We start from the raw sequence: 57,671 nt of genomic DNA, 5'->3' as shown, positions 1-57,671 counted from the left end.
CATATTTCCCATTCCACGCATCATTGTATCGCTCTCCTTTAAATGTTAATCATCAATAATTGTTACTGAGTCTGTTCCAAATAGCTCTTCTGCCTTTGCCACCACAGTTTCTACTGTTTCTGGCTCTTGGGGAATCAACTCGATTTCTTCTTCATCTGTTTCTGGAACAAAAGAAGTGGATTGTCCGTTATCTTTACTTTGAATCAAATAATTTTTACGCAATTCTGGCCAGCTTTCTCGTGTGATATACACAGTATCTGGTGCATAATCGTGAATCATTCGACTCAAGTTATTGTGAATCGCTAATTGCAACTCATCGTCATTTGTTGCTCGTTGACAAACGATTTCGTAGTCAAAAGCGATTACCATACTTTTCGGTCCTGCTGCCACTGGTTCACTTGCTTTCAACATCGCTCGTTGTGTCACTGACAGGCTCATCAATAAATCATCCCAAACTTCTTTGACCTGATTCAAATCTTGACGAGTCGCTTCTTTTAACACTTGGTACACTCGCTCAGTCGGTACGCGATAAGAGCTTGCTTGTTTTTTATGCACTACTTGTGGCGCAGGCTGACTAGCGTTATTGGCTGTACCCTGATTACTTTTGAGTGCTTTTAATTCTTTTTTCAGCTCGGAAACTTCTTGCTGAAGCTTCTCCACTGCTTGGCTTTCAGCTGGTTCACCTTGAGGCAGTGCTTGCGGGCCTGTCAATGATGTTTTTTGCGCTAGCTTGACAGTTGCGACTTCCAAATAAATCGTAGCACTATTGGTAAAACGAATCTCATTTTGTGTTTCACTTAATATCTTGATCATTTGAAAAAGCTGTTCAGCTTTCATTCCTTGTGAAAGTTTCACAAAGGTCGGAGTTAGCTGACTCGTTTTCTCCGTCACTAATTGAGGTGCTTGCTGATACATCAGCAAATCACGACAATATTGTAATAAGTCTTCTAAAAAACGACGGGCTTCTTTTCCTGCGGCTAACATCTGTTCCAACGCATTCAATGCTTGTGCAACATTCTGTTCGACACAAGCACTCAAATAGTCGTCCATCATTTCATACGTTAAGCTACCGGTTACCTGCATTGCATCATTTAGCGTAATCGTTCCTTCACTAAAAGAAATGGATTGGTCTAAGATACTCAGTGCATCCCGCATCCCGCCTTCAGCAGCGCGCGCGATGACGCCTAGCGCTTGCTCTTCATATGAAATATTTGATTCATTTAAAATAAATTCCAAATGCTCAACAATATCAGATGCATTGATTCGTTTAAAATCAAATCGCTGTGTACGAGAAATAATTGTTGCTGGAATTTTGTGTGGTTCTGTCGTTGCCAAAATAAAAATGACACTTTCTTTTGGTTCTTCTAATGTTTTTAGTAACGCATTAAAAGCCCCTGTCGAAAGCATATGGACTTCATCAATAATATAAACTTTATAGGTTGCCTTCGTGGGTGCATAATTGGCGCGATCACGAATAAAACGGATTTCTTCCACTCCGTTATTACTTGCAGCATCGATTTCAATTACATCTTCTTGTGTTCCAGCTGTAATTGATCGACACATCTCACATTCATTACAAGGTTCACCATCTTGACTGTTTGGACAGTTGATTGCTTTAGCAAAAATTTTTGCTGCACTTGTCTTACCAGTTCCTCGAGGCCCAGTAAATAAATACGCATGAGATGTTTTATGGGAAACGATAGCATTTTTCAATGTCTGTGTAACAGCTTTTTGTCCAACAATGTCATCGAAGCGTTGTGAACGCCAGACACGGTAAAGTGCTTGGTATGCCATATAGATCCCCCTCTTAAAAAAAATTCACTATTATTTATTATACGTGATTTTATTAAAAAAAACTACTCTACTCCTTGGCTTTTTCCAAGAGGAAACATTCATTCACACGAAAGCCCTTTAAGACTTTTGGCTGAGAGCATTTTCATTCCCCTATGGTATAATAAAGAAAATAATTTAAGCTGTTTCTTTAGGCTATTTATCTAAGGAGGAATTTTTTATGGGATTAATTAAAGCTGCAACAAGTACAGTCGGTGGTGGATTAGCTGATCAATGGCTTGAGGTCATTGAACCAGATAACATGAGTGATACGACCGTGATGACAAAAGGTGTCAAAGTTCGTAAAGATGATAAACGCGGTTCAAATCGTAAAGGAACGGAAGATGTTTTAACAGACGGAACTGTTGTCCATGTCTATCCAAACATGATGATGCTCCTTGTTGACGGTGGAAAAATCATTGATTACACAGCTGAAGAAGGTTACTACACCATAAAGAATGATGCTGCACCTTCTATGTTTAATGGCTCATTAAAAGACGCAATCAGCGAAACATTTAGTCGTTTTAAATTTGGTGGCGTCACACCACAAAAACAACAAGTCTTCTATATTAATTTACAAGAATTAAAAGGAATCAAGTTTGGTACAACTTCACCGTTAAATTATTTTGACAATTTTTATAATGCAGAATTATTTTTACGTGCGCATGGTGCTTACTCAATCCACATCACAGATCCAATCTTATTTTATACAAATGCTATTCCAAAAAATAAAACACAAGTGGAAATTGCCGACATCAATGAACAATATTTAGCAGAGTTTTTAACTGCTTTGCAATCGGCAATCAACCAAATGTCAGCAGATGGTCAACGAATTTCTTATGTCCCATCAAAAAGTTTGGAATTAAGTAAATATATGGCCTCTGCTTTAGATGATTCGTGGCGTGAACTACGTGGGATGGAAATTGTTTCTGTAGCCGTTGCAAGTATTTCTTACACCGATGATTCTGTCAAACTAATCAACATGCGAAATGAAGGTGCCATGCTTGGTGATCCAAGTGTTCGTGAGGGCTATGTTCAAGGCTCGATTGCTCGCGGAATGGAAGCCGCCGGAAAAAATGAAGGCGGTGCAATGACTGGTTTCATGGGTGTTGGCATGGGAATGAATGCTAACAGTGCTTACCTTGCTCAAGCTGCACAAAATAACCAAGAACAAATGAAACAACAAGCAGAAAAACAAAATCAACAAGCTGCAACTGGAAATGCTGATACTTGGACTTGTCCCGTTTGCGGTACGGAAAACACAGGTAAATTCTGTTCTAATTGTGGAGCAGCTAAACCTGCACCCGCTGCACAACCAAAACTAGAAATGAAATGCAGTGAATGTGGTGAGGTCGTTGATCTTTCAAATGGTATCCCAAAATTCTGCCCGCATTGTGGCAAACCATTTAAAGGAGTACCTTTGGACTAAAAAAGAAGGGGTGTAGCCAATGGATGTCATTACACATAAATGTCCAAACTGCGGCGGTCCTTTAACTTTTGATCCTAAAGACCAAAAATTTCATTGTGACTACTGCCTAAGCATATTTACAGAAGAAGAAGTGAGCCTCTATGAGCAACAGCAAAAAGAAGCTCGCGCTATTGATTCATCAGCTGATACAGCTGATGAATCAATAAATGCAACTGGTGACTTTACCTTCACAGCACAAGAACAATTAGATAAAATGGACGACACCGAACGTCAAGCTTATGATGAAGCTGTGGGCGCCACTGAAGCAAATAGTCAAGAAACAAATGATGAAGCGCCTGCCATGGAACTATTTCTTTGTCCAAGTTGTGGAGCCGAAATCGTGACTGATGCAACAACAGCTGCGACGTATTGTTATTATTGCCATAATCCAGTTGTTTTGTCGGGCCGATTAAGTGGTGAATTTTTACCAAATAAGGTCCTCCCTTTTGCAATTGAAAAAGAGGAAGCAATCAAACAATTTTTAGCATGGACAAAGAAAAAATGGTTTATTCCAAAAGCCTTCTTTAATTCTGAACAAATCGACAAACTAACTGGCGTTTATTTTCCCTATTGGTCAACCGATGCTGAATTAGAAGGAGATTTCCAAGCAAATGGAACTGTCTTGCGCGTCTGGCGCGTTGGCGATATTGAATATACCGAGACAAAACAATTTGCTGTCTATCGTGAGGGAAAACTTTCTTTTAAAGAGTTAGTCAAGAATGCTCTATCTAAAAATACTCAGCAAAAAATGGTTGAAGGTGTCCAACCTTTTCCGTTGAATAAAGCAATCGACTTTAAAAATCAATACCTTGCTGGATTTCAGGCAGAAAAACGGGATATTGAATATCAAGCGATTCGTTCAGAAGTCGAATCAGAATTAAAAGACTATTCCGAAAAACTTTTACGCGAAACAGCCTCTGGTTACACCACTTTAACTGGTGTTCGTAGTTCCGTTGCAATTAACAATCAAAAAAATAATTATTTGTTACTTCCGGTCTGGCTGGTGACTTACCGTAGTCGTGACTCAAAAAAAGTTTACTATTATGCAATGAATGGACAAACAGGAAAAGTAAGTGGTGTTCTGCCTGTCAGCAAAAAGAAATTGGGGCTCACATCACTTGGTATCTTCACCATTACTGCTATCTTGTTGATGATTGTGGGGTATTTGATATGAAAAAACAACTTTCGATTTTCTTTTTCGTTTTAATTGGCTGTTTTTTCCCGCTTGTTGCTCATGCCGCAACCCCGACAGTCAATGATGAAGCTGGTTTGTTTACAACCGAACAAATTCAAGCATTAGAAAACCAAGCTAAGCCTATCAACGAAAAAATCAAAGGCGAAGTCTTAATCGTTACAACAACAAACAATTCTGATGAACCACGTGATTTTGCAGATGATTACTTGCGAGATGCCGTTGGAAATAATGAAAATGGTTCTGTTTTATTGTTAGATATGGGGCAAAGAGAAATTTACATTTCAACCTCGGGCAACATGATTGACTACTTGGATGACAATCGAATCGAATCAACACTTGACGAAGTCTATGATGGCATGTCCAATCAAGATTACTACCAAGCTGCGACTGCTTATCTTACCAAGGTTGCCGATTACGTCGAAGCAGGTGTTCCAGGTGGGCACTATCGAGTGGATGAAGAAACTGGAAAGATCACTCGCTACAAAGTCTTAACAACTGTTGAAATTGTACTTGCGCTCATCGTTGCATTGGTATTGAGCCTTGTTTTTTACTTTGTAACAGTTTCTAAATATCAACTAAAATTTGGTTCATATAAATATCCTTATCGTGAAAATTCAAGCATCAAGTTAACTGATAAAACCGATCGTTTAACAAACTCTTTTGTCACTACTAGACGAATTCCTAAAAGCCCACCGCCAGGAAGTGGCGGTGGTGGCGGAAGCACTACTCACTCAAGTGGTGGTGGAACTTTTGGCGGTGGTGGAAGAAGCTTTTAAGCCATTATCTGCCAAAGAAAAACTCCTCAAAATCGGATTGATTTCGAGGAGTTTTTTTTAGCGAAAGTTAGCAGTACTTATGCTTTGTGCAGCCAACTGATTCTTCCAAATAACTAATGCAGCCTTCGCATTCTGAACCGTATCAGGTATAAGCACAACTTCGTAACTTTTTAATTGTTCGAGAAAAACTTGTCGCACCGTCGCCTGTTTTTCCAGCAAGCTACCATTAATCCCCAAATAAAATCCTGAGGTTAACTTCATTTTTTTAGCTAACTGAGTGACTTGCTTGGCTAGTAATTCACCCGTTTGTTTCAGCAGTTCTGACACACGCGCATCTTTTTGTTCATAGCTTGAACAAAAAGATGCTACGCTAGCAATTTCGCCTTTGTTTTTTTGATAAATTATCTTTACCAAGTTCATCACATCCTCCGCACCAAAAAAAGCTAATAAATCTTGAGCAAAAGGTGACAATGTTTTTCCTTCATCAAATTCTGCTAGAACTAATTTGATAGCAGCAATTGCTAAATGATAAGCGGAACCTTCATCACCTAATAACTGACCCCAGCCACCTACGCGGTACCACTGTTTTTCTTTTAGACCAAAAAATGCAGAACCTGTTCCAGCAATTGCTAAAATTCCTGGTTGAAACCCCACCTTTGCTAAATAGCTAAATTGTGCATCATTATATAAATAAACAGGATAGTCATAGTACGCTAACTCGTTCTGAATTTTCTCTCGTAAACCACCACCATCAATACCAGCGATGCCTAACGCAATCAATTGACAGTCAGCTCTTCCAAATTTAGTTAGCAAGTCGTCAATTGCCCGAAAAATATTCGCCTTTGCTTGTTCATAAGAAATCAACAAATTGCCAAAGCCTTCAATTGCCTCTCCTAAAACATTCTCTTCTAAATCATACGCAATCGCCTGTGTTTTCGTTCCTCCACAATCAATTCCAATGACATATTTCATAACTTCCTCTACTCCACTTTTTGTGACTTTCTTCTTTCTGCTTTTTGCTCTGCAATAAATGTTTGATACCAATAAAAGCTATCTTTTTTATAACGATTATAAGATCCATTTCCTTGGTTATCTGCTTCAACAAAAATAACACCATATCGTTTTTCCATTTCACAACTTCCCGCCGAAACAATGTCAATAATCCCCCAAGCAAAGTATGCTAGGACATTTACTCCTACTTGCTCTGCTTCTAAAATTTGCTTAAAATGCTGCTTAAAGTATTCGATACGATACACATCATGGATACCATCTGCCTCTTTCAAATCTCTTGCACCCAATCCATTTTCAGCAATCATTACTGGTTTTTGATAACGGTCATACACCTTTAGCAGTGTTGTCTTCAATCCAACTGGATCAATTTGCCAGCCCCATTCACTTGCTTTTAAATAAGGATTTTTTGTCGTCGCTACTAAATTTCCAGCCGTTTGCTGTTGACTTTCTTCTACCGAACTAATACTTGAAGAATAATAAGAAAAGGAGACAAAATCACAAGTATTTTCTTTTAAAAGCTGACGATCTGCTTCACTTATTTCAAAATCGACATTGTGTTCCAAGAAAAATTTGTCCATATAATAAGGATATTCTCCTCTTGCTAGGACGTCCATACAGAACCATTGATTGATTTGTTCATCTAAAACTAACTGTAAATTATCCTCAGGTTTTGGTGTTAAAGGATAGTAACAAAAACATGAAATCATTGCACCAAATTGTCCTTTGACCTTCATTTTTTTCCCTAGAGCAATCGCTTGTGCACTAGCAATAAATTGATGATGCAAACTTAAAAAGATGTCATTGTACGCGTAAGCATCATCTTCTGGCTTCAATAATCCCGTACCATTATAAGGACTAAAGTATCCAGCATTGATTTCATTGAAAGGTAAATAATAATCAATCAACTCGCCCCAATGACTAAAAATAACTGTAACTAATCTCAAATAACTATCAATTGTTTTACGATTTTTCCATCCGCCTTGTTCTGTTACTAATTGAAGTGGCAACGCATAGTGATTGATTGTCAAAAAGATTTTGATTTTTTGTTTGGTTAGCTCTTTAAAAATGTCGTCGTAATACTTCATTCCGTCTTCATTAGGAATCTCTTCATCCCCATTTGGAAATAAGCGTGACCAACTAATTGATAAACGATAAACATCTAAGCCTAACTCACTAAGTAATGCTAAGTCTTCAGCCGTTCGTTCCTCTCCGCTAGATCCTTTTCTGAACGGATAAAAAAATTGATTTTCTTCCATCGCTTGTTCAACAGTCTTTTTAGTTAGCAATCGTGTAGCCACTGTCGCATTCGATGTTTTTTCTAAATAAGGTCGACAGTCTTGTGTGTCTATCCCTCTCTTTGTGTAACCGCCTTCATATTGACTGGCAGCAGTTGCCCCGCCCCATAAAATTTTTGTCATTGTCCTCCTCCTTCTTAATTGCCTTTATCATACCATCTAAGAAATGCGTTTTCAAACATATAAAAAAATAAAGAAATTTCAATTCTATCAAGAAACAAAATTACAAAAAAACAAAAAATATATTGATTTTTAATTTCTTAACTGTATACTAAAAAAGAAGAGATCTCTAGGCGCTCTTTTTTATTGTTATCTTTTGTAAGCGTTTAATTAATTGTTGAAAGGAGGTAATTTTATGCAAAGAGAAACAAATGAAACATTGCATATTCACTTTGGTGTGAAAACAGCTGGATTACTTTTACTTGCTTGCATTTTTGGTGGTATTTTTATTCCTTATTTATTTTACTTGGCAAACTGGAGTATCAATCTTGGCGTTATGCTTTTCTTACCCATTAGCTTAGCGACAGTTTTAGCGGTGAATCCATATTTCATCCAAACAAAAAGAGGATTTTGTAAGGGCTTTTTTATTACTTTTGGCATCTCACTGATTGTTTTAGAAATTTTAGCGTACATTTGGATCTATCAAGGAATTATTTTTTAATTGATTTTATTTAAAGGAGTGTAAACTATGTTAACAGCTTTCACTAATTTTATTGAGTTACATTTAGCTGGACCAATGGCAAAAATAGCCAATCAACGACACTTACGAGCGATTCGTGACGGAATCATTGCAACGCTACCGTTAATTATTGTTGGTTCGTTCTTTTTGATTATTGCCTTTCCACCACTACCACAATCATGGGGCATTTATCAGTTTTTGTCTTCTAACGCCACAACAATCTTGTTACCTTATCGTATGACCATGTACATCATGTCCCTTTATGCAACATTCGGAATTGGGGCTAGCCTTTCAAAAACGTACAACTTAGATGTTGTTTCCGGCGGCATTCTGTCTACAATTGCTTTTCTGTTGACTTTTGTACCTGTAAATATTCCTTTAGAAGCTGCTGATGCTGCTGGAACTTCTGGTTTTGTCTTACCAATGGCGAACCTTGGTGGTGGAGGAATGTTTGTCGGCATCATCACATCAATTTTTGCAGTTGAAGTCTATCGCTTAACAGATAAATCAAAATTCAAAATCACTATGCCCGACCAAGTACCACCTGCAGTTGCTCGTTCTTTTGAATCATTAACACCAACGTTAATCGTCATTCTAGTTATCTCTACTATTAGCTATTATATTGGTTTTGACTGGCATTCAGCTGTTTCAAAAATTGTTAGTCCTTTAATCAGTGCAACTGATACGCTGCCAAGTGTATTGCTACTGATTTTCATGATTACTTTCTTCTGGGCATTTGGGATTCACGGCGTTTCAATTATTGGATCACTGGCGCGTCCACTATGGTTACAAATCTTAGAAGCTAATACTACAGCTGCTGCTGCTGGTGAAACTTTACCAAATATTGCAGCTGAGCCTTTTTACCAATGGTTTATCTGGATTGGCGGATCTGGTTGTACAATCGGCCTTGCTATCTTACTAGCCTTCACTGCCAAATCAAAATACGCTTCAAAACTAGGAAAAGCAATTATTACACCATCCATTTTCAATATCAATGAACCAGTTATTTTTGGTGTCCCAATTGTTTTAAACCCAACATTGATTATTCCCTTCATTTTAACTCCGATGGCTTGCGCAACTATTGCTTGGTTCGCAACTAGACTAGGTTTTGTCAGTGCCGTTACAATCACTGCTCCTTGGACTCTACCTGGACCAATTGGTGCGTATTTAGCTACTGGAGGCGACTGGCGCGCAGCAGTTTTAAACTGTCTGTTGATTGTTCTGTCAGTCGTAATGTACTATCCATTTGTTAAAATTTATGACAAAAATGAATTAGCAAAAGAGCATGCCTTAGAACAAGAAAAAACTGAAACTGAAGAATTAGTTTCAACAACTGTTGTTGAAAGCAAATCCTAAGTCGTTTAAATAATTATGTTACTAACATCCGTTAAAAAGAGGGGAAGACAGTGTTGTCTTCCCCTCTTTTGCTATTAATCAAACTATTGTGCTTGCTTACTTGCTAACGTGTTAGAGCTAGACGTTTTGCGCCACAACCTTTTTTAAAAAATAATATTATCTTCCAACAGCTCCATATTCGTAATGATCAAATGGTGATCCTGAACTGCAATAATCCCCTTATCTTTTAGTTGCTTCAAAATTCGACTGACACTACTTGCCGTCGAAATACCACAAAACTTAGCAATTTCTTCATTCGTAATTGGAAAATCAATCAGCAACCCTTCAGGTGTTCGCACACCAAACATGTCATACAATTCATACAACTGCGTACAAACTGCGCCCAATTTTCCATTTAATAGCATCTGTTGCATTTTTTTCATGACGCTTAATAAGCGGAAACGGTAAAATTCTTTTACATGATGCTGCAAATCAGGATTATTATTGATGTCCTCCCAGAACTTCACTCGATTTACACGATAAAACTCCGCATATTCTGATTCCACCCGAATATTATAAGGTGAATCAATAAATTGTGAGTATTCATCTTTAATTAGTGATACCACTTCTAAGTCATTGACATATCTTAGATTGAATTCTCTTCCGTCGTTTGAGATCACGCTTGCTTTAACGATTCCCTCTTTCAAGATGTAAGTGTAACAATCCTCGACTCCTTCAAATGTTAAATACTTGTGATACCCCTTTCGTATAATTGGAATATTTTTACTTGTTACATATTCTGCTAGTGCTCGATTATCCAATCATGCTCCCCCATCCAAACATTTATCTAAAAAAATAATACAAGATTTCCAAGATTTTTAAAGTTCATAGGTATTTTACTAATGATAGTAACATTTGTTAAGTACCTTTTTGTATAACCAAGTTCATTTTCTTCATTTTTTTTCTTCGATATACTCCGTATGTAAAAAAAATTACTGAATCGAGGTCAAAAAAATGCAATTTTGGATGAACACTATTATTAACCGATTAGAAACAGCGTACCGCACAAGATTTGATATGAAAGCATCATTAGTTTTCCTAAATGATGCTTATCAAAACTCAATTGAGTTGATTAAATCTGTTGAAGAAACGCCAGATGAAGAGTGTCAAGAATTCTTACAATTGTTTATGGAAACACGTGATCTATTTATCCAACAACTTGTCGATCGTTATCCATCAAATTATCACGATGTCGAAGTTCAAATCGAAAAACTAAAAGCATATTCATATGTACATTAAGGGGAATTAGCAAAACAAATGGAAGACAAATTATTCAACAAACATTTTATTGGTATCACACTTATTAACTTTATTGTTTATCTCGTTTATTATTTATTAATGGTCATCATCGCAGTTATCGCCCAAGACAGCTTACACGCTAGCTTAAGTCAAGCAGGATTTGCTTCTGGCATTTATATTATTGGTACTTTGCTTGCTCGTTTATTAATGGGGAAACAACTTGAATTGATTGGCCGAAAAATTACGTTACAAGGTGGTGCAATTTTTTACCTGTTGACTACCATCGCTTATCTTTACATGCCTTCCATCGGAATTCTTTACCTTGTCCGCTTTTTAAATGGTTTTGGCTATGGAACAGTTTCAACTGCAACAAATGCAATTGTAACAGCATATATTCCAATGAATAAAAAAGGTGAAGGGATCAATTATTATGGTTTGAGTACTAGCTTAGCTGCTGCAATTGGACCATTTTTAGGAATGATCTTGTTGAATATGACTGATTTCCATTTCATTATTTGGTTCACGATTGTCTTAGTTTTCTTAGTCACTATCGCCTGTCTGTTCTTCCCTGTCAAAAATATTGTTTTGTCAGCTGAACAAAGAGAACAATTGACTTCATGGACAGTTGATAGTTTTATTGAGAAAAAAGCCTTATTTATTACAGGAATCGCTTTTTTGATGGGCTTATCTTACTCAAGTGTTCTGTCCTTCTTATCTTCTTATACGCAAGTGATTCATTTAGTTAGCGCTGGTTCCTTTTTCTTTGTTGTTTACGCGTTAGTAATCACCTTTACTCGTCCGTTGACAGGTCGAATCTTTGATACGAAAGGTGAACAATACGTCATGTATCCTAGCTATCTTTTCTTAACTGCTGGCTTGTTTTTACTCAGTGCAACAACCAATAGTTTCATGTTACTGGTTTCAGGAGCCTTAGTTGGACTTGGTTATGGAACCTTTATGTCTAACGGACAAGCAGTTTGTTTGAAAATCGTTCGTGAACATCGAATCAGTATTGCGTTATCTACTTACTTCATTGGATTAGATTTAGGATTGGGCGTTGGTCCTTATATTATGGGAACCTTGAAATCGTTCACTTCATTCAGAGGATTATACATTGTTTCTGGAATCATTCCATTGATTTGTACCTTCCTTTATTTCATAAACAAACGGAAAAAGAAAGTGGTAGAAGAAGTATCCAGCTTCTAAAAAATCGTTCATATCTGTTTGAGAAAAGAATGTGGATTGGGGCAGAAAAATATTTTTGAGAATGTGCCAGTGTCCTCACTGCTCAATTAAATAAAGTAAAAAAACGAGATTAGGAAAGAACATTTCCTCGTCTCGTTTTTTATCTAGTTGGTTTACTGTCTATTTTACTCACTCATTTTATTGAGATGTTCTTCCTTACGCAAGTGATATTTTTTCATTTGCTTTTGCCATTTTTCTTTATCAGCTTGATTGACTTTACGAATCACTTTTGCTGGGTTTCCGCCAACAATCGTATGATCAGGTACGTCTTTTGTAACAACTGACCCCGCCGCAATAATCGAATTGTTTCCAACCGTTATTCCAGGTAGTAGAACACTGTTTCCACCAATCCAAACATTATTTCCAACAGTAATCGGTAAGCCAAATTCTAAATCTGTTATGCGGATTTCTGCATCTGTTGGGTGACCTGCGGTAAAGAAACTGACTCTTGGCCCCACCATGACATTATCCCCAATTTTTATTTTATTCACGTCTAGAAAGATGCAATCCATATTTGCATAAAAATTTTCGCCAATCTCCACATGACGACCATAATCGACATGAAGAGGTGGATTGACATAAATATGTTCACCCGTTTTACCAAAAAGTTCTTTTTCCAGTGCCACAATTTTTTTCGTTTCATCAATTGGTAATTGATTGATTTTCTGTGCTAGCTTTTGTCCATTAATCGAGCGATTTTCTGGAAAAATACCTGATGCCTTATAAAGTTCACCAGCTAGCATTTGCTCGTAATCAAAATCTCTTGCCATTCGCTTTAACCACCTTTTTTATCTTTGATTAGTCGATCGCATCTGTCGTTAATTCAATCAAGTTTCCTTCTGGATCTTGGATTACTGCCTCATAATAACCATCACCTGTCGTTCGCGGTCCGCTCAGTAAAGGATAGCCATCTTGGACAAATCGATCAGCAAAACGATCAACTTCTTCTTTCGTCCCTACCGCCATCGCTAAGTGTGCATAGCCTAAATGATCTGTGACTCGATTTGCTAGATGTGGTTTCGTTGTCAATTCTAAGCGACTCCCTGAACCAAAACTTAAAAAGTAAGATTGAAATTGTGTTTTTGGATTACGATAGCGTTCACTACTTGTTGCCTGAAAATATTTTTCGTAAAACGTTCTCATTTTTTCCAAATCTTTCGTCCAAACAGCTAAATGTTCAATATGCATCCTTCTTCATCTCCTAAAATAGTTCATTTTCATCCTATTTTCTGCTATTTTTACTAGTTTTCACTTTATCAAATTCCTTTTCGATGCAGCCAAAATGAATAAATCGTTGGAATCAAAATAACAATCACGATAATTGGCATCATTAAAAATTCCCATGAAACAAAACTTGCGAGTAACATCAAAATACCGCCTGCAATAAATGTTTTGGCACCCAGTCTATTTGTTTGTAGCCAATTCTGTTCACTGCTCAACGTCCAAGGTAAACGAATACCCACTGTATAATTTTGCGGAACAGCGGTCAGAATCACTCCTGAAACAATAAAGATGATTCCGATAAATGCAGCGGGACTAATTTTCATCAACCATGTTGCCTGATTGCCTAAAGCATAACTGATGGTCAATGCTTGAACAAAAAGTGCAATCAGCGGAATGATTCCTAAAACGCTGTAGATAATCCAACGTTTTGTCACTTTTTGCTTTGGATCATTTAACACGAAAAAGGCAACCAATAATTGTAAGCCTGCCAGAAGAAATGGTAAGCCAATCAACGCAAATCCCTTTGAGCTCCAGCCATTCGCTTGCCAATTCAAATCAAAATGTGTCGCAACTTGATTCGGAATTTCTTCCCAAAAAATGGCACTTGCCACAAGTGGTAACAAGGTAATGATTACCGAGATAACAATTGCTCCACGATATTTTTTCATTTCAGACCACGTCCTTTTTTCTCTTAATGATTGTCAGCAACTCTTTTGATAATCGCTATTTCTAAGTGTACCTTTTAACTGGCAAACTGCCAACTTTTTGTCTGGATTATCCGAAAAAGGATAGACTTTTTTGATGATTAACAAAAAAGTCTAATTAAAGGAAAAAGAAAGAGCTGTGACACGAGTTTTGTCACAGCTCCTAAATTTTTATTCACTTGTTTCCTTTTTTTGCAATAGGGCTGACCTATCTTCTTGTCAATTTTTTATTTCAATAAATCTTTCATTCCATAAACACCCAATTCATACATTCGCACTGCTGTGTCTGAACCTTGTGTAGGTTTATCCACAGTTACTTTCACATATCGTGCTTGTTCCACGGCAAAGGTATTGGTGCTATTTTTTTCCGTATTATTGATTGTTCGTGAAACTTTCTTGTACTCTTTTCCATCTTGGCTTACTTCGATTGTATAAGCCTTTGTATTCATATCTGCATTTTCGCCACCAGCCTCTGCATGTGCGAATCGAACTTCACTGACTGTTTGGCTATTACCCAAATCGACAATGATTTCATGGGGAGGTGTTCCCGTTGCACACCATTTTGTTTCAAGTTTCCCATCAACTGCAAATTCAGGCGCTTCCGAATCATTTGTAAACGAAGAGGCTTCTGTTTTCGCATTTAAAGATAGCAACACCAATTCGGCAGGGACTTTTTGACTGATTGTAATCAAACCTTCCATCTCAATCGGTGTTTTTCCTTCTTCATTTTCTGCGGTCAGTTTTACTTTATACACACCCTCTTTATCATAAGTAACGACAGGCTCATTTTCGGTACTTGTTTCAATATCGCCACCTTCAAATTCCCAAGTTACTTTGTCCGTATTGGAAGAAGATGTATTTGTGAAACTAATTTGTTCCCCGGGAGCCGCCAATGTTTTAGAAGCCGTAAAACTTGCTTTTGGTAATGTATTATCTGGCCATTCAAAAGAGATTGGATCTGATGCCATGCCTCGATTTCCAAGAGCATCAACGGGAACTATTTCCAATTTTGTCTGTTGCACGTTCTTTTGTCTTTCCAGTCCATTGATGTAATGTGTCGTCGCAGGTGTTGCACCTAGGAAAGAACGAGTATTATCTTTATTTATTCGATAAATTTCATAATGTTCTGCTTCACTGTCTTTACTATCCCATGTCAAACGAATCCCTGCATAATTACTTTCTTCTTCATCAAAAACAACATCTTCCACTTCAGCATTTGCAACAGCCATTTTTTCTGTAGCAGGTGAGTCCGTCATTGCAAGCTGTCCTAAATGTAATTCATAAGTGTCATTTGTTTTTTCTGAAGTTATTTTATAAGAAAGTGATGTGACTGTTTTTCCTGCAAATTTTTCTAATGAATACTTCAAGGTTGTCCAATCATTTGTTACTTTTTGACTTGATGCAACTGTTTCTGTACTTCCGTCTTCAAACGTCAAGACAATCTCCAGCTTGGTAGCATCTGATGCTTTAGCGGTTGTAGTTATCTCTGAATCTTTTGTTAGCGTTGTTTCCATTCGATAAAGCTTCACTTGGCTAACCGCATTTTTTGTCATATTTCCTCTAAACAATAATGAATTACCTCCATTGAAAGCATCTGCATAATCCATTCTAATTGATAAATCATTGTTATTTTCATGTTCCATTATCCAACGGTAAGTCGGCATGATATCTTGCATGCTTCGGTTATTCCAATCTAGACTTGATACCTTTTGGCCTTTGATAAAATAATTATACCCATTTCCTGTATTGAAATTCGTTACAAAAGGCAAAGAAGTGATTGCTGTTTGCTCCAGCGCATACGTCGAAACTCCCGGCCAATCTTGCCCTTTTAAGGCGATATTTTGAGTTGGATCTCCCTTGTCATTGACCCAAAAACGTTCTTCTCGATTTTGAAAATCATCTGGATCACTAGCAGAACTGTACGTCCAACTAGGAACGTATAATCCCAAAGAAGTATAAGGGACACCTTTATCATCCACAAATAACTCCCAATCAACTGGGGTAGCGTAACCTTTTTCTTGAACATCGATTCCTGCAAATAAATCATAAGGATCAATGCCTAATTCATTTGCTTTTTTCTTAGATGCTTTCAAAAGTTCCTTGCTTGCTAATTGCTCCGTATTCCACCAAAAATTCAAAAACATGCTATCCGCTACTGGATTCATGTCTGCATCTACTAAATAAGCTTGGTTTTGATCGGTCAAAGCGTTTTGCCAATCCATTTTTCCTTCAGATGTCATCGAATCATACCACATGATATCTAAATCAGCTTGTTTCCCTTTAAATTCTTTGATAAATTCTTGCATCAAATCGGCATGTTCTTTGTTCAATCCATCAGCTTTATCTGCTGTTTGAGCATTTTTGTTTTCTTTAGCTTTATCAAAGCTAGTCACAACTGTATCTGTTTCTTGGTTAATGAACCAGCCATCAAACCCGTAACTTTGCGCAACTTCAAGCAGCTTGTCAACTAAAGGAAATGTCCCATTAGCGTCTTTTTCCAAGAAAGTATCTAGCCATTCGATTTTTCCACCATGCGCAGTTTGTGGAAAGAACACAGTTCCTAACACTGGCACACCATTTTTATGAGCCGCATCAATCACATCCGGACTTGGTGGAACAATAATTCCTTCACCAGATGAACCCCCCCAGTAAACTAATTGATCGATATATTGCCAGTTAGAAAAAACATTGGCATCAAAAGTGTTCACGCCTCGTGGTGCATTGCCGCTGGTACTACTGTTCATAATGGATAAAGCTACTACTTTCATCTCTGTATTTTGTGTTTTATTTAAAGGAATCAACTTTGTTTTATCTACCCGTTGTGCCAATGGTACAGCACTAACATTGTATTTTGCATCTTCGTCTTTTGAAAAGTCCCATTGCAATAACTCTTCTGGAAACCAATAAGAAGATTCTGGCTGATTAGCCATCCCTCGATCAACTTTTGCTTCTTCCGTTTCTTGATAGTCAATCGAATTTGACTCTGCTTGATTTTTGACGCCACATCCTGAGACACCAACTACACCAATTGCCAACAACAGCCCTACTCCACTTTTAAACCAACACTTCATCCATGATTCCTCCTATAGTTTTTTTATCCCAGTAAAATGATAGCGCTTACTTTGAGATAAGTACATGAACAAACTATAGAAATGTGAATACAAAATATAGATTCAAACTAATTTATTATGTGCGATTTTTTCCTTGTTTTCAATGAACTAATTCGGCTATGTCGAGAACCAAGTATAAAAAACCTGCAAAAAAAAACAGACCCCATCCGAAGATGAGGCCTGCCAAATATTGCATAAACAATAATTTGATTATTCTGCAGCGTTTTGATCTTTGAGACCGTATTTTTTGTTGAAACGGTCCACACGTCCGTCTGCTTGTGTGAATTTTTGACGTCCAGTGTAGAATGGATGTGAGTCAGAAGTTACTTCGACACGGATTACTGGGTATGTATTACCGTCTTCCCATTCAACTGTTTCTTGTGAAGATTTTGTTGAACCTGACAAGAATTTGAAACCAGTTGTTGAATCCATGAATACTACTGGATGGTAATCTGGATGAATGTTTGCTTTCATAGTTTTTTCGCTCCTTTGCCCTGCTTCATTTGCTGAACCAGAGTTGATTTGTCGATTTACAACAGTAACATCTTATCATGTTTCATTCAAGGTTGCAATTATCTTTTTTGATTTCTCATTTGATTTTTCTTACCAAAGGAAACATCTTGAAACTCCGCAAAAAATTGTTGATTGTTCTTCGTTTTTCGTAAGAAACGAATCAATTGCTCAGTGTATTCCAAAGAATCACCAATCATATTTTTCCGTAGCTTCCAAATTTCTTCTAATTGCGCACTTGGAATCAATAACTCTTCTTTACGAGTTCCTGATTTTTTGATGTCGATTGCTGGGAAAATTCTTCTTTCTGCCAATTCACGTGACAATTGGAGTTCAAGATTTCCCGTTCCTTTGAACTCTTCGTAAATGACATCGTCCATTCGACTACCCGTATCGACTAAAGCAGTTGCTAGAATCGTTAAGCTCCCGCCTTCTTCGATATTACGTGCCGCTCCAAAAAATTTCTTTGGTTTGTACAACGCAGCTGGATCAATCCCTCCACTTAAAGTTCTACCACTTGGCGGAACAACTAAGTTATAGGCTCTGGCAAGTCGCGTGATACTGTCCATTAAAATGACAACATCTCGCTTATCTTCAACCAAACGCATTGCACGTTCTAAAACTAATTCCGCGACACGCGTATGATTCTGTGGTTGTAAATCAAACGTTGAAGACACCACATCACCTTTTACGCTACGCTCCAAATCGGTCACTTCTTCTGGTCGTTCATCAATTAATAAAACAATCAATTCAACATCAGGATAATTCTCAGTGATACCATTTGCAATTTCTTTTAAAACCGTTGTTTTCCCTGCTTTAGGTGGAGCAACGATTAAGCCACGTTGACCAAAACCAACAGGAGAAAAAATGTCAATCATTCGTGTGGATAATCGATTAGTAGTCGTTTCTAACGTTAACTGTTCTTGTGGATAAAGAGGTGTTAGTGCTGGAAAATGAGGGCGCTCTTTCGCTTCTTCTGGGTCTTTTCCATTGACACTTTCAACATGCATCAAGCCATAATAACGTTCTGATTCTTTCGGTGGGCGGGCTTTCCCGGCAACTTTATCCCCATTTCTCAAACCAAAACGGCGAATTTGTGAAGCAGAAATATAGATGTCTTCTACACTGGGACCATAATTAATTGGACGTAAAAATCCATACCCATCTTGTCCTACGATATCTAAAATTCCTTCCATATAATAGAATCCTTGTTTTTCTGCTTGTGCACGAATGACAGAGAGTGCGAGTTCTTTTTTATTCATTTTACTGTAATAAGGAATTTTAAAATCCTTTGCGTAACTGTAAATTTCTTTTAACGTTTTATTTTCCAGCTCCGCCATTGTCAAATAATCGCTCATTCGGCCTCCACTTCCTCAATCATTTCAATTGATGCACCTAAAGCAGTCAACTTTTCAATAATATGATCATAGCCACGTAAAATATATTCGACATTATAAATTGTCGTCGTTCCTTCTGCTAGCAACCCAGCAATAACTAAACAAGCTCCTGCACGAAGATCAGATGCCACAACTTCTGCCCCATGTAACTTACTTGGACCATTTATAATAATCATGTTTCCTTCAACTGAAATGTCTGCACCCATTCGCGCTAGCTCAGGTACATGATTGACACGCTTGGCATAGATCGTATCAATGATTTCTGCGGTGCCAGATGTCATTAACAATAATGGCGTCAATGGTTGTTGCAAATCTGTCGCAAAACCTGGATATGGATAAGTCATCACATTCACAGCTTTCAACTCCGTTGCCGGATAGACTTCAATCTCGTCCTCACTGATTTTCATTTTGACACCAATTTCTTGTAATTTAGCAATGAAGCTTTCAAGATGCTCATAAATAACATTTTTTACTTTTATTCCATCTCCTGCAGCTGCTGCAAGAGCTAAGTACGTTCCCGCTTCAATTCGGTCAGGAATCATGAAATGACGACAACCATGTAATTCATCAACACCGTCGATACGGATAATGTCCGTACCTGCACCACGAACGTTTGCACCCATGTTGTTCAATAATGTCGCAACGTCAATAATTTCTGGCTCACGAGCCGCGTTTTCAATAATTGTTTGGCCTTTTGCTTTTACTGCCGCAAGCATGACATTGATTGTCGCACCTACAGAAACAACATCCATAAAAATTCGATTTCCTTGCATTTGGCCATTTTCAGTTCGCAAATACATTGCGCCATGTTCATTTGTAACTTGTGCGCCTAGCGCCTCGAATCCTTTAACATGTAAATCAATTGGTCGCGGACCTAAATAACAGCCACCAGGCAAGCCAACTACAGCTTCACCAAATTTTCCTAATAATGTTCCCATAAAATAGTACGATGCACGTAAACTATTGATTTTCCCATTTGGCATTGGCACAGATACGATTTCTGTTGGATCAATTTCTAATACGTTATTTGAAAAAGTAATCTTTGCACCCATAATTTCTAAAATTTCAATTAATGAATGGACATCCTGAATATCAGGGACACCTTCTAAAATCACTGGGGAATTTGCTAAAATAGCCGCCGGAATCAATGCCACAGCACTATTTTTTGCCCCACTAATCGTTACTTCACCTGTTAGTGAACGGCCACCATTGATAACGATTTTCTTCATAAAATCCACCTATTCTTAATTTATTCATACTCGCTAATTTTACCATAGACTGTCATTTTTCAAAAGCTTGGGATCATATCTACACATAAACAACTTTTTATTGTCCCTTTCGACCACTTTTTTACAAAAAAAAGAGACTGAAAAATAATTTTCCAGCCTACTTTCTATTTAGTAATTTGAACTATTTTTTCTCAAACATTCTTTGAATAATCAAGTGCTTTATTCACTTTGTCACTTGACGATGAATTTGATAAACAGCACCAATCATGCCTGCATCATTTTGCAATTTAGCTGGGCGAACAGCAGCAATCGTTTTGTTTTTAAGATAATGAATTGATTCGTGACGATTCATCACTTCTTCCAAACGTTTTTGAAATCGTTGATTAAATTCCTCGTTGGAACTGATTCCTCCACCAAATAAAATCAGTTCTGGATCAAAAAAACTAATCAGATTCAACATTCCCACAGATAGATCTGTTAAAAATTGTTCTACTATATTGATTGCCAGCACTTCTCCTTCTGCCTCTCTTTGAAAAATTTCTCGAGCATCTAAAATCATTGGTGCAGCTGCATCTAATTTTTTTTGGCTCAAATTATATTGATAACAGAGACCGCCAACGGTTGCTGCTCGTTTGTTCCACGAAACTTCTTCGATATCGCCTTCTGCTGGTAAGTGATCAATGATACTCCACCCAAATTCGCCAGCCATCCCATGAGCGCCTCGAAAAACTTCCCCATTGAGCACGATTCCTCCGCCAATACCTGTTCCTAAAACAATGCATAAATAATTTTCTAGCCCTTGTGCATTCCCAATCCAATGTTCTGCAATCGCTGCGGCATTCGCATCATTTTCGATAGAAACAGGCAAGCCAGTTAGTCGTTCCAGTTCTATTTTGATATTGGCTCCATAAAAAGGTCTAATTGCACCAGCAGTAAGCATGTATCCATCTTCTTGGATAATACCTGGCGCACTAATACCAATCCCCTCAATTTTTTCATATCGTTTTTGAGCATCTTTCACGATTGTATCTAGCTCAACCAAAAAGTCTGCCAACTGATAATTTGTTGGAATTGCAGATTTTTCTAAAATATTCCCAACTTCATCTAGAACACCATATTTGACAGTCGTTCCACCAATATCAAATCCTACATACATATGATCAACTTCCCTCTTCTAAATTCTCGTACGAATGAAAAACGCCCAACAATAACTTTGCTTTGATAAAAATGATCGTGCCGATTCCTAAAAAGAGCCATGCAAATAATAAACTTGGCAAATAAAGAGGCAGCATTATCCCTCCACCAATTGTTATAAAAAACAACAGGATACTACTTGGTAAATGTTTTAGTGATAAGATGCAAGCATTGACCAATGTTCCTGTTAAATTATTTTCAAAACGAGCAATTAACGGAAACAGATATAATCCCATCAAAACAAGTAATGTGACAAATAACATTACTAAATAATAGGCAATTTTATTTCCAATCAATAACGGTTGAATGAAAGGCAACAGAAAAAAAACACCACTACTCACACCCAAAATCAGCAACCACATTTTCGTTGCCAGAACAAAATTTTGTTTAAACTGATGAACATATTCTTTATACAAGACACCTTCTCTATGATCGACCATTTTATAAGCAGTCCCATAAGCACTAGCCATCGCCGCACCAATTGTGAGTACTGGTAAACAGGAAAGTATAAAAATAATCGTCAATAATAGCACTTGATAAATTCGTTGCATTCCTTCGTAGATTTTACCTTCTGTACTAAAAATTTTTTGCATTTTTTTCCCTCCTGAATAATCCTGTTCATACAAATCAAAAAGATGGTCACAGATTAGAAATGTTTCGTTGCTCGCGTTTTAACTTTTCGTCACAAGGTAGTTCAGTCATTTCGCCTCAATTCAAAACTATGGCACTTATTTTGATTCTTTGAACATTTTTAGCCGTCATTCAGCTAGCTTATTTGAACGAACTCTGTTTATTTCGTAGGTGTTCACAGACTCCTTTTTCAAAAAGAAGTCGAGCTTCTCGAAAATTGATGCGTACATTTTTGAGAAGCTCTTTTTTATTTAAGACTTCTTTTTTATTTTTAAAGATTACATCGCTAATTTTTCTTTATTCTCTTGAATTTTCTCATTACGAACTTTATTCACATCATCGATTTTGTTTTCTTCTTGGAACGTTTTGTACTTAGCTAATAAATCATCTAGTTCTTTTTCATCTTTGGCACGTAACATACCAACCAATGTTGTACTCCAGTTTGTTTGGATGGCACTTAAGGCACGCGCTTCTTGACTTCCAGCATCTGGTCCAATATTTTCCGTTAAGAATTGAGAAGTTAGTTTGCCTTCTCCCCATTGTTGCATTTGTTTAACTGCATCAACGTAGGAATCATCGTTCATTGCTTTAAAACGGTCATGACCAAACTGGATAAATTCACCCATTCGATACTCCAATTGCCACTTTTCTGGATCTTCTTGTTGAATTTTTCTTGCTTCATCTGTCCATTGTACTTTATCACCATCTTTGGTATAAGTTTCGCCTTCAATCCCAAAGTTCGTTAACATTTCTCCTTCATCACTTAGCAAATAAGTAAATAATTGGATTGCTTTTGCAGGATCTTGACAATTTTTACCAATATAGTTGATCATCCAACCAGAGATACCTGCCTGTGTTAACGTTGGATCATTTCCTTTGGTGCTTTGAATTCCATCAACTGCAATGTATTCAGAATCAGGATTAGCAGCTTTAAATGTTTGCAGCGGGATACCTTGGTTAACAAATGAACCAATCATTACAGCGCCATATTTTCCAGTTTGTAATTTTTCTTTGAATTTATCACCATCATCAGTAAACGTGTCATCCGAGATATTTCCATCTTCATGGACTTGGCGGAATGCTTTGACCCATTTGATATAATCTTCGTCTAAATTACGATCGTAGTAATCATCACCATCTGTATAAGGAACACCCAGCATATCTTGAACCACACTATCCATTGAACCATTGGATGAACCATCTTTGGCAAAGTCATTAAATCCAAACGGAATCAATTCAGGAAACTGTTCTTTGATTTTCTTCATTCCAGCAACAAAACCATCTGGTGTAGTGAAATCTGGTTTGCCAATTGCTTCATAGACATCTTTTCGAATAATGAACGCATCACGGGCAAAAATATCACCACTGTCAAAATCTGCTTGAACATTTGAATAATCTGGATAGCCATAAGATTTTCCATCTGAGAGTTTGTACCAGTTTAATGTTTCTTGACGTGCCACTTGATTGAAATATGGATCATACTTTTCAGCTAGATCTTGTAATGGAAGCGCCCAAGAGTTGGCTTTTCTAGCTACTTGTGAATTTGAATCAAAGACAGTCACGATATCTGGCATGTCACCACCAGCAAAATAAGTATTTAATTTTGTATCATCACCTGTGATGAATTTAATATCAATATTCAAGTCTTCTTTTACTTTTTTTGTCACCATATCTTTCCCAAATTCAGTATTCCACCAGTCGGCATTGACATACCAAGTTAATTTCGTTGCCTCTTCTTTTTTATCTAACTTCCAAGCAGGTGTATCTTTCTCTGGTGTATAGCGATCTTCAATTGAGGGAAGTTCTACTGTTTTATCTGCTGATGCTTCCTCTTTGCCGCTACCACAAGCACCTAAAGCTAGTAACACCGTACTCGTTAATGCCAACATACCTACGACCTTTTTCTTTGAGACTCCAAACATTGATTATTCCTCCTATTCTTTGACTGCCCCAAGCATCATGCCTGAGATAAAATGTTTTTGTAGCAATGGATAAATGATTAAAATTGGAACGGTCGTAACAACGATCGTTGCCAACTGTACTCCTTTAGATGTAGTACTGATTTCAACAGCAGCATTCAATCCTTGCTGTGAGGCTGCCTGAGATTGTGTAATGATTTCATAAAGTTTCATTTGTAATGGATAGAGTGCTTTATCCGTAACATACAGTTTTGCTGTCATGAAATCATTCCATTGCCAGACACCGTGAAAGAGGGCAATTGTTGCAAGTGCTGGCTTTGATAATGGCACAAAAATTTTTAAGAAAACGCCCCAATCGCTTGCGCCATCAATTTTTGCTGACTCTTCTAGTGAAGTCGGTACATCACGGAAAAAATTCATTAAAATAATAACATCATAGTATGACAACAACGCTGGGATAATATAAACCCAAAAAGTATTCAACAGGCCTAACGATTTGATTAATAAATAGGTTGGGATCATTCCCCCTGAGAAAAACATCGTAATAATTCCCATTGTCGAGTAAAGATTGCGGCCTTTTAAATTGCGCTTAGACAAAGCATAGGCCATAATTGCACAAAAAGCCGTATGTGCTAACACACCAAGAACCGTTTTTCCAATCGAGATAATCAATGCCTGCCACATAGAGGAATCGCCAAGCACTTTGCGATAGTTATCCATCGAGATTTCCGAAGGCCAAAAGACAAAATCTCCTTTTGCCAAAGCATCACTTGAAGCAAAAGAGGAAGCAACAATATTCCAAACAGGTACGATAATCATGATTGTGAAAACTAGCAAGAGCAAGACATTGACAAAGTTAAAGATCTTACTGTCTTTGTCTTGTACAACATTACTCTTGGGTTTTGATAAAGATAATTTTCTTTTTTCCATCGTCTTTACTCCTTTCTTATAAAACGGACTGATTATCGTTTAATTTCTTAGTTACGATATTCGTTGCAACCAGTAAGATAACTGAAATGATTGAAATACCTAATCCAACAGCCGTGGCGTAAGAAAAATCTCCCTGCATTAAACCAACTCGATAAACATATGAATTGATTACTTCTGCCTTGGGTTGATTTTGTGAGTTCATTAAAACCAATGTCTGATCTAAATTCGAATTAAATAAACCGCTTACACTAAGGATCAGGTTTAAAGAAATAATATTTCGGATCATCGGGATCGTGATACTCCAAATTTGACGCATTCGAGTGGCACCATCCATTTTTGCTGCTTCGTAATACGTGGGATCAATTCGTGACATCGTCGCAAGGTACAAAATCGTTCCCCACCCGGCTTCTTTCCACACATCAGATAAAGAAGCAATCCACCAATATTTTCCTGCATCCAACATATGGTTTTGCTTCGCTTGGATACCAATGAAATTCAAAAGTTCATTAATCATTCCGTTAGAAGAAAACCAAGTAATCAACATCCCACCGAGTATAATCCAAGAAAGGAAGTGTGGTAAGTAAGAAATCGTTTGGATCGTCCGTTTAAAGACGCTGTCTCTTAATTCATAAATCATCACCGCAATAATAATCGGTAGGACAAAACCAAAAGCTAGTTTTAAGCCACTAATTCCTAACGTATTGACCACTGATTGCCAGAAATATTTATCTTCCATAATAATTTTAAAGTTTTCCAGTCCCACCCATTGTGCACTTTCAATCGTATCAATCACTGTATAATTTTTAAAAGCAATCACTAAGCCATAGATGGGAATAAAGCTGAATATAATCATGTAGACAATACCTGGAATCGCCATCGATTGTAATTGCCACTGGCGACCAAAATTTCGAAACCACTTCTTGATACGAACGTTTAGTGTTGGTTTTACTTTTGCTTCCAACTGATCTTCCTCCTCGTTGTTTTTCCTTTTAAATCTATTACGCTAACTTTCGTGTTTGTTACGCAACTCTTTCGCTGTTTCTCCCGCAATCAACTGGCAGTCTAAACTTTTATTCTCACCAGTTTTTTGGTTATCAATCAAATGCAATAGCTCAATAACTGCTTGACGTCCCTGCTCACGAATCGGATTCCGAATCGTCGATATCTTTGGTTTGAAATAACGAAGTAATTCAATATCATCAAACCCAACTACACTAAAATCTTCTGGTACCGACATGGCTAACCCTTCGATTGCTTTGATAACGCCGATTGCACTTAAATCATTTCCAGCAATCCACGCTGTAGGCCAGCTGTTCTTTTCTTGCATGTTTAAGTACTGTGTCATATTGTTAAAACTAGCTTTTTCTTCAAATAATCCTGGGATAATCCACTGTTCGTTAATTGTCAATCCAGCTTCCTTCATAGTCTCTTCAAAGCCTAAATAACGTTCATCACTATCATAGACACCTGGATGTCCGGGTAAAAACCCAATTTTTTGATGTCCTTTTTCAATTAAATACTGTGTCGCTAATTTTCCAGCCTTTCGAGAAGAAAAGACCACACTACTGATACTTTGATCCTCAATTTCTCGATCCATAAAAACAGCTTTGATTCCTTCTGACTGAATCGTACCTAGTGCTTCATCATCAATCAGATCTTCAAATCCGATAAACCCATCAACCATATTTCCTAATAGATGCGAGCTTAGCACCTTTTTATCAGAAGAAATAATTACGTTCACACCATAGTGATGCTGTTCTGCTTCCTTCACGATTGCTTCGATCAGGGTACTAAAGTAAGGACCGATAATCGTATGCGTATAAAAGCCAATCATATTGGTGTGTTTTGCTTTTAGATTTTTACCAAATAAATTCGGTGTATAATGCAGTTTTTTAGCCGCAGTCAGGACTTTTTCTTTTGTTTTTGGTGTTACCACATCAACATTATTCAATGCTTTTGAAACAGTAGCAATTGAGACATTCGCTTCTTGAGCAACTTCACGAATAGTTATTCGTTCTTTCATAACTCCCTCCAAATAAAAACGTTTTTATTTTTCTTAAATAAGTAAAGAATTCTTTTTTACATTCACATCATAAATAAAAACGTTTTCAAAAACAATAACTTGTCCTCTTAATGGTTTTCGTTTCCCACTTTTGAAAAAAAAGTCATAGTGGCACAAGCTGTACCACTAAGAAAATTATGTTAGGAGAAATCGGCTTTCTGCCACAATATTCGCTACACTTTCCCCTAAAAATAAACGAAATCCGCCCGATTCAATCGTCTTTTTTAAATCTATATGACTATAGGCCAATTCAGCTGGCGAAACTACAAACTCGACTTTCTTCGTTTCGCCTGCAGCTAGTTCAACTTTTGTCCACTTCAAAAGTTCGATTTTTGGTCGAACAACTTCGGTAACCTCATCTTGGAAATAAAGTTGTGGTAACGCCCACCCTTTAATCTTGGAGTTATTCCTCACTTCAAAACTCACTGTCAACTCTTCCTCTTTCGTTAGCGTTTCACTTGAGAGGGAAAAATTTTTATATTGAAACTCGCTATAAGACAATCCATGACCGAAACAGTACAATGGATGGTTTTCTTCATCCATATAGCGTGAAATATATTTTTCATGATAGTTTTCTTTTGTTTGTGGCCGTCCAGTCGACATCTCTTGATAAGAATAAGGCAGTTGCCCAACACTACGAGGAAAACTCATCGGTAAGTGTGCCGTAAAATTTTCTGCACCACTCAAAAGCATCGCTAAAGCATCTCCTGTTTGGCTACCTAAAAACCAAGCAGAAACAATAGCATCTACTTTCTCAACGACATCTGTCAGAACTAATGGCCGTCCACTAAAGGTCACTAAAATCTTTTCAATCTCATCTGTCGCTAATAAATCAATCAATTCGAGTTCGATCGCTTTTAATTTTAATTCTGCGCGACTTGCAGCTTCGCCCGCTTCTTCGCTTTTCTCCCCAACTGCGATGATAACTTTATCAGCGACTTGGATTGCTTGCTCAATTGCTTTTTTGTCAAGTTGGTCAGTCACTGAAATAAGCTGGACTTCAGAAAATTGCTGTTTTAGACCACTAGCAAGTGAAATGGCTTTTTTCGAATCGCCAATCCATGACCATGCTCCAAGTACGTCTTGTGTTGTTGCTTTCGTACCGATCAATAAAATTTTTTCTGTTGATTCTAAAGGAAGAACAGCATTATTTTTCAAAAGTACAGCAGAATTAAGAGCTGCTTGATAACTTAATTCTTGGAGTTCAGATAAATCAACCGTCACGTCCAGCCCACGATACGGATTTTCAAATAAGCCTAACTCATTCTTCAAAGTCAAGATACGCCAAACTGCTTCATCTAATTTTTTTAATTGCTCTTTTGTTTCAATCATTTCTGCAAGCTCATTTAAATAGCAATCTGTCATCATATCGATATCAACGGTTGCCTCGAAGGCTTTTTTTGCTGCTTCACGTGGGTTTTCAGCTACGCGGTGATTCATCAACTCAGCAATTGCTGCCCAATCTGAAATTACGACACCGTCAAAACCCAATTCATCTCGCAAAATGCCTTTAATCAGCTTTCGATTTCCCGTTACTGGTACCCCATGTAAACTATTGAATGACGTCATAACCATTTTTACGCCATTCGCAATTGCTCCTTCAAAAGCAGGCAGATAGTTTTGGTACAACTCAACATCAGAAAAATCTACCGTATTATAATCACGACCACCCTCGGCAGCTCCGTAACCAACAAAGTGCTTCACACAAGCCGCTACACGATGTGATTCTGTTGCTAAATTTTTTCCTTGATAGCCTTTGACATACGCTTCTGTTAATGCGCGAGAAAGTCTAGGGTCTTCACCATTACTTTCTAATACGCGTCCCCAACGAGGATCTTTGACATAGTCTGCCATCGGAGAAAAAGTTACTTGAATACCCTCACTGGCAGCTTCTGCGGCAGATGCCTTTGCTACTTTTTCAATCAATTCAGGATCAAAACTACTAGCTAGCGCTAATGGAATCGGAAAAATCGTTTCATAACCATGAATAACATCTGCCATAAACATTAAAGGAATCTGATGTTGACTGTGCGCTAAATAATCTTCTTGAATTTTTCTGACTTCCGTTCCTCGGTGGGTACCTAAAACAGATCCTACTTGATAAAGCTGATCCATCCCCATTGACCACTCTGACATTGGGCCAGTAATTTCTCCTTGATTTCCAAAAAAATTAGGCGTTACTTGAGCTAATTGCCCAATTTTTTCAGCTAGACTTAACTTGTCCATTACTTTTTTTAGTTCACGAATTTCCATGATGTGCTCCTTTAGGCTATTGATTTTCTTGAATCAATTTTTGATACCAAGCAAAGGAATCTTTTTTCAAACGAACCAAACTTCCCTTGCCTTCATTATCTTTATCAACATAAATCATGCCGTAGCGTTTTTCCATTTCACCGGAACCAAAGCTAACTAAATCAATGATCCCCCAAGGTGTATAGCCCAGCAAATCAACACCATCAACATGTACAGCCAGATTCATTTGCTCAATGTGTTTTTGCAAATAGTCAATCCGATAGGTATCATGGACTTGCCCATCTTCTAATCGGTCGTAGGCACCAAAACCATTTTCAACAATAAAAAGAGGTAGATTATAACGTTCATAGACAACATTCAAGGTATAACGCAACCCGACTGGATCAATTTGCCAACCCCAATCACTTGCTTGAACATAAGGATTTCGAACGACTTTTGCACCTGGAAAATCAGTGATGTTTTCCCCTGAAATCTCTGGTAAAGTCGTTACTGCACCAGACATATAATAACTGAAACCAATATAATCAACTGTTCCTTCTTTCAAAGCTTGTGTTTCGTCTTCGGTAATTTCGATTTGATACCCTTTTTCTTCCCAATATTTTTTGGCATAAGTAGGAATAACACCACGAGCATGAATATCAGAATAAAAGAAGCGACGATCCATTACTTTGACGGATGCCATTAAATCTTCTGGATTACAAGAATATGGATAAACTGGTACGTACGCCATCATGCAACCAATTTGAAACTCAGGATTGATTTTATGTCCTAGTCGAACGACTTTTGCACTGGCAATCAACTCATTTAAACCTGCTTGAAAAGTCAATTCTTCTTTATTTTCACCCGCCTGAAAAAGCATGGCAGAATTGGTCCAAGTGTGTAGCTCATGTTGTCCGTCTGCCTGATTATTGATTTCGTTAAAGGTCATCCAATATTTCACTTTTTTCTGATAGCGCGTCATGACTGTTTCAGCATAATGAACGAAGAAATCAATCAACTTTTTATTTTTGAATCCACCATATGCTTCATATAAATGATAAGGAATTTCAAAATGTGATAAAGTAATCACCGGTTCAATCCCATTTCTCAATAATTCATCAAATAAATCATCATAAAATTGCAAACCTGCTTCATTTGGCTCTTCCTCATCTCCATTCGGAAAAATTCTTGCCCAGTTGATTGATGTTCGAAACACGTTTAAGCCTAATTCTTTAAACAAAGCAATATCTTCTTTGTAACGATGATAGAAGTCGATTGCTTCATGGTTGGGATAATTTTTACCAGGGATCACACCTTTCGTAATTTCTCGTGCAACCCCATTTGCACCAGCTGTCATTACGTCAGCAATACTGATTCCTTTGCCGTCAGCATTCCAAGCACCTTCAATTTGATGAGCTGCTACTGCGCCACCCCATAAAAAATCTTTTGGAAATTTATTTGCCATTATTGGTCACCTCAATTAGTTAATGCCCTTAGTATAGTTAGGAAATCTGACTTACTCAATGCCTGTACAAAACTCTGGCATGAAATCCAGTAAATAGAAAAAAACACCATCATGGTACATTCTGTACCAAAATAGTGTTTTCCAAAACGCCATGTACCTAAAAGTAATAATCTTTTTAGTCGCGTTGTTGAAGTCGATCCGCGAGTTGTTCAATCAAAAAAATACAAGGTATCTGACTTGTTAAATCTTCATGTTTTTTTACTCGGCGAACATCCACATGATAGTCTAGCACACAATCAGACATTCGACTCAAGGTCGAATTGATATCTGAAGTAATGGCAATCGTCAAACAATCGTCTTGATTTCGGAAACCATTCACTACTTCGACCACCTCATTTGTCATTCCTGAAACGGATAAGGTCACTAGCACATTGTCACTCGTATTTTGCAGTTTCGATTTAATTGGATAAGTTGGATCAATTAATGGATAACTATTGTACCCCATCAAAGCAAAACGACGTGCCGCATACTCACAAATCGCCCCTGATGCTCCCATACCAAAAAAGACGATATTCTCACAATATTGGATTTTCTCCACAACTTGATTTAATTTACTTTCAATATCTTTACGAAAACTATCCCGACTCAAAATTGTCAAAGCCGCGTTAAAATCTTCTCCTTCTACCACACTCGTACTAAACTGACTGCGAAATTCAGTATAACTTTCATAACCTAGCTTACGAATCAAACGCATCACGGAAGATGCCGAGGTATGCGATTCTTGTGCAATGTCTCGTACGCGCATATACGGAACTTTATCCACATTGCTACTCATATAATGATAAATTGCTTGGTCGGTATCAGACAAAGCATTAAAATCAATATTACCAAAAAAACTCATTTGTTCTCCCCCTAGTTGCAACTAAATTCAAATTTTCTCACTTATTTCTATTTTTTCAAGTAGCGAAAAAACGGTTACAAAGCTTATTCTAGAACAAAATAACTCATAATAGCTAGCAAATCAAGTAAGGAATAATTTTTTAAATAGTTCACGATAAGATTTTTCAGATTTTTTGTTAAACAATTCAGGAACAAAGGAACAAAAATGTTTATGTAAGCCTCGTTTTATTTCGCCATTAAATCAATGAGGCTTCAATTAAGATTAACTCGTCATCTTCCATGTTGTGCATGTCAGCAACCTCTTCTTTTTTAATTTAGAGAAACGAAAATCTTTAGTAAACAAAAAAAGTGAGACAAAACGAATCCGTTTTGTCCCACCCTTTTCATCAGTCAACAAAGGAAGCAAATTAAGCTTTGTTTGCTGAACCGAACCAGTCAATATGAGATTCTGCATCTTTAACGATTGCAGCTTTACCTGGTGCTAATAATTTACGAGGGTCAAATCCTTTACCTTCGCGGTCTTTACCAGCTTCGATGTATTCACGAGTAGCAGCAGCAAATGATAATTGGAATTCAGTATTAACATTAACTTTTGAAATACCCATTGAGATAGCTTTTTCGATTTGGTCTTGAGGAATACCTGATCCGCCGTGTAATACTAAAGGCATGTCTGGACCTACAGCATCAGCAATTGCTTGTAAGTGATCAAATGCTAATCCGTTCCAGTTTTCTGGGTATTGACCGTGGATGTTACCGATACCACATGCTAAGTAGTCGATACCTGTAGCAACCATTTGTTTACATTCTTCAATGTCAGCTAATTCGCCGTTACCGATGATTCCGTCTTCTTCTCCGCCGATTGAACCAACTTCACATTCTACAGAGATTCCTTTAGCGTGAGCTCTTTCAACAACGTCTTTAGCTAATTTCAAGTTTTCTTCGAATGGTAAATGAGAACCATCGAACATAACTGAAGTATAGCCGATTTCGATACATTCTAAAGCTGCATCGTAGTCACCATGGTCTAAGTGGATAGCAACTGGAACAGTGATGTTCATTGCTTCAACTAAATCAGTGATTAAATCTTTACATACTTTGTAACCACCCATGTATTTAGCTGCACCCATTGAAGTTTGGATAAGTACTGGTGCTTTTTTAGCTTCAGCTGCTTCAAGAATAGCTTGAGTCCATTCTAAGTTGTTTGTGTTGAATCCGCCGACAGCGTAACCGCCTTTACGAGCAGCTTTTAAAAATTCAGCTCCTGATACTACTGGCATAATAAAATTCCTCCTAAGTTTTGTAAAAACTAAATTTGTTAAGACAATTCTTAACCAACGACCTTATTTTACCAAACATTGTGGTACTTTTCTACTAAAATCATTGAAAATGAAAATTTTCAACAAGTTTTTTGTAAAAAAGAAACACAATAACGAACCACAATTAGATAAAAATACTGTTTTATTATGTTTCTTCTTCTCATTTAATAACAAAAAAACAAATAGAAAAAATCATTCTTTTTTCATAAACCCGCATTTATTTCACTTAATTCCTGCTTTTGACTCTTCCCGCAAAAAAACAGAGCAGTTTATGAAAACTACTCTGTTTGACCTATTTCTTATTTTGCTTCGCGATCTGCTAGCGAAGCACCAACAAATGCTTTGATTAATTTTTGTGGACGATTTGGTCGTGAAATCAACTCTGGATGGAATTGACAACCAACAAAGAATTTCTTCTCAGGAATTTCAACGATTTCAACCAAGCGATTGTCTGGTGAAACACCAGAGAAAACCAATCCTTGTTCTTCAAACATTTCACGGTATTGGTTGTTGAATTCATAACGATGACGGTGACGTTCTTGAACGACATCTGCCTCTTCGTATGCTGTTGCTGTTTTCGTTCCTTTTTTGATTTTACATGGATATAAGCCCAAACGAAGTGTGCCACCAAGGTTTTCAACATTTTCTTGGTCAGCCATCAAATCAATAATATTATTTTGAGCATCAGGATTTGTTTCAGCTGAAGCTGCGTCAGGAAGACCCACTACATTGCGTGCAAATTCAACACAAGCCATTTGCATACCTAAACAAATACCTAAAAATGGAATATCATTTTCTCTGGCAAAACGAATTGCTTCAATTTTACCTTCAACGCCTCGATCACCAAATCCACCAGGAACCAAAATTCCGTCAGCATCTTTCAAGCGTTCTGCGACATTTTCTTCCGTTAATTCTTGTGCTTTGACCCAATCCAATTCAATATCTGCATCATAAGCAAAGCCTGAATGTTTCAAAGCTTCTACTACTGAGATATACGCATCAGGTAGCTCAACATATTTACCAACTAAAGCAATACGGACTTTTTTCTTCAAGTTCAAGACACGTTCTTCTAATTCTTTCCATTCCGTCATGTCTGCTTCTGGTGTTTCAAGTTTCAAGTGCTCGCAAACAATTCGGTCCATCCCTTGTTTTTGTAGCAATAATGGAATGGAATATAATGTATCCACATCCGGTGATTCAATCACGGCTTCTGGTTCAACGTCACAAAATTGTGCTAATTTATTTTTTACGTTTTGTGAAACAGGTTGTTCCGTACGAACGACTAAAATATTTGGTTGGATTCCCAAGCCACGTAATTCTTTCACACTGTGTTGTGTTGGTTTTGTTTTCATTTCACCAGCAGCTTTTAAATAAGGAATCAATGTTGTATGCACGTACCTTACGTTATCTGCACCAACATCAGCTTTCATTTGACGCAAAGCCTCCAAGAATGGTAATGATTCGATATCCCCCACTGTTCCACCAACTTCGGTGATGATGACATCAGAGTCTGTTAATTTTGCGGCACGCATGATCTTTTCTTTGATTTCATTTGTGATATGTGGAATCACTTGGACAGTTGCTCCTAAGTATTCCCCTTTACGTTCTTTACGCAATACTTCAGAATAGATTTTTCCTGTGGTAACATTGGAGTATTTGTTCAAATTGATGTCGATAAAACGTTCATAGTGTCCTAAGTCTAAGTCTGTTTCCGCACCATCATCTGTTACAAATACTTCTCCATGTTGATAAGGACTCATTGTTCCTGGGTCAACATTGATATACGGATCAAATTTTTGGATAGTTACCTTTAGGCCACGATTTTTCAACAAGCGACCCAATGAAGCTGCTACGATCCCTTTACCAATCGAAGATACAACGCCGCCAGTTACAAAAATGTATTTTGTCATAAATTCAAAAACTCCTTCTTGTTTTATCTGCAGGAAAAGTCCCAGAAAAAATAAAGAAAGCTCCCTATTCTTCTAACAAGAATAGGGAGCTGAAATTTCTGTAAACTTCTGACCCTTTAAAAGGGTGCCCAAGGAGTATAATACAAGCTCCAGAATTGAAAGTCAAGACATCAATTTGATGATTGCGATTTCAAAAAAATTTGTTGGTGTTGGAAGCATTCAATACAGCATAACTCTAAAACTTACCTTACTACGTTGCAAACTATTTGATTATTTTGGAAGCATTCTAAACAACATAGCTCTAAAACACTAAACGAATTGGGATGGTCGGTTTGCTAAGTTTTGGAAGCATTCTAAACAACATAGCTCTAAAACCCTATTTTTTAAATATATTCTTTAACCCTTGTTTTGGAAGCATTCTAAACAACATAGCTCTAAAACCTCGCAAAAAAATTCAAGGTTTCGTAATCGCACTACTCGTCCATAGCAAAACTTCAGTTAGAGTACTTCAACAATTGTTTTTTCTTATTATATCATGGGAAAATAAACCTGTGGGAAACAAAACATAATGGATGAAAAAAACACAGAGACAAAAGATTGCCTCTGTGTTTACTACTTTTTTGACTTAATAAAGTTCTAAATATTGTTCTCTTTCCCACTCAGAAACTGTTTGACGGAAAGCTGCCCATTCCAAACGTTTCGCTTCAACAAAGTTTGAGAAGATGTGTTGACCTAGTGCATCGATCATCACTTCATCTTTACGCAATTCTTTAATTGCGTTGTGAATCGTTGAAGGTAAATCTTGAATTTGCGCTGCTTCACGTTCTTCTTCATTCATCACATAAATATTACGGTCAACCGCATCTGGCGGTGTTAATTCACGACGGATACCATCTAAACCAGCTTGCAATAATACGGCCATTGCCAAGTAAGGATTTGCAGATGGATCAACTGAACGTAATTCTAAACGAGTGGATACGCCACGTGATTCAGGAACTCGAACTAATGGTGAACGATTATGCCCACTCCATGCAACGTAAACAGGTGCTTCATATCCAGGAACTAAACGTTTGTATGAGTTCACTGTCGGATTGCAAACAGCTGTGTAAGCACGCGCATGATGCAACAACCCACCTAAGAAATGATAAGCGGTTTGACTTAATTCTAACTCGCCATCTTTATCATAAAAAGCGTTGCCGTCTTCATTAAACAAGGACATATTACAATGCATTCCTGATCCATTGATTCCATATAATGGTTTTGGCATAAAGGTTGCATGTAGGCCATGTTTTCTAGCAATTGTTTTGACAACCAACTTGAACGTTTGAATGTTATCACAGGCATCTACTACATCTGCATATTTAAAATCAATTTCATGTTGTCCTGGCGCAACTTCATGGTGAGAAGCTTCGACTTCAAATCCTAAACTCTCCAATTCTAAAACGATATCACGACGACAATTTTCCCCTAAATCTGTTGGGGCAAAATCAAAGTAACCGCCCTTGTCATTTAATGTCGTAGTAATTCCGCCATCCTCATCAAGTTTAAATAAGAAGAATTCAGGTTCTGGGCCTAAGTTGAAAGAGGTAAAACCAAGTTCTCTCATGTCTGACAACGCACGTTTTAAGTTTCCACGAGGGTCGCCAGCAAACGGTGTTCCATTTGGGTTGTAAATATCACAAATTAAACGTGCAACTTTTCCATGCGCACTCTCCCATGGGAAAATCATCCAAGTTGAAAGATCTGGATACAAATACATATCGCTTTCTTCAATTCGAACAAATCCTTCGATTGAAGAACCATCAAACATCATTTTATTTTCTAAAACCTTGTCAATTTGACTTACTGGAACTTCAACATTTTTGATTGTTCCTAAAATATCTGTGAACATTAAACGTAAAAAACGTACGTTTTCTTCCTCAATAATTCGTTTGATTTCTTCGCCAGTTATTTGTTTCTTTACCATGGTATCCCTCTTTCTCTTTCATTTTTATTTTTTTATTTTATTCAGTCATAGAATTGATGTTGCATTCCTTGCGACTGATAGTGCCCAGTTTTACTTAGCCCACCTTGTGATAACATTTCATCACGAAAGATTTGACGGACATCATGATCGGTCAATGGTCGTTTTTTCTTGGCTTCTTTTTTCTTCGCCTGCGCCATTTCATATACACGTTTGATTCCTGCCATATTCAGACCATCCGAGAGATAATCTTTGATTTCCAACAATGTATCAATATCATTCAACGAATACATACGACGATTTCCTTCGCTACGTTCAGGATGAACAAGCTCTTGCTCCTCATAATAACGAATCTGTCTCGCAGTTAGATCAGTCAACTTCATAACTGTACCAATTGGAAAAACTGACATTGAGCGTCGTAATTCCTTTTCTCCCATCAGATGTCCCCTTTCGTTTTCTAAGTTGAGAAAAGTGTACCAATTTATTTTTTACTTGTCAACGATTCATGTTAGGTTTTCTAACATGAAAGATAAAAAATTTTTCCGTACAAAAAAATGAGCTCTTTCTTTGCTAGAAAAAGCTCATAGATAGATTGATTATTTATTGATGGTAAACAGCATTCACTGCGTGAGAAACCGCAATTTTTACATGTTCAAAGGTCAAGCCACCTTGAATATACAGAGCATAGGGCTCTCTCAAAGGACCGTCTGCACTTAGTTCAATACTCGCACCTTGGACAAAAGTACCTGCTGCCATAATAATATCGTCTTCATATCCAGCCATATAAGAAGGAATCGGCGCAACAAATGAATCAATTGGTGAAAACTTTTGGATTGCTTGGCAAAACGTGACCATCGCTTCCGCATTTTCCATTTCAACTAATTGAATCAAATCCGTTCGTGGCTCATCCCAACGTGGTGTCGAACGTAGTTGATAACTCTCTAATAAAGCTGCCGTAAATACTGCACCTTGAATCGCTTGACTAACTACATGTGGCGCTAGGAAAAATCCTTGCAGCATATCATAAACATTCCCTAACATTGCGCCCCCTTCTGCACCAACGCCTGGTGTAGTCAAACGATAAGCCGCACGCTCAACAAACTCTTTTTTTCCAGCAATGTAACCACCCGTTTTCGCAATTCCACCACCAGGATTCTTGATTAATGACCCAGCAATGAGATCCGCACCAATTTGAGTGGGTTCCATTAGTTCAGCAAATTCTCCATAACAATTATCAACGAAAATGACCACATTTGGATCAATTTCATGCACAAATGTACACATTTCTTTTATTTTTTCAATCGTAAAGGATGGACGTGTAGCATAACCTCGTGAACGTTGAATCGCAACCACTTTTGTTTTGCTTGTCATCTTCTTTTTAACTTGTTCAAAGTCTACTTTTCCATTTGTTTGCAAGTCAACATGATCGTAGCCAATCCCGTACTCTTTAAACGAACCAATCCCGTTTCCGGCAACACCGATGACTTCTAATAAAGTATCATATGGAGTTCCTGTAATATAAAGCAAATCATCCCCAGGGCGCAATACACCAAAAAGGGCTGTCGCAATTGCATGTGTCCCCGAAACAATTTGTGGACGAACAAGTGCAGCTTCCGCCCCGAAAACTTGAGCATACACAGCTTCCAGAACGTCGCGACCTAAATCGTCATTTCCATAACCAGTTGATGGTAAAAAGTGAGTTTCTGATACTTGTTGCTCTCGAAATGCTGTTAATACTTTTGCTTGATTCGTCAATGCTACTTCTCGAACCTCCGCTAATCGCTTAGCAATCTTTTGATCCACTTCATCTATTTTTTCAACTAGTTCAGGCGCTAACTCAGCTGTCCAACTCATCTGTCATTCTCCTTATCCATTTCGAAGTACTTTTAGCAAAGCCTCTGACTTCATAGCTATTCTTTTCTTCGATAAATTCCTCACTTAACACCAAGGTTTGCCGCTTGATTTCACTTAACTGTTGCCCTGCCTCACTTGGTAAGAAAAGCGTATAGGGGGTTAGTAGTTCCATGATTTCTCGCTTGATTGCTCGTGTTAATTCTTGTTTTCCCGATTCACTTTTGGCTGAAATTAAACGATTAGGAAATAAAGTTGGTGTGAAAGCTCCACGATTGACTTGGTCTGCTTTATTATAAACAGTCAAGATTGGTACATCTTTCATTTCAAGTTCATCCATTAATTTCAAAACCGTTTGTTCCTGTAAAATTCGTTCAGGTGCGCTAGCATCTACGACATGTAGAAGTAAATCCATGTTTTGGCTTTCTTCTAACGTTGAATGGAACGCATCAATCAGTTGTGTTGGCAAATCTTGAATAAAACCAACAGTATCCGTCATCGTTACTTCAAACCCTTCAGGAAAATGCCATTTTTTTGTCAATGGATCAAGTGTTGCAAATAACTGATCTTTTGAATACGTATCTGCTTGGGTCAACAGATTTAAAATCGTTGATTTACCAGCATTCGTGTAACCAATTAGACCAATTTGAAAAATCTCATTGTTTTTTCGTTGTTGTCGATTGCGCTCACGATGTGCCTCAACTTCTTTCAGTTCACGTTTGACTGCATAGATTTTGTTGCGAATATGCCGACGATCCGTTTCCAGTTTTGTTTCCCCAGGTCCTCTTGTCCCAATTCCCCCGCCTAAACGAGATAAAGTCTTCCCTTGTCCCACCAATCGCGGCAACAAGTATTCAAGTTGTGCCAACTCAACTTGCAATTTACCTTCTCTTGAACGCGCACGCATCGCAAAAATATCTAAAATCAATTGTACTCGGTCGATCACCGGCAATCCTACGGCATCCGAAATGATTTGGCTTTGTCGTGGCGTTAGCTCGTGGTTAAAAATAATCAAATCAGCTTCATAAGCAGTTGCTTGCTGGATTAATTCTTCTAATTTACCTTTACCAATCAATGTTTGGCGATCAACTTGTGGTCTTTTTTGTGTAAGCGAAAAAACCACTTCTCCTGCCGCGGTTTTCGTTAATTGAATCAATTCTTTCATTGATTCTGCAAAATAAGATTGATTTTTTTCCGTTTCGACCCCGACGATCACCACTTTTTCTTTCTCTTCAATCATTGTGATTCCTCCAGCCATTTTTGAATTTTCGTTTCAATTACTTGCTGTTTTTCGGGTTGCTCCACCAAATCAAACCACTGGGCAGTTAGTCGATTTCTAAACCAAGTGAGTTGTCGTTTTGCATAACGTCTGGAATTCTGTTTGATTTGTTCTGCGACTTCTTCTAAAGAATTCTGTCCATTAAAATAAGGGAAAAATTCTTTATAACCAATTCCTTGACTCGCTTGTGTGTCACCTAATTGATAAACAAAACGTGCCTCCTCTTCCAAACCAGCTTTTAGCATCAAATCCACGCGTAAATTGATTCGCTCGTAAAGCTTTTCTCGGTTCGTATCCAAACCAATCATGTAATAATCATAGAATTGTTTTGGCTGTTCTTTGGGAGCAGTAATACTGAAGCCTGTCATTTCTAAAACTTCCAGTGCCCGGACAACTTTTCGTTGATTGTTCCAATGGATTTTTTCTGCTGCTTCTGGATCTTTTTCCTTAAGCATCGTCCATAAAGCTTCGTTTCCATACTCGTCAGCAAATGCTTCGTATTTTTGGCGAACTATTTTTGTTTCCTCTTGCTGTTTGTCTGCAGCGCCTAATTGATAATCATAAAGTAAAGACTGAATATATAACCCCGTACCACCTGCAATAATTGGCAAATGACCTCGAGCCGTGATTTCAGCAATCAATTGTCTAGCAGACCGCTGAAAATCAGCAGCTGAGTAGCGTTGTGTCGGCTCAATCACATCAATTAAATGATGTGGCACGCCCGCCATTTCTTCTGAGGTGACCTTGGCTGTTCCAATGTCTAGTTTTCGGTACACTTGCAAAGAATCACCGCTAATAATTTCTCCATTAAATTTTTTTGCTAATTCAATGCTCAAAGCTGTTTTACCAACAGCCGTTGGGCCAACAATTACTAATACTTTTTCCATAAACATCCTACTTTTTCATAAATTGTTTCAGGCGAATGGCTCTCTCTGGATAATCGGTAATGATTCCTGTCACTCCAAGTCCATAGCACCAATTGATTTCTTCTTCTGTATTGATTGTCCACGGTCGAATAGGCTTGTCAAAGATTCCTAATTGTTCGGGCTGTTCTTGCAACCAAGTTTTCTTAGGATGAACGCCTTCGATAAATTTGTTTTCCTTTGCATACATGATTTTATTTTTTGAAGTCCCTGTCAAAACATCTAATTGAACATCGGGTTCTAGTTTCGCCATGCGCTCCAAAGAAGCCAGGTTAAAACTGCAATACCCATGTTCAAACGGCCAAGACTGTTGCAACAAAGCAGACACTTTTTCCTCGATTTGAGGATACTCATACTTGTCTGTCTTTAATTCAATCATTAATACACCGCGATAATTTTTTTGGAGCAAAAGGTTCAGTACCTCTTTTAACGTTGGCACTTTTGCCGCAGAAAAATCTTTGCTAAACCAACTACCGGCGTTCAACTTTTTGATTTCTTCCAACGTTTTTTCGCGAAGCAATCCTTTACCATTCGTTGTCCGATCGACTTCCTCATCATGCATCACAACTATTTGGCCATCTGCACTAAGATGAACGTCTAACTCGATTCCATCTGAACCAACACGAACTGCTTCAGCAAATGCTGGCAAAGTATTTTCAGGATGTGTTCCGCTACTTCCACGATGTGCGTAAATCTGTACCATATTCATTCACTCCAATCGAGTACTATTGTAACATATGGAAGAAGTTTCAGCTCAAGCACTGAGCTAGTTGAACAAGTACATAAGCAGTTCAAAGAACTTTCCCTGTTTTTAGATAGCTACGCATTTTTTGGATTTCTTACTTTAAAAGCTCACAAATAAATTTGTTACTAAAAAGTGTCCATTACACAAAAGTAAAAAATCTTTTTAAGAAAGCTTTTCTATCTGCAACAAAAAAGAACCCTGACTCTCGTCACGGTTCTGCTACTAGTTGATTTGCTAGTTAGCTCCACACGTCGTCTTTTGAAAAGAAGCCGATTGGTTGTTTCGTCAGATTTTTTAATTGCAATTTTTTCTCGTTAATCATCTCAGTCAAATTATCGCTAAAGTTTTCTAAAATGACACGACCACCTTTGTACGCGTACCCGCCTACTTTCATCGTTTCATCAGGTGAAAGAATTACTTTTCGATGAGCGATTGTTTTGAATAATTCATCTAAAATGTAATTAGGTAAATAAAAATTGTTTTGTGTCGCATATGATTGCAAATAAGCAAAGTCATCAATCGTGATGTAACAGTCATCAAATGCATCAAAGCTAACATACTCTTCCATTAAAGTCGAACGTTTTTGCAAAATCTCGTTGACCTTCTTATTCAATTGATTCAACGTTTCAATTTCTTTGACCTTTAGTTCTAGTTCACGTCGACGTGTTTCTTTATTTTCTAAATGACGCATCTGGATTGCCATGCCAAGATAGACAACCAACGCACCCAAAAGAACGCCAATAAATCCTATGATTCCCACTTCCAAATCTACTGCTCCCCCTTGTTTCTATTCTCTTTTTATCATAACATAAAGATGACTTTCTTCGATTAATTTATCGAAGTTTTTTCATTTGACCTTTGTTGACCAAAAAGGTATACTTCTTCTTAGGTATTAAGAATACTTTATGTTACACTAACTTTGAAAGAATTTTAAGGAGGAAATTTAGAATGAATTTAATTCCTACAGTTATCGAACAATCATCTCGTGGTGAAAGAGCCTACGATATTTATTCTCGCCTATTAAAAGACCGCATCATCATGTTGAGTGGACAAGTAACAGATGATCTTGCAAATTCAATCATTGCACAATTGCTTTTCCTTGATGCACAAGACTCTGAAAAAGATATTTATCTTTACATCAACTCTCCAGGTGGATCTGTGACAGCAGGTATGGCTATTTATGACACAATGAACTTTGTCAAAGCAGATGTTCAAACAATCGTTATGGGGATGGCTGCTTCAATGGGTAGCTTCTTACTAACTGCTGGTACAAAAGGGAAACGTTTTGCTTTACCAAACGCAGAAATCATGATTCACCAACCACTTGGTGGCGCGCAAGGCCAAGCAACTGAGATTGAAATCGCTGCTCGCCATATTTTACAAACCCGTGAACGCTTAAATAAAATCTTGGCTGAACGCACAGGTCAACCACTTGAAGTCATCGAAAAAGATACTGATCGTGACAACTATATGACTGCTCAACAAGCAAAAGATTATGGCTTGATCGACGAAGTAATGGAAAACAATTCTGCTTTAAAATAAGCATAAAAAGACTGGGACAAAACTAGAAAACCAAGTCTTCCGTAACACCTTTTTCAATTTTAAAACCGCCTAAAGTTCGTTTTTGGAAACGAACTTTAGGCGGTTTTTCTATTTAGGATATTTTGCCTCAAACTTTTTTTACGAATAAACAGTGTTCCGAAAACAACTCCTCAATATAACTTGATAGCTTGCATTTACTTCAAAATATAAAATGCTATTTTTAATCCCTGCTCGCTAGATTGTCAGAGCTCAGCATTTTGCACCACAACTTTATCCACGGTGTTCCCCAAGCAACTCCTCAATATAATTCATAACTGTCTAAAAACATGAACAGCTATTTTTGTCAGTTGCTCTTTATTTTTTCGAAGCTGACCGCTTGGAACCACAACCTTTTCATTTAATATTTGCCTGCTAAATATTCTTGCCCTAACTCAATATAGTGTTGAATATTTGCTTGATTTTTTTGAATTTCTTCCTCCGTTAACGGACGGATCACTCTAGCTGGTCGTCCAAATGCCAAAACATTTGGTGGAATCACTTTGCCCTCGGTTACCAAAGATCCTGCCCCAATCAAACTATTCTCTCCGATTTGAGCATGGTTTAGAATTGTTGAACCCATTCCAATCAACACACCTTTTTCTATTTTACACCCATGGAGCATACATTGATGACCAACAGTAACATTTTCTGCAATTTCTGTCGGCGCATCATGATCCACATGGATGATTGTTCCATCTTGAATATTGGTTCCTTGTCCTACCTTAATCCAGTTACTATCTCCTCGCAAAACGGCTTGATACCAAATCGTTACATCCTTTGCTAAAGTAACATCACCGACTACTGTTGCATTTGGTGCAATAAAGAGTTTCTCCATTTGTCCCCCTCCTTCATTCATTATTTGTTCAAAGTATAGCAATACTTTTCAGTGAATACTAGAAAAAACTAGACGAAAAAAGGTTGCAACAAAAGTCGACAGACTTCATGTTACAACCTTAAACTTCGTTTGAATCTTATAGTTGTTCTAAAACAGCTTCATAAGCTTCAACTTGTGCTAATAAACGTTCAATTTGTACTTCGTTTTCGATAAAATTGATTGAATTGCCTAGTTCTTCTTCTCGGCGTGTTGTCAAACGGTCGATTTCTTTTTTTGCTTCAGCAATTTGTTTGTTTAGGAATTGTTCCATTATTTCCATCTCCGTTTCTTCTTGATACTTTAACTGTATCACCAAGTTTTTGGAAAAACAAAAATTTCGCATCGAAAAATAATCTCTCATTTAACAAGTTAACACTACTACTCGACTTCTTCTGCAAATTGGCTGTTATAAAGTTTCTCATAAAAACCACCTTGCGCAAGCAAACTTTCATGTGTTCCTTTTTCGATAATTGATCCTTGATCCATTACTAAAATCAAATCCGCATCACGAATCGTCGACAATCGGTGCGCAATCACAAAGCTCGTGCGCCCTTTCATGACACGATCCATTGCCTTTTGAATCAAAGCTTCAAGACGTGTGTCAACTGAACTTGTTGCCTCATCCAAAATCAAAATCTTAGGATCAGAAATCACAGCACGGGCAATTGTTAATAACTGCTTCTGTCCAAGAGAAACATTGTCACCTTCAGCATTGATTTCCATTTCATAACCGTCTGGCATTGTACGAATAAAGTGATCGACATTCGCTGTTTTCGCTGCATCAACGACTTCATAATCAGTAGCATCTAATTTCCCAAAGCGAATATTATCCGCAATGGTTCCTTCATATAACCAAGCATCTTGCAACACCATTCCAAATAATGAACGGACATCACTTCGACTCAAGGATTTTGTGTCAATACCGTCAATTTTGATCGCACCGCTATTCACATCATAAAAGCGCATCAATAAATTAATCAAGGTCGTTTTCCCTGCACCAGTTGGTCCAACTACAGCAACCATCTGTCCTGCTTTGACTTCAAAATTCAAGTCTTGAATCAACGGCTTACTTGGATCGTATGCAAAGTCAACATGTTCAAACTTGACTGCACCTTCAACAACCTCAGGTAAAATCGCATCAACTTCATTTAATGGTTCTTCTGGCTCATCAAGAATTTCGAATACGCGTTTTGTTGCTGCAGAAGCACTTTGCAATACAGAAGAAAGTTGAGTGATATTCCCCATTGGTTGACTGATTTGCCAAATGTATTGAATAAACGCTTGAAGTTGCCCCACAACGATTACACCAGTAATAACATAAAAACTTCCCATAACAGCCATACCAATATACGTTGCATAAGCAGTCAATTGAACTAATGGCATCATTAAACCAGAAATAAAGGCCGCTTTAAACCCAAAGTATTTTAGTTGATGATTGACAGCTTTAAAACCATCTAATGTTTGTTTTTCACGTCCATAAACTTTTAAAACAGTAAATCCTGTCATATTTTCTTGGACATATCCGTTCAAATCACCAAGTGAATTTTGCATGTTTTGGAAATCTTTTTGCGAAACATTCACGATTTTTTTAGAAATCCAAATGGAAGCTGGAATCATGATCATTGAGATAAGTGCCATGATTGGTTGGATATAAAACATCATCACTGCAGCCATTGCAATCGCAAGTACAGCATTGACAATTCCGATAAAAGCTTGCTGTAATGCACCACTCACAGCATCCACATCATTGGTTACCCGAGATAAAATATTACCTTGTTGGTTTTTATCAAAATAAGATACGGGCAAACGATTGATCTTTTCTTCAATATCACGACGTAAATCTTGCATCGCACTTTGCACCACATTCGTCATCAGCACACCTGATAACAATTGCGAAACACAGTAACCGATCCCGACAATCGTGATCCAAATCAGACATTGAATAATATAAGAAAAGTTGATTGGTTCATTGTTTGCTAAATTTCGGCTGATTTCCGTTGTTGGTAGCCCCGTTACATAAGGAAGAGCCGCATTGAACGCAACCGTTAAGACCGTAAATAAAAGAACTAGCATAAATGTTGCTTTATAAGGATTAATATAATGTGCCAGTCTTTTTAAAGAAGAAAATGTTTGTTTCATGCTAATTCCTCCTTCGATAGTTGAGAGGCAGCAATATCGTAATAGATTGGGCAATTTTCCAGTAATTCACGGTGCGTACCCATTCCAACAACTTCCCCTTCGTTCAACACAACAATTTTATCTGCGTGCATAATCGTTCCGACACGTTGCGCCACAATCAAAACAGTGGATTCCGTTGTTTCTTTCTTCAAGCGAGCACGAAGTTTCGCGTCTGTTTGGTAATCCAAAGCAGAGAAACTATCGTCAAAAATGTAAATTTCTGGTCGGCGGATAATTGCGCGGGCAATGGCTAACCGTTGCTTTTGTCCACCAGAAAAGTTTGCGCCTCCCTCTGAAAGATGTTCATTGAATCCATCTGGTTTACGAGAAATAAAGTCAGTGGCTTGTGCAATATCTGCTGCTTCTTTCATTTCTTCATCTGTCGCATCTTCTTTTCCGTAACGGAGATTTTCTGCGATTGTTCCAGTAAACAACAAGGCTTTTTGCGGAATAAAACCAATCTTGTCACGTAAAGTGCTTAAACGATAGTCTCGCACATCTACCCCGTCAATCAGAACTTCGCCTTCACTCACGTCATAAAATCGCGGGATCAGCTGGATCAAGGTTGACTTGCCACTCCCCGTACTTCCGATAAATGCAACCGTCTCACCTGGTGAAGCGGTAAAACTTACATTACGAATGACTGGTTCTTGTGCATGACCAGGGTAAGCAAATGTTACATTCTTAAATTCAACAAATCCTTTCGTTTTCGTTTCCGAAACACCTTCAGGATTTTCTGAAATCTCAGGTTGAGCATCTAAAGCTTCTTGGATACGCGAAGCAGAAACAGCTGCCCGTGGATACATCATAAAGACACTTGCAAAAAGCATGAACGAGAAGAGCGCGTGGAAAATATATTCGATAAATGCAATCAAGTCCCCTACTTTTAGTGACCCAGCATCAATTTGTAGTGTCCCGCTCCAAATAATCAAGACCATTACAATATTAAACAGGAAGTAAAAACCTGGTTGTGCTACTGCCATCAAACGAAATAAACTTTTTGAGCTTGATGCATAATTTTCATTGACTTCGCCAAAACGTTTTTCTTCGAATTTTTCATTCACAAAAGCGCGGATAACACGCAGACCAGATAAATTTTCTCTTAGTATACTGTTGATTTTATCTAAATTCTTTTGTTGCTTTTTGGATAATGGTTCAGAAACTTTCGCAATCGCTATCACTGCGAGTAATAAGAAAGGGAGTGCGCCGACTACATACAACCCTAATATCGCACTTGTCCGAACAACCATATATAGACTGACTGCAAACATCATCGGTGTCATAAAACCAATTCGCAAAATGTTTTGTAAAAACAACATAATCTGATACGCATCATTCGTCGTACGCGTAATCAGAGAAGAAACACCTAAATTTTCATACTCTTGATGCGAATAACTTTGAATTTTTTCAAATAAATCATCACGAATATCTGCAACAATATTCGTCGTGATTCTTGAACCAAAATAGCCTAAAAGAATATTTAAAATAATTCCGATAACGGTGATTACAATCATGACAATCCCTTGTTGTTTGACGTAATCAAAATCATCTTGTAATATCCCAAAGTCAATCATTCGTGCCAAAATCGTTGGTAAACCTAATTCAATGAGGATAAAACCAAATACACAAATAAAATTCAAAAGTAAGAATTTCTTGTACCTCATTGTGTAGTGCCACATTAACTTCACTTTCTCATCTCCCTTTTAAAAATTTCATTTTTTTGCCATTAAATCCCATGATAGCACACTAAAAACCTTATTAGAACACTTCACGTTCAAAAAATTACTGGAAATAAATCCTCAAGATTTTTTAGGACTCTGCTGTTGATTTCTATACTTATTCCCCAATTTGTGCTAGAATAACAAGTAATTATTGTATAATTTTTTATACAAAGGTACGGTTGAAGAAAATTCCGAACAGAACAAGCAAAGCGAGGCTTGTCTCTTTGATTCAAATAATTAATTTGAGTCAAAGCATATCAAAATTCAGGTGGCTTGCCCACTCGTTTTGTGTTGTCTAAAAAATCAACTAGCTAAATTCCTGCGTATGCAGATAAAGGAGACAAAATAAATGATTTACAAAGTTTACTATCAAGAATCAAAAATCCGTAACCCTAAACGGGAAGAAACACAAGTGCTTTACATTGACGCGAAAGATGATGTCGAAGCACGTCAACGCGTTGAAGAAAATACCCCATACAATATCGAGTTCGTTCAACTTCTAGAAGGAAATCACCTAGAATACGAAAAAGAGAACGTTCAATTTACTTTAGTGGAGTTTTAAGATGAAACTTTCCATCAAAAATAATGAGACAGGCGTCTTTGCAATTGGTGGATTAGGTGAAATTGGGAAAAACACGTATGGGGTACAATTTCAAGATGAAATTATCATCATTGATGCTGGAATTAAATTCCCAGAAGATGATTTACTTGGAATTGACTATGTGATTCCTGACTACAGCTACATCGTTCAAAACTTGCACAAGGTGAAAGCTCTTGTGATCACTCATGGCCATGAAGATCATATCGGCGGTATTCCTTATCTTTTGAAACAAGCAAACATTCCTATTTATGCTGGACCTCTTGCATTAGCCTTGATTACAAATAAATTGGATGAACATGGCTTGCTTCGTGATGCTGAGCTTCACGAAATCAATGAAGATACGATTATTCGTTTTAGAAAAACATCCGTTAGCTTTTTCCGTACAACTCATAGTATTCCAGATGCTTTAGGTGTTGTAGTTAAAACGCCATCTGGAAACATCGTTGCAACAGGTGACTTCAAATTTGATTTCACACCCGTTGGCGAACCAGCTAACTTACACAAAATGGCACGTATCGGCGAAGAAGGTGTTCTATGTTTACTATCCGATAGTACGAACGCTGAAATTCCAACCTTTACAAAGTCAGAAAAAACCATTGGCTTATCCATTTTAAAAATCTTTGAAAAAATCGAAGGACGCATTATTTTTGCCAGCTTTGCTTCAAACATCTTCCGTTTACAGCAAGCCGCAGATGCAGCAGTCGCAACTGGTCGAAAAATTGCAGTCTTTGGTCGAAGCATGGAAAATGCAATCGTTAATGGACAACGTCTAGGCTACATCAATGTTCCTGATGGTACATTTGTCGATGCTCATGAGATTAATCGTTTGCCTGCAAATGAAACAATGATTTTATGTACTGGTTCTCAAGGTGAACCAATGGCAGCTCTTAGTCGTATCGCTAATGGAACTCACCGTCAAATTCAAATCCAACCAGATGATACTGTGATTTTTTCAAGCTCACCAATTCCAGGAAATACAACAAGTGTTAATCACTTGATTAATTTGTTATCTGAAGCTGGTGCTGAAGTTATTCACGGAAAAATCAACAACATCCATACTTCTGGTCATGGTGGCCAAGAAGAACAAAAATTGATGTTGCGTTTAATGAAACCAAAATATTTCATTCCCGTTCACGGTGAATTTCGAATGTTAAAAATCCATGCTTCCTTAGCACAAGATGTAGGTGTTCCTGCTGAAAACTGCTTTATTATGGAAAACGGGGATGTCTTAGCATTAACTGCGGACTCTGCTCGACCAGCCGGTCACTTTATTTCTGGCGATGTCTATATTGATGGTAGCGGAATTGGTGACATCGGTAATGTTGTCTTGCGTGATCGCCACACCTTATCTCAAGAAGGACTTGTGTTAGCTGTCGCTACAGTTGACATCAAGAAAAAAGAAATCTTGGCTGGACCAGATATCTTATCACGCGGCTTTGTTTATATGCGTGAATCTGGTGAAATGATCAACGAGGCACAGCGAATTTTATTCCACGCCTTACGAGAATGTTTGAACGCACCTGATTGCTCAGAACATAAATTAAAAGAAGCAATGACTAGTGCATTACAACCTTTCTTATTTGATCGAACAGAAAGACATCCAATGATTTTACCAATGATTATGACTCCCGATATGGGCGAATAACTAGCAACTTACTCCCACAAAATAAGTGAGAATAAACGAAAAAACACTTCTATTCCCTTCATTTTAATAATGAAGAAAATAGCGGTGTTTTTCTTTGTCTAAAAAAGTAACTTGTTTTTTCTCTTATTACCACATATTCACCTAAAAAAAAAAGACAGTAACCACAAGAATTGTAGTTACCGCCTTTTGAATATTGAGTGAATTAAGCTTTCTCAACGTTTGTAGCTTGTGGTCCACGATCTGAATCTTCTACATCAAAAGTTACAGCTTGGCCTTCTTCTAATGTTTTGAATCCGTCGCCTTGAATTGCTGAGAAGTGAACGAATACGTCGCTTCCGTCTTCACGTGAAATGAAGCCAAATCCTTTTTCAGCATTAAACCATTTAACTGTTCCATGTTCCATTATATAATAGCCTCCTCGTGCATAAGAGCACTTATTTGTTTGTAACATTGCTCGTGTACGATAGAGGTGAACAAATGTCTAACTTCTATTCCCAAACAAAATTACACTATAATTGTACACTTGCTCAGTTTTTTTTGCAAGAATGTCACCTACTCCTCTTCCAGTAATCCCTCTTCTCTTAAGCTCAAATATTGCTTCGTACCAATAATCAAATGATCTAATACTTCGATTCCCATCAACTCGCCACACTCTCTCACCCGTTTAGTAAAATGTAGATCTTGTTTGGATGGAAGAACATTACCAGATGGATGATTATGCGCCAAGATGATTTTTGCTGCAGAAACTCTCACAGCAAAATGAAAAATTTCTCGTGGATGAGCAATCGACTGATTTAAAGAACCAATAAACAACGTTTTCTTCAAAATGAGTTGATTCTGGGTATCCAAATAAATACATACTAAATGTTCTTGTTGAAAATCACGCATCTCCATAATCAGCTGTTGCGCAAGGTCATAGCTTGAGCGTATCAGTGCACTTGCTGGTCGGGCTTCCACTTGAATGCGTTGACCTAACTCAATCAACGCACAAATTTCTAATGCTTTGACTCGACCGATTCCACGAATTTCCCGCAACTCAGTTAATGATGCTTGTCGTAATGCAGTTAAATTAGCAAATTTTTTCAAGACCTCACCTGCAATATCCATTACATTATATGGGTGTTGTCCTGTACGTAGTAAAATCGCTAGCAATTCTTGATCAGACAAAGCCTCTACACCATAAGATTCCATTCGCTCTCTTGGAAGTGATGTCGTCGGTACTTCTTTCATCAATCGTTTCCCCATAAAAAAACCTCCTATTCCGTTCACTATAACTTACGAAAAAAGAGGTGTTTTTTATCAAATAAATGTTGGAATTTCATGTAATGAAGAGACCACAGCAACTGTTTTATCTGCAAGTTCAGCAGATGGCTCCAATAAATCTGGTACCATAATAACAGGTATTTCTGCTGCTTCTGCTGCTAAAATCCCATTTTGTGAATCTTCTAAAATCAAGGTATTTTCTTTAGTTGTTCCTAACTTTTGTTGCGCTAATAAAAAGATTTCTGGATCTGGTTTGGCACGTTTTACATTTTCAGCAGAAACGATCATATCAAAACGAGTCAATAAATTATTTTTTTCTAATAAGAGTTCGATCACTTTTCGTTGATTGCTAGAAGCCACCACTTTAGGAATATCTTGTTCCTCCAAGAAATCTAGTAGTTCCATCACACCAGGCTTTAGTTGAACATTTCCGGAAGCAAAACGAGTAAGCGTTTCCTGGAAAGACTCGTCAATAAATCTCTGAACGGTTTCTCGGCCATACTCAGCAAAAATCTCATGATAATTTGCCCAGACTTCTTCATCAGAAACACCGAGAAAGCGCAAATAAAATTCTTTATCGTACGGAAAACCCATTTGATCGGCTACCATCTGAGTTGCTTCATAATAAACCATTTCTGTATCAAACAATAAGCCATCCATGTCAAAAATCACTGCGTTAACCTTCATCATTTCCTCCTAATTCAACTAATAGTTTACGAACTTCTGAAATAAAGTAAAGAGAACCTGTTACCAGTAATACATCTTCGTCTGTCATTTTTTCTAAAATTTCCGCTAATCCAAATTGCCAAAGTGAAACGATTGACACTTTTTGATTGGCTAAATCTGCTACTTGATCCAGTTCAATTGCTTTTGGATACTCAAATGTAGTGAGATAAATATGGGCGTTAGGAATATCTTGTAATTGTTGCAACATACTATTTACATTTTTGGTAGTCAATGCCGAAAACAAGATATTGATTCGATAACCAGAAAATTCTTTTTTCATATTTTGAACCAATCGCTTCATCGCATGGGGGTTATGTGCACCATCTAAAATAACTAATGGTTCTTCACTTAAACGTTCCATTCTGCCAGGCCAGTGTGCTTGTTTCAAGCCATTTTTGACTTCTTTTTCGCGAAACGGCAATTTTTCCATTTGGCAATAAAGTGCATACAATTCAATAGCAACGCCTGCATTTTCTACCTGATGTTGGCCCAACATACTTGTACTTAGACCGACCATTTTTCCGGATTCATTATAAAAGTCAAAAACTTCACCCCAATTTTTTGCTGGATGTTGATAGATGACTCGATACTCTTCACCAAATAAATAATGTTTCGCATTTTTATTTTTAGCTGTCTCATTAATCACGGCTAATGCATTTGGTTCAATTTTCCCTGTCACAACAGGTATACCTTGCTTAATGATTCCCGCTTTTTGTGCTGCAATTTCTTCTAGTGTTTTTCCAAGAACCTCCGTATGATCCAGCCCAATCGTTGTGATGGCTGTCAGCATTGGCTGGGCAACATTCGTTGAGTCCAACAAGCCACCTAAGCCAACTTCAATAATTGCGATATCGACCTGTTTTTCTAAAAAATAATCAAATGCCATTGCAGTTAAAGTTTCAAACTCCGTAATTCCAGCAACTACTTCAAATTTATCAAGATGTTCAACCAGCGGCTGATACTTTTCCACTAATTGAATCAATTCTTCATCAGGAATTCCTTTCCCATTGATTGAAATTCGTTCATTAAATGTTTCAATGTAAGGAGAGGTAAAGGTTCCTACTGTTAACCCTGCTTCTTCTAACAAACAACGTAGATATGTCACAGTTGAACCCTTGCCATTGGTCCCAGCAATATGAATCGTTTTGACTTTTTTTTCTGGGTGATCAACGACTTCCAGTAATGCATTCACGCGATCTAAACCTGGACGTGAGCCAAAAGGTAATCGGCTATGGATCCAAGCAATTGCTTCTTCAATTGTCATCAACAATGCCCCCATTTCTCTTTCATTATAGCAAAAAGAACGGCTGAAAGAAGTGTTCCGCTTAAAGAAAACCGAAAAATCATTCAAAATCAGCTTTCTACTTTTTTATTTTGTCTTCTTCTGAGAAAAAGACAAAAAATTTCTTAGTCTTCATTTCAAAAAAAGAGAAGACCAAAAAATTCTGGCCTCCCCTTTATGCTTAAATTTCTTTAGTTGTAAGCATTATTTTGTTGAAAGTAGTTCTTTTTTCACTGTTTAGCCAATCGTACGCAAACTTTCAATACGATCTTTAACAGCGGCTTGTTTTTCTAAATAATCTTTTTCTTTTGCACGTTCTGCCTCAACAACATCATCAGGCGCATTGGATACAAAACGTTCATTACCAAGTTTTCCTTGAACTCGTTTCACTTCACCTGTCCATTTAGCTAATTCTTTTTCAAGACGTTTGATTTCTTCTTCAATATTGATCAATCCAGCCAATGGTAAGAAAATTTCAGCCCCTGTTAGGACAGCAGACATTGCTAAATCTGGTGCAGTAATCTCACTTGAAATAACTAATTCTTCCGGATTACAGAAACGTTCAATATAATTGGTATTCTCAACCAAGAATTGATCAATTTTGGGATCCGTCGTCTTAATCAATAGAGTGATTGGTTTTGATAACGGTGTATTCACTTCTGAACGAATATTACGTACTGCACGAATCAACTCTTTTAGAACTTCCATTCCTTTTGAAGCTGTTTCGTCATCAAATTCAGGACGAACAACAGGATAGTTAGCAACAACCAATGAAGTACCTTCATGTGGGATATGTTGCCAAATTTCTTCCGTTACAAATGGCATGATTGGATGCAACAGACGCAAGATTTGATCTAACGTGTGGACTAAGATACTACGTGTTGTTTGTTTTGAATCAGTATCATCCCCGTAAAGAACTTCTTTACTCATTTCGATATACCAATCACAAAAGTCATCCCAGATAAAGTTGTACAATTGACGACCTGCTTCACCAAATTCAAAGTGGTCAAATAAATCTGTTACTTTAGCAACTGTTTCATTTAGACGTGTCAAAATCCAACGATCAGCAACTGATTTTTCACCAGTTAGATCAATGTCGTTACTTGTCATGCCTTCCACATTCATGATAACAAAACGTGAAGCATTCCAAATTTTATTGATAAAGTTCCAAGCAGCATCCATTTTTTCATAACTGAAACGCATATCTTGTCCTGGCGCAGAACCATTTGATAAGAACCAACGAAGTGCATCAGCACCATATTTTTCAATGACTTCCATTGGATCAATTCCGTTGCCCAGTGATTTACTCATCTTGCGACCATCTTCTGCACGAATCAATCCATGGATTAAGACGTTATTAAATGGTCGTTCCCCAGTAAACTCTAAACTTTGGAAAATCATTCGGCTAACCCAGAAGAAAATAATATCGTAGCCAGTCACCAATGTGCTTGTTGGGAAATAACGTTGATAGTCTTCACTCTCTGTATCGGGCCAGCCCATTGTTGAAAACGGCCATAAAGCAGAGCTGAACCATGTATCTAAAACATCAGGATCTTGTACCCAGTTTTCGCTATCTGCAGGTGCTTCCATTCCAACATACATTTCGCCAGTTTCTTTGTGATACCAAGCAGGAATTTGATGTCCCCACCATAATTGACGAGAGATAACCCAGTCATGCACATTGTCCATCCAACGTAAGAACGTCTGGTCAAAACGTGGTGGGAAAAACTCTACGGCATTATCTGTTTCTTGGTTTTCAATTGCTTTTTGAGCAAGTGGTTGCATTTTAACAAACCATTGTGTTGATAAGCGAGGTTCAACAACAACTCCTGTACGTTCAGAATGACCGACACTATGCGTCATCGTCTCGATTTTGATTAAACGCCCAATTTCTTTTAAGTCATTGACAACCGCTTTTCTTGCTTCAAAACGATCCATACCAGCATATTTTCCAGCTAACTCGTTCATTGTACCATCTTCATTCATTACATTGACACGAGGTAAATCATGACGATTACCAACCTCAAAGTCATTCGGATCATGTGCTGGTGTAATTTTAACAACACCTGTTCCAAATTCCATATCAACGTACGTATCCGCAACAACCGGAATTTCTTTGTTAACTAATGGTAAGATAACTGTTTTGCCAATCAACTCTTGGTAACGTTCGTCATCGGGATGAACGGCTACTGCTGTATCCCCAAGCATTGTTTCCGGACGCGTTGTTGCAATCTCAACGACACCAGAGCCATCAGCTAGTTCATAGCTCATATGGTAAAATGCGCCTTCGATGTCTTTGTGGATTACTTCAATATCAGATAACGCCGTTCTAGCTTGTGGATCCCAGTTGATAATGTACTCACCACGATAGATCAACTCTTTTTCATATAACGTCACGAAAACTTTACGGACAGCTTCTGACAAACCATCATCCAAAGTGAAACGTTCACGACTATAGTCTAAAGACAATCCCATTGTTGCCCATTGTTCCCGGATATGGCTAGCATATTCTTCCTTCCAATCCCAAACTTGATCGATAAATTTTTCACGCCCTAAATCATAACGAGAGATTCCTTGCTCACGAAGCTTTTCTTCTACTTTTGCTTGCGTTGCAATTCCTGCATGGTCCATTCCTGGTAACCATAATGTATCGAAACCTTGCATTCTCTTTTGGCGAATCAACATATCTTGTAATGTTGTATCCCAAGCATGACCCAAATGTAATTTACCTGTTACATTTGGTGGTGGAATAACAATCGAATAAGGTTTCGCTTTCTTGTCACCACTTGGTTTGAATAAATCTTGATCTAACCAGTTTTGATAGCGACCAGCTTCAACTTCTTGCGGATTGTATTTTGTTGATAAGTTTTTTTCTTCCGTCATCCTGTTTCCTCCTTTAAAATAAAAAAAGTCCTAAAATACTTTCGTATTTTAGGACGTATAATTTACGCGGTACCACCTAATTTGTACTAGCAAGTTTTGCTACTACCTCTCAAGTGAGTTAACGATCACGACTCGTTTATCTCTACTCCCTCATTGAATAGCATAATGAGATTCAAGACAAAGACTTCCAAGCTACCTTCACCAGCTATTATTAAGAACGTTTCAGCTATTCGCTCTCTCTCTAAAAATAAATCACTAGTTACTCCTCTTGTTCAACGTCATGATTCATTCTACATTCCTTTTTTTTATGTGTCAACTAGACTTTATTATTAGCTAACAGTTAAGAGAAAACAGTTGAATAATTTTCGTCAAAATAAATCAGGGTTTGCAGTTCTGTTGTTAAGTCAATGTACTGAATATTGATATGCTCCGGCACAACGACCCGGTCAGGTGCAAAATTTAAGATAGCTGTAACTTCACTTTTGACAATTTCATCAATAGCTGACTGTGAGTATTTGCTTGGCACAGTGGTAATCGCTACGCTGACTTGCATTTCTTTTGAGACTTCGGCAAAACGTTCGATTGGATAAATCGTTAAGCCATCTATTTCTCGGCCAATTAGTTCAGGATCATTGTCAAACACACAAACGATATTTAAGTTATCATTCCGACGAAAGTTATTATGTCGTAAAGCTTTTCCTAAATTTCCATAACCAACTAACGCGATTCTTTTTTCTTCACGGGTATTTAAAATACTATTAAAAACTTCGATTAGGAAAGGAACATCATACCCATAACCACTTCTTCCCAACTCGCCAAGATGTGAAAAATCTCTTCGAATCGTTGCAGGCGGTACTTGCGTAATCTCACTAAATTCTTTTGATTTGATGCGAACAATTCCTGAATCATCCAACATCTTTAAGTAACGTAAGTATAACGGTAAACGTTTTGCTGTTGCTTTTGGTAACGTTTCAGATTTTTTCAACTCTCGCATGTTCAAAGCTCCTTGTTCATATTTTCACATATTTAGTGTATCATGTTTGAATCGTTGGAACAAGCTTTCATCCCAATGAAAAAAGCAAAGGACAATAAAAATCATCCTTTGCTTTCTAGTTAGTCAATCCATTAATCATCTAGTTCTTTGCTATTTTTAAAAAAATACCTGCTTGTTATTATTTGATTTCGAAGTAACCCCTCGAAATTACTCATAACTGTTCAAAAATATAAAAACTATTTTTGTCAGTTATTCATTATTTTTGGGAGCTGGAAGTTTTGCGCCACAACCTTATTT

General features: G+C 37.6%; 50 protein-coding genes and 1 other annotated feature (1 of these 51 running past the window's edge). Of the genes, 10 read left to right on the top strand and 40 right to left on the bottom strand.

Going from position 1 to position 57,671, the window contains the following annotated elements; translation table 11 throughout:
- On the bottom strand, positions 1-24 hold the beginning of the coding sequence (locus tag AB3I20_RS02815; protein WP_067480379.1) for a YbaB/EbfC family nucleoid-associated protein. Its footprint begins 291 nt before the window's first position; the window shows 24 of its 315 coding nt (coding positions 1-24); the start codon lies at positions 22-24; its stop codon lies beyond the left edge, outside the window.
- Positions 25-45: 21 nt separating this feature from the next.
- Entirely contained in the window at positions 46-1,794 is a 1,749-nt protein-coding gene (gene dnaX, locus AB3I20_RS02810) for a DNA polymerase III subunit gamma/tau (RefSeq protein WP_368026908.1), read from the bottom strand.
- 217 nt (positions 1,795-2,011) lie between these two features.
- Between dnaX and AB3I20_RS02805 the strand changes: the two genes are divergently transcribed.
- From AB3I20_RS02805 to AB3I20_RS02795, 3 genes are read left to right on the top strand one after another with little or no spacing between them, the layout of a single operon-like run.
- Entirely contained in the window at positions 2,012-3,259 is a 1,248-nt protein-coding gene (locus AB3I20_RS02805; protein WP_086270783.1) for an SPFH domain-containing protein, read from the top strand.
- 19 nt (positions 3,260-3,278) lie between these two features.
- The gene (locus tag AB3I20_RS02800) at positions 3,279-4,472 is read left to right on the top strand and encodes a TFIIB-type zinc ribbon-containing protein (RefSeq protein WP_368026907.1); all 1,194 of its coding nucleotides are present in this window, start codon (positions 3,279-3,281) and stop codon (positions 4,470-4,472) included.
- Positions 4,469-5,269, top strand: coding sequence for a YgcG family protein (locus AB3I20_RS02795; RefSeq protein WP_067480367.1), 801 nt, complete (start codon positions 4,469-4,471; stop codon positions 5,267-5,269). Before AB3I20_RS02800 ends, AB3I20_RS02795 begins: the two co-directional genes overlap by 4 nt.
- A gap of 57 nt (positions 5,270-5,326) precedes the next feature.
- Here AB3I20_RS02795 and AB3I20_RS02790 read toward each other — a convergent pair whose 3' ends face one another.
- Both AB3I20_RS02790 and AB3I20_RS02785 read right to left on the bottom strand, forming a co-directional pair.
- Complete coding sequence (locus AB3I20_RS02790) at positions 5,327-6,241, bottom strand: N-acetylglucosamine kinase (RefSeq protein ID WP_067480364.1); 915 nt, start codon at positions 6,239-6,241, stop codon at positions 5,327-5,329.
- 8 nt (positions 6,242-6,249) lie between these two features.
- The gene (locus AB3I20_RS02785; protein WP_071868179.1) at positions 6,250-7,698 is read right to left on the bottom strand and encodes a glycoside hydrolase family 1 protein; all 1,449 of its coding nucleotides are present in this window, start codon (positions 7,696-7,698) and stop codon (positions 6,250-6,252) included.
- 232 nt (positions 7,699-7,930) lie between these two features.
- On the opposite strand from AB3I20_RS02785, the gene AB3I20_RS02780 reads away from it, so the two are divergent.
- Together AB3I20_RS02780 and AB3I20_RS02775 are read left to right on the top strand one after the other, a co-directional pair.
- Positions 7,931-8,236 carry a hypothetical protein gene (locus AB3I20_RS02780; protein WP_368026906.1) on the top strand — a complete coding sequence of 102 codons (306 nt, stop codon included), beginning with the start codon at positions 7,931-7,933 and terminating at the stop codon, positions 8,234-8,236.
- A gap of 27 nt (positions 8,237-8,263) precedes the next feature.
- Positions 8,264-9,610, top strand: a complete 1,347-nt coding sequence (locus AB3I20_RS02775; protein WP_368026905.1) for a PTS sugar transporter subunit IIC — start codon at positions 8,264-8,266, stop codon at positions 9,608-9,610.
- Positions 9,611-9,753: 143 nt separating this feature from the next.
- On the opposite strand, the gene AB3I20_RS02770 is transcribed toward AB3I20_RS02775, so the two are convergent.
- Positions 9,754-10,410, bottom strand: a complete 657-nt coding sequence (locus AB3I20_RS02770; RefSeq protein WP_067480351.1) for a Crp/Fnr family transcriptional regulator — start codon at positions 10,408-10,410, stop codon at positions 9,754-9,756.
- 193 nt (positions 10,411-10,603) lie between these two features.
- On the opposite strand from AB3I20_RS02770, the gene AB3I20_RS02765 reads away from it, so the two are divergent.
- A complete protein-coding gene (locus AB3I20_RS02765; RefSeq protein ID WP_067480348.1) occupies positions 10,604-10,888 on the top strand; it encodes a hypothetical protein in 285 nt (94 codons plus the stop codon).
- A gap of 18 nt (positions 10,889-10,906) precedes the next feature.
- Positions 10,907-12,094, top strand: coding sequence for an MFS transporter (locus tag AB3I20_RS02760; RefSeq protein ID WP_067480345.1), 1,188 nt, complete (start codon positions 10,907-10,909; stop codon positions 12,092-12,094).
- Positions 12,095-12,258: 164 nt separating this feature from the next.
- On the opposite strand, the gene AB3I20_RS02755 is transcribed toward AB3I20_RS02760, so the two are convergent.
- The 25 genes from AB3I20_RS02755 to AB3I20_RS02635 form a co-directional block, all read right to left on the bottom strand.
- The gene (locus AB3I20_RS02755; RefSeq protein ID WP_071868176.1) at positions 12,259-12,903 is read right to left on the bottom strand and encodes a sugar O-acetyltransferase; all 645 of its coding nucleotides are present in this window, start codon (positions 12,901-12,903) and stop codon (positions 12,259-12,261) included.
- Positions 12,904-12,931: 28 nt separating this feature from the next.
- Positions 12,932-13,321, bottom strand: coding sequence for a VOC family protein (locus AB3I20_RS02750; protein WP_067480340.1), 390 nt, complete (start codon positions 13,319-13,321; stop codon positions 12,932-12,934).
- A 68-nt stretch (positions 13,322-13,389) separates the two neighbouring features.
- Complete coding sequence (locus AB3I20_RS02745; RefSeq protein ID WP_067480337.1) at positions 13,390-14,025, bottom strand: SdpI family protein; 636 nt, start codon at positions 14,023-14,025, stop codon at positions 13,390-13,392.
- Between the two features lie 263 nt (positions 14,026-14,288).
- Positions 14,289-17,132, bottom strand: coding sequence for a discoidin domain-containing protein (locus AB3I20_RS02740; protein ID WP_368026904.1), 2,844 nt, complete (start codon positions 17,130-17,132; stop codon positions 14,289-14,291).
- A 249-nt stretch (positions 17,133-17,381) separates the two neighbouring features.
- Positions 17,382-17,645 (bottom strand): type B 50S ribosomal protein L31, encoded by a 264-nt coding sequence (locus tag AB3I20_RS02735; protein ID WP_067480331.1) that lies wholly within the window; start codon positions 17,643-17,645, stop codon positions 17,382-17,384.
- Positions 17,646-17,743: 98 nt separating this feature from the next.
- Positions 17,744-19,039 carry a transcription termination factor Rho gene (gene rho, locus AB3I20_RS02730; RefSeq protein WP_067480328.1) on the bottom strand — a complete coding sequence of 432 codons (1,296 nt, stop codon included), beginning with the start codon at positions 19,037-19,039 and terminating at the stop codon, positions 17,744-17,746.
- Positions 19,036-20,307: a UDP-N-acetylglucosamine 1-carboxyvinyltransferase gene (locus AB3I20_RS02725; RefSeq protein WP_067480325.1), complete on the bottom strand. Its 1,272-nt coding sequence runs from the start codon at positions 20,305-20,307 to the stop codon at positions 19,036-19,038. The genes rho and AB3I20_RS02725 overlap by 4 nt, the downstream gene beginning before the upstream one ends.
- Before the next feature lie 223 nt (positions 20,308-20,530).
- The gene (locus AB3I20_RS02720) at positions 20,531-21,463 is read right to left on the bottom strand and encodes an ROK family protein (RefSeq protein ID WP_067480322.1); all 933 of its coding nucleotides are present in this window, start codon (positions 21,461-21,463) and stop codon (positions 20,531-20,533) included.
- Between the two features lie 4 nt (positions 21,464-21,467).
- Positions 21,468-22,094, bottom strand: a complete 627-nt coding sequence (locus AB3I20_RS02715) for a YesL family protein (RefSeq protein WP_071869267.1) — start codon at positions 22,092-22,094, stop codon at positions 21,468-21,470.
- 315 nt (positions 22,095-22,409) lie between these two features.
- The gene (locus AB3I20_RS02710) at positions 22,410-24,053 is read right to left on the bottom strand and encodes a sugar ABC transporter substrate-binding protein (RefSeq protein ID WP_067480317.1); all 1,644 of its coding nucleotides are present in this window, start codon (positions 24,051-24,053) and stop codon (positions 22,410-22,412) included.
- A gap of 12 nt (positions 24,054-24,065) precedes the next feature.
- Positions 24,066-24,980 (bottom strand): carbohydrate ABC transporter permease, encoded by a 915-nt coding sequence (locus AB3I20_RS02705; RefSeq protein WP_067480314.1) that lies wholly within the window; start codon positions 24,978-24,980, stop codon positions 24,066-24,068.
- A 16-nt stretch (positions 24,981-24,996) separates the two neighbouring features.
- Positions 24,997-25,857: a sugar ABC transporter permease gene (locus AB3I20_RS02700; RefSeq protein ID WP_197485188.1), complete on the bottom strand. Its 861-nt coding sequence runs from the start codon at positions 25,855-25,857 to the stop codon at positions 24,997-24,999.
- Positions 25,858-25,983: 126 nt separating this feature from the next.
- On the bottom strand, positions 25,984-27,003 hold the full coding sequence (locus tag AB3I20_RS02695; RefSeq protein WP_067480307.1) for a LacI family DNA-binding transcriptional regulator: 1,020 nt from the start codon (positions 27,001-27,003) through the stop codon (positions 25,984-25,986).
- Between the two features lie 174 nt (positions 27,004-27,177).
- Complete coding sequence (locus tag AB3I20_RS02690; protein ID WP_285701414.1) at positions 27,178-29,295, bottom strand: glycoside hydrolase family 3 N-terminal domain-containing protein; 2,118 nt, start codon at positions 29,293-29,295, stop codon at positions 27,178-27,180.
- A 16-nt stretch (positions 29,296-29,311) separates the two neighbouring features.
- On the bottom strand, positions 29,312-30,739 hold the full coding sequence (locus AB3I20_RS02685) for a 6-phospho-beta-glucosidase (protein ID WP_095803761.1): 1,428 nt from the start codon (positions 30,737-30,739) through the stop codon (positions 29,312-29,314).
- 175 nt (positions 30,740-30,914) lie between these two features.
- Positions 30,915-31,640, bottom strand: coding sequence for a MurR/RpiR family transcriptional regulator (locus tag AB3I20_RS02680; protein ID WP_075491650.1), 726 nt, complete (start codon positions 31,638-31,640; stop codon positions 30,915-30,917).
- Positions 31,641-32,046: 406 nt separating this feature from the next.
- On the bottom strand, positions 32,047-32,916 hold the full coding sequence (locus AB3I20_RS02675) for a class II fructose-bisphosphate aldolase (protein ID WP_067480296.1): 870 nt from the start codon (positions 32,914-32,916) through the stop codon (positions 32,047-32,049).
- A gap of 338 nt (positions 32,917-33,254) precedes the next feature.
- On the bottom strand, positions 33,255-34,865 hold the full coding sequence (locus AB3I20_RS02670; RefSeq protein WP_368026903.1) for a CTP synthase: 1,611 nt from the start codon (positions 34,863-34,865) through the stop codon (positions 33,255-33,257).
- Positions 34,866-35,490: 625 nt separating this feature from the next.
- Positions 35,491-36,831 (bottom strand): type I glutamate--ammonia ligase, encoded by a 1,341-nt coding sequence (gene glnA, locus AB3I20_RS02665; RefSeq protein WP_067480290.1) that lies wholly within the window; start codon positions 36,829-36,831, stop codon positions 35,491-35,493.
- Between the two features lie 41 nt (positions 36,832-36,872).
- Positions 36,873-37,265, bottom strand: coding sequence for a MerR family transcriptional regulator (locus tag AB3I20_RS02660; RefSeq protein WP_067480287.1), 393 nt, complete (start codon positions 37,263-37,265; stop codon positions 36,873-36,875).
- Between the two features lie 163 nt (positions 37,266-37,428).
- Positions 37,429-38,682, bottom strand: a complete 1,254-nt coding sequence (locus AB3I20_RS02655) for a methionine gamma-lyase family protein (protein WP_075491925.1) — start codon at positions 38,680-38,682, stop codon at positions 37,429-37,431.
- Positions 38,666-39,919 (bottom strand): GTPase HflX, encoded by a 1,254-nt coding sequence (gene hflX / locus AB3I20_RS02650; RefSeq protein ID WP_067480282.1) that lies wholly within the window; start codon positions 39,917-39,919, stop codon positions 38,666-38,668. Before hflX ends, AB3I20_RS02655 begins: the two co-directional genes overlap by 17 nt.
- Complete coding sequence (gene miaA, locus AB3I20_RS02645) at positions 39,916-40,845, bottom strand: tRNA (adenosine(37)-N6)-dimethylallyltransferase MiaA (protein ID WP_067480279.1); 930 nt, start codon at positions 40,843-40,845, stop codon at positions 39,916-39,918. Before miaA ends, hflX begins: the two co-directional genes overlap by 4 nt.
- A gap of 7 nt (positions 40,846-40,852) precedes the next feature.
- Positions 40,853-41,584: a glycerophosphodiester phosphodiesterase gene (locus AB3I20_RS02640; RefSeq protein WP_067480276.1), complete on the bottom strand. Its 732-nt coding sequence runs from the start codon at positions 41,582-41,584 to the stop codon at positions 40,853-40,855.
- Positions 41,585-41,864: 280 nt separating this feature from the next.
- Positions 41,865-42,392 (bottom strand): hypothetical protein, encoded by a 528-nt coding sequence (locus tag AB3I20_RS02635; RefSeq protein ID WP_071869273.1) that lies wholly within the window; start codon positions 42,390-42,392, stop codon positions 41,865-41,867.
- 182 nt (positions 42,393-42,574) lie between these two features.
- Here AB3I20_RS02635 and clpP point away from each other — a divergent pair, with 182 nt between their 5' ends.
- Positions 42,575-43,168, top strand: coding sequence for an ATP-dependent Clp endopeptidase proteolytic subunit ClpP (gene clpP, locus AB3I20_RS02630; RefSeq protein ID WP_067480270.1), 594 nt, complete (start codon positions 42,575-42,577; stop codon positions 43,166-43,168).
- A gap of 397 nt (positions 43,169-43,565) precedes the next feature.
- Here clpP and AB3I20_RS02625 read toward each other — a convergent pair whose 3' ends face one another.
- From AB3I20_RS02625 to efrA, 4 genes are all read right to left on the bottom strand, one after another.
- Positions 43,566-44,042 carry a gamma carbonic anhydrase family protein gene (locus AB3I20_RS02625; protein WP_086270767.1) on the bottom strand — a complete coding sequence of 159 codons (477 nt, stop codon included), beginning with the start codon at positions 44,040-44,042 and terminating at the stop codon, positions 43,566-43,568.
- A 136-nt stretch (positions 44,043-44,178) separates the two neighbouring features.
- Entirely contained in the window at positions 44,179-44,361 is a 183-nt protein-coding gene (locus tag AB3I20_RS02620) for a hypothetical protein (RefSeq protein WP_172843731.1), read from the bottom strand.
- Positions 44,362-44,459: 98 nt separating this feature from the next.
- On the bottom strand, positions 44,460-46,220 hold the full coding sequence (gene efrB / locus AB3I20_RS02615) for a multidrug efflux ABC transporter subunit EfrB (protein WP_067480260.1): 1,761 nt from the start codon (positions 46,218-46,220) through the stop codon (positions 44,460-44,462).
- A complete protein-coding gene (gene efrA / locus AB3I20_RS02610; protein ID WP_067480257.1) occupies positions 46,217-47,947 on the bottom strand; it encodes a multidrug efflux ABC transporter subunit EfrA in 1,731 nt (576 codons plus the stop codon). Before efrA ends, efrB begins: the two co-directional genes overlap by 4 nt.
- 382 nt (positions 47,948-48,329) lie before the next feature.
- Between efrA and AB3I20_RS02605 the strand changes: the two genes are divergently transcribed.
- On the top strand, positions 48,330-48,542 hold the full coding sequence (locus tag AB3I20_RS02605; protein WP_067480254.1) for a DNA-directed RNA polymerase subunit epsilon: 213 nt from the start codon (positions 48,330-48,332) through the stop codon (positions 48,540-48,542).
- Between the two features lies 1 nt (position 48,543).
- A complete protein-coding gene (locus tag AB3I20_RS02600; protein WP_067480251.1) occupies positions 48,544-50,226 on the top strand; it encodes a ribonuclease J in 1,683 nt (560 codons plus the stop codon).
- Positions 50,227-50,428: 202 nt separating this feature from the next.
- Here AB3I20_RS02600 and AB3I20_RS02595 read toward each other — a convergent pair whose 3' ends face one another.
- The 6 genes from AB3I20_RS02595 to AB3I20_RS02570 all read right to left on the bottom strand — a co-directional run bounded on the left by AB3I20_RS02595 (position 50,429) and on the right by AB3I20_RS02570 (position 57,374).
- Positions 50,429-50,629, bottom strand: coding sequence for a cold-shock protein (locus AB3I20_RS02595; RefSeq protein WP_067480248.1), 201 nt, complete (start codon positions 50,627-50,629; stop codon positions 50,429-50,431).
- Positions 50,630-50,778: 149 nt separating this feature from the next.
- Positions 50,779-51,471, bottom strand: a complete 693-nt coding sequence (radC, locus tag AB3I20_RS02590) for a DNA repair protein RadC (protein ID WP_067480245.1) — start codon at positions 51,469-51,471, stop codon at positions 50,779-50,781.
- 54 nt (positions 51,472-51,525) lie between these two features.
- A complete protein-coding gene (locus AB3I20_RS02585) occupies positions 51,526-52,176 on the bottom strand; it encodes an HAD family phosphatase (RefSeq protein WP_067480242.1) in 651 nt (216 codons plus the stop codon).
- Positions 52,166-53,479 carry a folylpolyglutamate synthase/dihydrofolate synthase family protein gene (locus AB3I20_RS02580; protein ID WP_067480238.1) on the bottom strand — a complete coding sequence of 438 codons (1,314 nt, stop codon included), beginning with the start codon at positions 53,477-53,479 and terminating at the stop codon, positions 52,166-52,168. The genes AB3I20_RS02585 and AB3I20_RS02580 overlap by 11 nt, the downstream gene beginning before the upstream one ends.
- Positions 53,480-53,734: 255 nt before the next feature.
- Complete coding sequence (locus tag AB3I20_RS02575; protein WP_075491917.1) at positions 53,735-56,380, bottom strand: valine--tRNA ligase; 2,646 nt, start codon at positions 56,378-56,380, stop codon at positions 53,735-53,737.
- A 46-nt stretch (positions 56,381-56,426) separates the two neighbouring features.
- Positions 56,427-56,665 (bottom strand) — a binding site (T-box leader).
- 55 nt (positions 56,666-56,720) lie between these two features.
- Positions 56,721-57,374 (bottom strand): redox-sensing transcriptional repressor Rex, encoded by a 654-nt coding sequence (locus tag AB3I20_RS02570; protein ID WP_067480232.1) that lies wholly within the window; start codon positions 57,372-57,374, stop codon positions 56,721-56,723.
- Between the last annotated feature and the right edge of the window lie 297 nt (positions 57,375-57,671).

The sequence above is a fragment of the Enterococcus sp. C50 genome (assembly GCF_040887505.1).
Taxonomy (GTDB): domain Bacteria; phylum Bacillota; class Bacilli; order Lactobacillales; family Enterococcaceae; genus Enterococcus_B; species Enterococcus_B thailandicus.
Note: the sequence above shows the minus strand (reverse complement) of the source record. Positions and strands in the feature narration are given on the sequence as shown.

What these genes read in the sequence shown, in the direction of transcription:
- dnaX (WP_368026908.1), bottom strand. Translation starts at nt 1,794, where the DNA reads ATGGCATACCAAGCACTTTACCGTGTCTGGCGTTCACAACGCTTCGAT.
- AB3I20_RS02805 (WP_086270783.1), top strand. Translation starts at nt 2,012, where the DNA reads ATGGGATTAATTAAAGCTGCAACAAGTACAGTCGGTGGTGGATTAGCT.
- AB3I20_RS02800 (WP_368026907.1), top strand. Translation starts at nt 3,279, where the DNA reads ATGGATGTCATTACACATAAATGTCCAAACTGCGGCGGTCCTTTAACT.
- AB3I20_RS02795 (WP_067480367.1), top strand. Translation starts at nt 4,469, where the DNA reads ATGAAAAAACAACTTTCGATTTTCTTTTTCGTTTTAATTGGCTGTTTT.
- AB3I20_RS02790 (WP_067480364.1), bottom strand. Translation starts at nt 6,241, where the DNA reads ATGAAATATGTCATTGGAATTGATTGTGGAGGAACGAAAACACAGGCG.
- AB3I20_RS02785 (WP_071868179.1), bottom strand. Translation starts at nt 7,698, where the DNA reads ATGACAAAAATTTTATGGGGCGGGGCAACTGCTGCCAGTCAATATGAA.
- AB3I20_RS02780 (WP_368026906.1), top strand. Translation starts at nt 7,931, where the DNA reads ATGCAAAGAGAAACAAATGAAACATTGCATATTCACTTTGGTGTGAAA.
- AB3I20_RS02775 (WP_368026905.1), top strand. Translation starts at nt 8,264, where the DNA reads ATGTTAACAGCTTTCACTAATTTTATTGAGTTACATTTAGCTGGACCA.
- AB3I20_RS02765 (WP_067480348.1), top strand. Translation starts at nt 10,604, where the DNA reads ATGCAATTTTGGATGAACACTATTATTAACCGATTAGAAACAGCGTAC.
- AB3I20_RS02760 (WP_067480345.1), top strand. Translation starts at nt 10,907, where the DNA reads ATGGAAGACAAATTATTCAACAAACATTTTATTGGTATCACACTTATT.
- AB3I20_RS02755 (WP_071868176.1), bottom strand. Translation starts at nt 12,903, where the DNA reads ATGGCAAGAGATTTTGATTACGAGCAAATGCTAGCTGGTGAACTTTAT.
- AB3I20_RS02750 (WP_067480340.1), bottom strand. Translation starts at nt 13,321, where the DNA reads ATGCATATTGAACATTTAGCTGTTTGGACGAAAGATTTGGAAAAAATG.
- AB3I20_RS02745 (WP_067480337.1), bottom strand. Translation starts at nt 14,025, where the DNA reads ATGAAAAAATATCGTGGAGCAATTGTTATCTCGGTAATCATTACCTTG.
- AB3I20_RS02740 (WP_368026904.1), bottom strand. Translation starts at nt 17,132, where the DNA reads ATGAAGTGTTGGTTTAAAAGTGGAGTAGGGCTGTTGTTGGCAATTGGT.
- AB3I20_RS02735 (WP_067480331.1), bottom strand. Translation starts at nt 17,645, where the DNA reads ATGAAAGCAAACATTCATCCAGATTACCATCCAGTAGTATTCATGGAT.
- rho (WP_067480328.1), bottom strand. Translation starts at nt 19,039, where the DNA reads ATGAGCGATTATTTGACAATGGCGGAGCTGGAAAATAAAACGTTAAAA.
- AB3I20_RS02725 (WP_067480325.1), bottom strand. Translation starts at nt 20,307, where the DNA reads ATGAAGAAAATCGTTATCAATGGTGGCCGTTCACTAACAGGTGAAGTA.
- AB3I20_RS02720 (WP_067480322.1), bottom strand. Translation starts at nt 21,463, where the DNA reads ATGTATGTAGGATTTGATATTGGTGGAACGACTGTCAAATATGGTGTT.
- AB3I20_RS02715 (WP_071869267.1), bottom strand. Translation starts at nt 22,094, where the DNA reads ATGCAAAAAATTTTTAGTACAGAAGGTAAAATCTACGAAGGAATGCAA.
- AB3I20_RS02710 (WP_067480317.1), bottom strand. Translation starts at nt 24,053, where the DNA reads ATGTTTGGAGTCTCAAAGAAAAAGGTCGTAGGTATGTTGGCATTAACG.
- AB3I20_RS02705 (WP_067480314.1), bottom strand. Translation starts at nt 24,980, where the DNA reads ATGGAAAAAAGAAAATTATCTTTATCAAAACCCAAGAGTAATGTTGTA.
- AB3I20_RS02700 (WP_197485188.1), bottom strand. Translation starts at nt 25,857, where the DNA reads ATGGCGATTCCAGGTATTGTCTACATGATTATATTCAGCTTTATTCCC.
- AB3I20_RS02695 (WP_067480307.1), bottom strand. Translation starts at nt 27,003, where the DNA reads ATGAAAGAACGAATAACTATTCGTGAAGTTGCTCAAGAAGCGAATGTC.
- AB3I20_RS02690 (WP_285701414.1), bottom strand. Translation starts at nt 29,295, where the DNA reads ATGGAAATTCGTGAACTAAAAAAAGTAATGGACAAGTTAAGTCTAGCT.
- AB3I20_RS02685 (WP_095803761.1), bottom strand. Translation starts at nt 30,739, where the DNA reads ATGGCAAATAAATTTCCAAAAGATTTTTTATGGGGTGGCGCAGTAGCA.
- AB3I20_RS02680 (WP_075491650.1), bottom strand. Translation starts at nt 31,640, where the DNA reads ATGAGTTTTTTTGGTAATATTGATTTTAATGCTTTGTCTGATACCGAC.
- AB3I20_RS02675 (WP_067480296.1), bottom strand. Translation starts at nt 32,916, where the DNA reads ATGCCAGTAGTATCAGGAGCTGAATTTTTAAAAGCTGCTCGTAAAGGC.
- AB3I20_RS02670 (WP_368026903.1), bottom strand. Translation starts at nt 34,865, where the DNA reads ATGACAAAATACATTTTTGTAACTGGCGGCGTTGTATCTTCGATTGGT.
- glnA (WP_067480290.1), bottom strand. Translation starts at nt 36,831, where the DNA reads ATGGTAAAGAAACAAATAACTGGCGAAGAAATCAAACGAATTATTGAG.
- AB3I20_RS02660 (WP_067480287.1), bottom strand. Translation starts at nt 37,265, where the DNA reads ATGGGAGAAAAGGAATTACGACGCTCAATGTCAGTTTTTCCAATTGGT.
- AB3I20_RS02655 (WP_075491925.1), bottom strand. Translation starts at nt 38,682, where the DNA reads ATGAGTTGGACAGCTGAGTTAGCGCCTGAACTAGTTGAAAAAATAGAT.
- hflX (WP_067480282.1), bottom strand. Translation starts at nt 39,919, where the DNA reads ATGATTGAAGAGAAAGAAAAAGTGGTGATCGTCGGGGTCGAAACGGAA.
- miaA (WP_067480279.1), bottom strand. Translation starts at nt 40,845, where the DNA reads ATGGAAAAAGTATTAGTAATTGTTGGCCCAACGGCTGTTGGTAAAACA.
- AB3I20_RS02640 (WP_067480276.1), bottom strand. Translation starts at nt 41,584, where the DNA reads ATGGTACAGATTTACGCACATCGTGGAAGTAGCGGAACACATCCTGAA.
- clpP (WP_067480270.1), top strand. Translation starts at nt 42,575, where the DNA reads ATGAATTTAATTCCTACAGTTATCGAACAATCATCTCGTGGTGAAAGA.
- AB3I20_RS02625 (WP_086270767.1), bottom strand. Translation starts at nt 44,042, where the DNA reads ATGGAGAAACTCTTTATTGCACCAAATGCAACAGTAGTCGGTGATGTT.
- AB3I20_RS02620 (WP_172843731.1), bottom strand. Translation starts at nt 44,361, where the DNA reads ATGGAAATAATGGAACAATTCCTAAACAAACAAATTGCTGAAGCAAAA.
- efrB (WP_067480260.1), bottom strand. Translation starts at nt 46,220, where the DNA reads ATGAAACAAACATTTTCTTCTTTAAAAAGACTGGCACATTATATTAAT.
- AB3I20_RS02605 (WP_067480254.1), top strand. Translation starts at nt 48,330, where the DNA reads ATGATTTACAAAGTTTACTATCAAGAATCAAAAATCCGTAACCCTAAA.
- AB3I20_RS02600 (WP_067480251.1), top strand. Translation starts at nt 48,544, where the DNA reads ATGAAACTTTCCATCAAAAATAATGAGACAGGCGTCTTTGCAATTGGT.
- AB3I20_RS02595 (WP_067480248.1), bottom strand. Translation starts at nt 50,629, where the DNA reads ATGGAACATGGAACAGTTAAATGGTTTAATGCTGAAAAAGGATTTGGC.
- radC (WP_067480245.1), bottom strand. Translation starts at nt 51,471, where the DNA reads ATGGGGAAACGATTGATGAAAGAAGTACCGACGACATCACTTCCAAGA.
- AB3I20_RS02585 (WP_067480242.1), bottom strand. Translation starts at nt 52,176, where the DNA reads ATGAAGGTTAACGCAGTGATTTTTGACATGGATGGCTTATTGTTTGAT.
- AB3I20_RS02580 (WP_067480238.1), bottom strand. Translation starts at nt 53,479, where the DNA reads ATGACAATTGAAGAAGCAATTGCTTGGATCCATAGCCGATTACCTTTT.
- AB3I20_RS02575 (WP_075491917.1), bottom strand. Translation starts at nt 56,380, where the DNA reads ATGACGGAAGAAAAAAACTTATCAACAAAATACAATCCGCAAGAAGTT.
- AB3I20_RS02570 (WP_067480232.1), bottom strand. Translation starts at nt 57,374, where the DNA reads ATGCGAGAGTTGAAAAAATCTGAAACGTTACCAAAAGCAACAGCAAAA.